Raw genomic sequence first — 56,703 nt, forward strand, 5'->3', positions numbered from 1 at the left:
CGTCCGTCGTCGGCTCCCGAGACGCCGGGTTCCACGACGCCGGGCCGTCCGACGCCGGCTCCCGAGACGCCGGGCCGTCCGTCGTCGGCTCCCGAGACGCCGGGTTCCACGACGCCGGGCCGTCCGTCGCCGGCTCCCGAGACGCCGGGCCGTCCGTCGTCGGCTCCCGAGACGCCGGGTTCCACGACGCCGGGCCGTCCGTCGCCGGCTCCCGAGACGCCGGGCCGTCCGTCGTCGGCTCCCGACACGCTACGGAAGAACACCGCGGGAGCCACCGAGGCCGACGCACGGAACGAGACCGGACCGAACACCCCGCAGGACGCCGCCCCGGACCCGGACCCGAACTCGCAGTCCCCGTTCCCCGAGGCCGGCCCCGTCGGCTCCGCGCGGGGCCCGGCGCCCGAGCGCGTCGGCGCAGGCGACCCGCAGGGTGGGCAGACCTCGGGTGGGGACGGTCCCGTCCGACCGTCCGCCGAGCCGTCCGTGCGCGGCGCGGGCACCGAGGGCCGCCGCCCCGACCCGTCCTCCGGCGGTGACCGCCCCGCCCACGCGCCCGCGGAGCCCGGTCCCGACGGCCGCGAGGTCTACACCGCTGCCGGGCCCGGTCCCGGCAGGCCCCCGCAGCGAAAGCCGGAGCCCGGGGGCGGGCTGCTGATGGGCAGGCCCTTCGGTGTGCCCGTGTACGTCGCGCCGAGCTGGTTCCTGGTCGCCGCCCTGATCACCTGGGTGTTCGGCGGCCAGCTCGACCGCGTGCTGCCCGAGCTGGGCGCCGCCCGCTACCTGGTCTCCCTCTTCTTCGCGGTCGCCTTCTACGCCTCCGTCCTCGTCCACGAGCTGGCCCACACCGTCGCCGCCCTCCGCTTCAAGCTCCCGGTCCGCCGTATCCAGCTCCAGTTCTTCGGCGGCGTCTCCGAGATCGAGAAGGAGGCCGAGACCCCGGGCCGCGAGTTCGTGCTGGCCTTCGTCGGCCCACTGCTCTCCCTCGTCCTCGCCGGCGTCTTCTACGCCGCCCTGCTGCCCGTCGAGCCCGACAGCGTTCCCGGCGTCCTGCTGGCCGGCCTGATGGTCTCCAACCTCCTCGTGGCCGCCTTCAATCTGCTGCCCGGCCTCCCCCTCGACGGCGGCCGGATGCTCCGCGCCGTCGTCTGGAAGATCACCGGCAAGCCCATGCACGGCACCATCGCCGCCGCCTGGGTCGGCCGGGCCCTCGCCATCGCCGTGCTGATCGGCCTGCCGCTGCTCACCCAGTCCCTCGGTTCCGGCGCCGCGGACGACGTCGGCATGGACACCGTCCTGGACGCCCTGCTCGCCGCGATCCTCGCCGCGATCATCTGGACCGGCGCCGGAAACAGCCTGCGCATGGCCCGCCTGCGCGAACACCTCCCGGAGCTGCGCGCCCGCGCCCTCACCAGGCGCGCCGTCCCCGTCCCGGCCGACACCCCGCTCTCCGAGGCCCTGCGCCGCGCCAACGCCTCCGGAGCCCGCGCCCTGGTCGTCGTCGACGGCGACGGCACCCCCGTCTCGCTGGTCCGCGAGGCCGCCATCGTCGGCGTACCCGAGCACCGGCGCCCCTGGGTGGCGGTCAGCACCCTCGCCCAGGACCTCACCGACGGCATGCGCCTGTCGGCCGAGCTGTCGGGCGAGGAACTCCTGGACGCCCTGCGCGCCAACCCGGCCACCGAGTACCTGGTGGTCGAGGAGACCGGCGAGATCTACGGCGTCCTGTCCGCGGCCGACGTCGAGCGGGCCTTCGTCAAGGCCATGGCAAGGCCTAGCTGAACGCGTCCCGAAGGGGCGCGGGGCTGTGACATCAGCGGCTCCGCCGCGGGGCGCGAGCAACCCCGTACGGCCCGCGCCGTTCGCACGCACCGCGGCCACCACCCCCCTACGCTGGTCAAGCCCCCGGCGGGGAACCGGTAGGCTGGTCACATGTCCGAACCGACCGGTGCCGCCCGCAGGCGCGGGCCCTTCAAGGTCGGGGACCAGGTTCAGCTGACCGACCCCAAGGGCCGCCACTACACGTTCACGCTCGAGGCCGGGAAGAACTTCCACACCCACAAGGGTTCCTTCCCCCACGACGAACTGATCGGTGCTCCCGAGGGCAGCGTTGTCCGCACCACCGGGAACGTCGCCTACCTCGCGCTGCGCCCCCTGCTCCCCGACTACGTCCTGTCCATGCCCCGAGGGGCAGCCGTCGTCTACCCGAAGGACGCGGGGCAGATCCTCGCCTTCGCCGACATCTTTCCCGGCGCACGCGTCGTGGAGGCCGGTGTGGGCTCCGGCTCCCTCAGCAGCTTCCTGCTGCGCGCCATCGGCGACCAGGGCATGCTGCACTCCTACGAGCGCCGCGAGGACTTCGCCGAGATCGCCCAGCAGAACGTGGAGCGCTACTTCGGCGGCCCGCACCCCGCCTGGCAGCTCACCGTCGGCGACCTTCAGGACAACCTGTCCGACACCGACGTCGACCGCGTCATCCTCGACATGCTCGCCCCCTGGGAGTGCCTGGACGTCGTCAAGAAGGCACTCGTGCCCGGCGGCATCCTGTGCTGCTACGTCGCGACGACGACCCAGCTCGCCCGGACCGTCGAGTCCATCCGCGAGATCGGCTGCTTCAACGAGCCGACCTCGTGGGAGACCATGATCCGCAACTGGCACGTCGAGGGCCTGGCCGTTCGCCCGGACCACCGGATGATCGGCCACACCGGCTTCCTGCTGACCGCCCGCCGCCTCGCGGACGGCGTCGAGCCGCCCATGCGCCGCCGCCGCCCCGCAAAGGGCGCCTACGGCGAGGACTACGACGGCCCCAACGCCGGCGGAGGCTCCGGCCGCTGAGGCGGCCCGTGCCGCGATCAACGTACAGGCGCCGTGGTGGAGTTCCCGAGACCGTTCGGGAACTCCACCACGGCGCCTTCGTGTTGACGCGGCGGCGCGGCACGCGGCGGCGCAGTCCGGCCGAGTACCCACCCCGCCGTTCCCCCGCACTGTGACGTGTGGCACGATGCTGGCCACCCCCCGCCGGCACAGCCCTCACAGGAGACACTCCTCGTGCAGCACCCCGCCGTTCCGGATCTGTCACACACGCACACCCGCCCGATCCACTGGGTGGCCACCGCCACGGCCCTCGCCGCCGTGGTGGCACTCTCCTCGGTCCTTCAGCCGGACGCCGCGACCGCAGCGCAGACCGCCGCCCCCGAGACGAAGAACGCCCCGGCGCACGGCACCCCGCCCGATCCGGCGGCCGTCGCCTTTCCCCTGGAATGCGGTCCGGTCAAGGCAGTCGTGCAGAAGAAGGCCTCCGGCGACCTCGACGGCGACGGCCGGCCCGAGACGGTGGCCGTCGTGCACTGCGACGCGCCCATGGGAACCCCGCCCGACGGGGTGTACGTCATCACGCGGGACGCCGACGGCGGCAAGCCCCGCGTCGTGGCCACCCTCGTGAACCCCGGGGACCGCCGGACGGTCACCGACTTCGCGGTGCGTGGCGGCGCCGTCCGCGCCACGCTTCTCGGCTACTCGTCGGCCGACGTGCCCAGTTGCTGCCCCGACGTCACGGACGACGTGAAGTGGCAGTGGGAGAACGGCGCGTTCGTCCGCGACACGCCGTCCCAGGCGCGGACCGTATGACCCACGGCCCTGCGGCAGATGGTGTGACACATCAGACAGTGGTCACGGAGCGTGCGGATTAAGTCACGGTTCGGTCACTCTGCGTCCGGGCCGTAGACCTCGGCCCTGTCCGAAACGCGACGCACGTGGATGCACTCGCCCGGACACTCCTTGGCGGAGTCGACGACGTCCGTGAGAAGCGGCAAGGGTACGGGCGTTGTCGCTCCCGCGGTCTGGAGAAGCTCGTCGTCCGCGCCCTTGACGTAGGCCAGACCGTCGATGTCCAGCTCGAACACCTCGGGCGCGTACTGGGCGCAGATGCCGTCGCCGGTACACAGGTCCTGGTCGATCCAGACCTCCAGGGCCTCGCCGTCGACTCCGGCCTCCTGCTGCACGCTCATGTCTCCTGCCGTTTCCTGCGTCGAGCCGTTCGGGAATCCGGCCAGCTCTGACGGGTGTTGAACGCTTCGAGCCTACCTCCGGCTGGGTTCCACTCACGTTCCGTGGGTATTCCCCTGGCGTGAGGGAGAGCGCAAGGGTGAAGATCGGACACACCCCGACAGTCTTTGTGATCTAGGGGTTTCAATCGACACCCACCCAGGTAGGGTCTGGAAGCGTCCAGCTCCCCTTGGAGGAGGTGAGGACCGTGGCAGCCCACGACGACGACATGAACCGCGGCATCCGCCCGGGACGCGGGTCCGAGGACCCGGCCGGGCAGGTGGCCTACCTTGAGCAGGAGATCGCCGTCCTGCGACGCAAGCTCGCCGAATCTCCGCGGCACACGAGAATTCTCGAAGAGCGGATTGTCGAGCTGCAGACCAACCTGGCCGGCGTGTCCGCCCAGAACGAGCGACTCGCCGGAACACTGCGCGAGGCCCGAGACCAGATCGTGGCCCTCAAGGAAGAGGTCGACCGGCTGGCCCAGCCACCGGCGGGCTTCGGTGTCTTCCTGCAGGCGAACGAGGACGGTACCGCCGACATCTTCACCGGCGGCCGCAAACTCCGGGTGAACGTCAGCCCGAGCGTCGAGCTCGACGAGCTCCGACGCGGCCAGGAAGTGATGCTCAACGAAGCACTCAACGTGGTCGAGGCCATGGAGTACGAGAGCGTCGGCGACATCGTCACCCTCAAGGAGATCCTCGAGGACGGCGAGCGAGCCCTGGTGCTCGGGCACACCGACGAGGAGCGGGTGGTACGCCTCGCGGAGCCGTTGCGCGGGATCAACATCCGCCCCGGCGACGCGCTCCTGCTCGAACCCCGCTCCGGTTACGTCTACGAGGTCGTTCCCAAGAGCGAGGTCGAGGAACTCGTCCTCGAAGAGGTCCCCGACATCGGCTACGAGCAGATCGGCGGCCTCGGCGGACAGATCGAGGCCATCCGCGACGCGGTCGAGCTCCCCTATCTCTACCCCGACCTGTTCCGGGAGCACGAGCTGCGTCCGCCCAAGGGCGTCCTGCTCTACGGGCCTCCCGGATGCGGCAAGACGCTCATCGCCAAGGCGGTCGCCAATTCGTTGGCCAAGAAGGTCGCCGAGGTGACCGGCCAGGCCGCCGGCAAGAGCTTCTTCCTCAACATCAAGGGTCCCGAGCTGCTCAACAAGTACGTGGGTGAGACCGAGCGGCAGATCCGCCTGGTCTTCCAGCGGGCCCGGGAGAAGGCCAGCGAGGGCACGCCCGTCATCGTCTTCTTCGACGAGATGGAGTCCCTCTTCCGCACCCGCGGTTCCGGTGTCAGCTCGGACGTGGAGAACACCATCGTCCCGCAGCTGCTCGCCGAGATCGACGGTGTGGAGGGCCTGCAGAACGTGGTCGTGATCGGTGCCTCCAACCGTGAGGACATGATCGACCCCGCCATCCTGCGGCCCGGCCGGCTCGACGTGAAGATCAAGATCGAGCGTCCGGACGCCGAAGCGGCCAAGGACATCTTCGGCAAGTACCTCACCGAGCGCCTCCCGCTCCACGTGGACGACCTCACGGAGCACGAGAAGGACAGGTCCGCCACCGTACAGAGCATGATCCAGACCGCGGTGGAACAGATGTACGCCGAATCCGAGGAGAACCGCTTCCTGGAGGTCACCTACGCCAATGGCGACAAGGAAGTCCTCTACTTCAAGGACTTCAATTCCGGCGCCATGATCGAGAACATCGTGGGCCGCGCCAAGAAAATGGCGATCAAGGACTTCCTGGAAGCGAACCAGAAGGGCCTTCGCGTCTCCCACCTCCTCCAGGCCTGCGTGGACGAGTTCAAGGAGAACGAGGACCTGCCCAACACCACCAACCCGGACGACTGGGCCCGGATCTCCGGAAAGAAGGGCGAGCGGATCGTGTACATCCGTACGCTCGTCACCGGAAAGCAGGGCGCGGACACCGGACGCTCCATCGACACGGTGGCGAACACCGGTCAGTACCTGTAAAAGGCGGGGCGGCTGCGGGTGCCCTCAGCGGGTACCCGCAGCCGACTGTTTTCCGGAGCCCCGACTGGAGCAAGGCAATGCCGCAAATGATCTCCCCACCAGCGCAAAGGCGTTCTAGGCTCTTCCGTACCGCCGAGTCGCGCAGTGCGGGGACGGGCACCGCACACGCATCGGAGCGCCAGCGGTACTTGAGCGGCGCCCACGACGGGCGCCGCCGGGCAAGGAGGGCCGCATGACCGTACGGCGAGTAATGGGCATCGAGACGGAGTACGGGATCTCCGTCCCCGGCCACCCGAACGCCAATGCCATGCTCACCTCGTCCCAGATCGTCAACGCCTACGCGGCGGCGATGCACCGGGCCCGCCGGGCCCGCTGGGACTTCGAGGAGGAGAACCCGCTGCGGGACGCGCGGGGCTTCGACCTCGCCCGCGAGTCCGCCGACTCCAGCCAGCTCACCGACGAGGACATCGGCCTGGCCAACGTGATCCTCACCAACGGGGCACGGCTCTACGTCGACCACGCCCACCCCGAGTACAGCGCTCCGGAGGTCACCAATCCGAGGGACGCCGTGCTGTGGGACAAGGCCGGCGAGCGGATCATGGCCGAGGCCGCGGAGCGGGCCGCCCAGCTGCCCGGTGCCCAGCCGATCCACCTCTACAAGAACAACACCGACAACAAGGGCGCCTCCTACGGCACGCACGAGAACTACCTGATGAAGCGGGAGACCGCCTTCTCGGACATCGTGCGCCACCTGACGCCCTTCTTCGTCTCCCGCCAGGTCTTCACCGGCGCCGGCCGCGTCGGCATCGGCCAGGACGGGCACGAGCACGGCTTCCAGCTCAGTCAGCGCGCGGACTACTTCGAGGTCGAGGTCGGCCTGGAGACCACGCTGAAGCGGCCCATCATCAACACGCGCGACGAACCGCACGCGGACGCCGAGAAGTACCGGCGACTGCACGTGATCATCGGCGACGCGAACCTGTCGGAGATCTCGACGTACCTGAAGCTGGGCACGACGGCCCTGGTGCTGTCGATGATCGAGGACGGGTTCATCGCCGTCGACCTGGCCGTGGACCAGCCGGTACGCACCCTCCACCAGGTCTCGCACGACCCGTCGCTGAAGCGCCTGGTCACGCTGCGCAGCGGCCGGACACTGACCGCGGTGCAGCTCCAGATGGAGTACTACGAGCTGGCCCGCAAGTACGTCGAGGAACGGTACGGCGCGGACGTCGACGACCAGACCAAGGACGTGCTGGGGCGCTGGGAGGACACCCTCAACCGGCTCGAGAACGATCCGATGAGCCTGGCGGGCGAGCTGGACTGGGTGGCCAAGCGGGAGCTCATGGAGGGCTACCGCCGCCGGGACGACCTGGACTGGGACGCGGCCCGGCTGCACCTGGTGGACCTCCAGTACGCCGATGTACGGCCCGACAAGGGCCTGTACAACCGTCTGGTGGACCGCGGCCGCATCAAGCGGCTGCTGGACGAGACGGAGGTCGAGCGGGCCCGTACGAAGCCGCCGGAGGACACGCGCGCGTACTTCCGCGGGCGCTGTCTGGAGCAGTACGCGGACGACGTCGCGGCGGCCTCCTGGGACTCGGTGATCTTCGATCTGCCGGGACGGGACTCGCTCCAGCGGGTGCCAACCCTGGAACCGCTTCGCGGAACGCGTAATCACGTCAAGGAGCTCCTGGACCGCTGCCGCACGGCGGAAGACCTGGTCAAGGTCCTTTCCGGCGGGTGAGCGGGCCGAGCGGGTACACGGGAGGAATCGGCCGGACAGGGTGGAAACGCCCGCGTCCGGGAACCATCGAGGTGGCACCCGTACGTTGGAGAAACTGCGGGGCCGATGTCGGACCCGGCTTGTAGGGTCTGATCTTGACCGAGCAACTGTGTCGGGCGAACCGAGCGGGGTGAGGGTTATGGCGACCAAGGACACCGGCGGCGGGCAGCAGAAGGCCACGCGTTCCACGGAGGAGGTCGAGGAGCAGGCGCAGGACGCGCAGGCTTCCGAGGACCTCAAGGAGCGCCAGGAGAAGCTGAACGACGACGTGGACTCCGTCCTGGACGAGATCGACGACGTCCTCGAGGAGAACGCGGAGGACTTCGTGCGGTCCTTCGTGCAGAAGGGTGGCCAGTAGGCCGGCTCGAGGGCCTGCCTCTCCTTCGCTTCGAAGGCCCGAGGGCCGTGTGAGGGGCGGACGAGCAGAACGTGAGGCGTCGCGCGCGGTGCGGTGAGAACCGGGCCGCGCGCGGCCCGAGACGGGGGCCGGGGTGTTCGTTCCGTGGTTCCCGCCGAGTATGTGGATCACTGCCCACAGACGGGTAGGGTCCGTGGCATAGCTGTCGCATACGTGGAAGGAATCGCGTGGAAGCCAACACTCGTAGCACCGGGCGTCTACCAGCTGCCTTCCTGACGCCTGGGTCCTCTTCGTTCATGGACTTCCTCGGTGAGCACCAGCCGGAGATGCTTCCGGGCTACCGGCAGCTGCCGCCGGTGCAGGGCGTCATCGAGGCACCGCACGGCACCACGATCGTGGCGGTCACGTTCCCCGGTGGTGTCGTTCTCGCCGGTGACCGGCGGGCCACCATGGGCAACATGATCGCCCAGCGGGACATCGAGAAGGTCTTCCCGGCCGACGAGTACTCGGCGGTGGGCATCGCCGGCACGGCGGGTCTGGCCGTGGAGATGGTGAAGCTGTTCCAGCTGGAGCTGGAGCACTTCGAGAAGGTCGAGGGCGCGCAGCTGTCCCTGGAGGGCAAGGCGAACCGCCTGTCCACGATGATCCGGTCCAACCTGGGCATGGCGATGCAGGGGCTGGCCGTGGTGCCGCTGTTCGCCGGGTACGACGTGGATCGGGGCAGGGGCCGCATCTTCTCGTACGACGTGACGGGCGGACGCTCCGAGGAGCAAAACTACGCGACCACCGGGTCGGGGTCGATCTTCGCCCGTGGCGCGATGAAGAAGCTCTTCCGCGAGGACCTGACCGAGGAAGAGGCCACGACGCTCGTGGTCCAGGCGCTGTACGACGCGGCAGACGACGACTCGGCGACCGGTGGTCCCGATGTCGCCCGCCGGATCTACCCGATCATCACTGTGATCACCGAGGACGGCTTCCGCCGGCTGAGCGAGGACGAGGGCTCGGCGCTCGCCCGCGCGGTGCTGGAGCGGCGGCTCGAGCAGCCCGAGGGCCCGCGGGCCGCGCTGCTGTAGCGGGTGCTTCCGTGTTGTCAGGTGGTCCAGTGACTTCTCCAGAAAGGGACGGATAACCGGTGTCGACGCCGTTCTATGTCTCACCCCAGCAGGCGATGGCCGACCGGGCGGAGTACGCCCGCAAGGGCATCGCCCGTGGTCGCAGCCTGGTCGTGCTGCAGTACGCCGACGGCATCGTGTTCGTCGGCGAGAACCCGTCCCGTGCGCTGCACAAGTTCAGCGAGATCTACGACCGGATCGGCTTCGCGGCCGCCGGCAAGTACAACGAGTACGAGAACCTGCGGATCGGTGGGGTGCGCTACGCCGACCTGCGCGGTTACACGTACGACCGTGACGACGTGACGGCGCGCGGCCTTGCCAACGTGTACGCCCAGACGCTGGGCACGATCTTCTCCAGCCAGGCCGAGAAGCCGTACGAGGTGGAGCTGGTCGTCGCCGAGGTCGGTGACAACCCCGAGAGTGACCAGATCTACCGGCTGCCGCACGACGGCTCGATCGTGGACGAGCACGGCTCGGTCGCGGTCGGCGGCAACGCCGAGCAGATCAGCGGGTACCTGGACCAGCGGCACCGGGACGGCATGACGCTGGCCGAGGCGCTGAAGCTGGCGGTGCAGTCGCTGTCCCGCGACACGAACGGCAGCGAGCGGGAGATTCCGGCGGAGCGGCTGGAAGTGGCGGTGCTGGACCGCACGCGTCCCCAGAAGCGGAAGTTCAAGCGGATCGTGGGGGCGCAGCTGTCGCGACTGCTGGATTCGGGAGCGGCGGCGGGAGCCGCCGGCACTGACGACCTGCCCCTGCCGGACGAGGACGAGGGCGGGGACAAGGGCGAGGAGTAGCGGACAGCCGCTGCACGGAAGCCTTCGCGCGGCGCCGGGTGCCATGTGCCCCGGCGCTGCTCAGTCTTGCGGTGGCGGTGCCGTGGAGCCCCGTACGACCAGGTGCACCGGGATGTCGCCCTCCTCGGGCGCCCGTCCCTCCATGACCGCCAGCAGGGCGCGCATCCCGCGCTCACCGAAGAGTTCCGCGTCCAGGCGTACGGTCGTCAGCTCCGGGTCGATGGCCGTGGCGAGGCCGAGGTCGTCCAGACCGGTCACCGAGAGGTCGTCGGGAACGCGGAGCCCGGCTCGCCGGGCCGCCTTGTAGGCGCCGGCCGCCAGTTTGTCGTCGTCGCAGACCAGCGCCGTGGGCCGGGGCCCCGGAGCGCCGAGCGCGGCCTCCGTGGCGGTCAGGGCGCCCTCGATGGAGATGGGGGCGCGGACGGTACGGAGGTCGGTGCCGGGGGTGCCGGCCAGCCGTGCCGCCAGTTCGCGGGCGCGTACCTCGAAGGTCCAGGACGGGACGTCCGCCGCGAGGTGGAGGAAGCGGCGGTGGCCCAGGGACAGAAGGTGCTCCGCGACCTGGCGGATGCCATCGGCGATGTCCAGGTTGACCGTCGCGGCGCCGAGACTGCCCTCCGGGTCGCTGTCCAGCATGACCAGGGGGAGCTGGTCGCCCCGGATCGCGCTGAGCGCGTCGGCCGCCATGGAGGACGCGATGACGCCGTCCAGGGCGGCCTGGGCGGAGGCGAACGGGTCCCGGGCCGGGCCGACGCCCTCGGGGGAGGGGTAGAGGACCACTCCGAAGCCGTGCTCGGCGGCCACCCGCGCGGCGCCCGTGTACACCTCCGCGAAGAACTCCGTGGTCAGTGCGGGGACGACCAGCAGCACGGTGCGCGTGCGGCCGAGGCGGAGGTTGCGGGCGGCGAGGTTCGGGCGGTAGCCCAGCTCGTGCGCCGCCTCCCGGACCCGCTGGGCCGTGGGCTCCGACACGCGGCCGCGCCACTTGTCGCCGAGGACCAGGGACACCGCTGCCTGGGAGACGCCTGCGGCCTGGGCGACGTCCCGGCTCGTGGGGCGGGTGCTGCCTCGTGCCACCGTTCGCCTGCGCTTTCGTCTGGACTCGTGAACAGGCGACATGGTACGTATGGCGACGCACGTTATACGTAAAACCTCAGTGGTTGGTTCGGAGAAGGGGGTGGGTCGTGGTCGCCGGGTACCTGGACATTCTTCGGGCGCGGCATGCCGTCAGGCTGCTCGTCGGCACGCTCGTGGGGCGGCTGCCCAACGCCACCGCGGCGATCGCGATCGTGCTGTTCGTGCGGGCCGAGGGCGGCTCGTACAGCCTCGCGGGAGCCCTGGCCGCCGTGTACGGGGTCGCCAACGCCGTCGGACAGCCCGTGCTCGGGCGGCTCGTGGACCTGCACGGGCAGCCGCGGGTGCAGCTGCCGGCCGCCGTGCTGTCGGGCCTGGCCATGGCCGTGTTCGCCTTCGCGGGCACCGGGACGGTCGCGCTCGCCTACGCGGCCGTGGGAGCCGCGGGGCTGTTCACGCCCCCGCTGGAGGGCGGGCTGCGTGCGCTGTGGCCGAGCGTGCTCCGCAAGGAGGACCAGGTGCACACGGCGTACGCCATGGACGCCGTGGCGCAGGAGGTCATGTTCACCGTCGGGCCGCTGCTCGTGACGGTGTGCGTGTCGCTGTGGTCGCCGCTGGTCGCCCTGCTCGTGCTGAACGCGGTGGGTGTGCTGGGCGCCCTGTCCGTGGTGGTGTCGCCCCCCTCGCGCGCGTGGCGGTCGGCGCCGCGCGGGGCGCACTGGCTGGGCGCGCTGCGCTCGTCCGGGCTGCTCGCACTGCTGGGCGCCTTCCTGTTCATCGGGATGGCGCTCGGGTCCATCACCGTCGCCTCCGTGCCGTACGCGGACGAGCACGGCGGCGACGCCGTCTACGGCTGGCTGATGGCCGCCCTGGGGCTCGGGGCGCTGATCGGCGGAGCCGTCTACGGGGCCCGGCAGTGGACCGGCGATCCCGCCCGCCGACTGCGGGTGCTGGTGGCCCTGCTGGCGGTGTGTTACCTGCCCCTGCTCCTGCTGCCGGGCGCCGTCGCCATGGTGCTGCTCACGGTGGTCGCGGGCGTCTTCCTCGCGCCGTGCATCGCCTGTGCGTTCGTCCTCGTCGACCTGCACGCGCCGCGCGGCACGGTGACGGAGGCGTTCTCGTGGCTCGTGACGACGTTCACCGTGGGTGCCTCGGTGGGCACGGGCCTCGCGGGGCCCGTCGTGGAGCACGGCGGGGTGCTGTGGGGGTTCGCGGTGCCCGGGGCGGCCGGGACCGTGTCCCTGCTCGTGCTGGCGTGCACGGGGCGGGTCCTCGCAGCTCCCGCCACGGGAGCGGTGGTTGCGGCTTCATCGGAAAATGATCCAAACCGTGCCGTCGAACCCCGTTTCAGTTCGGGTCATCAGGCGTAATGTTCAGTCATGGACCGCCGCATTTTCGGGCTGGAGAACGAGTACGGCGTCACGTGCACGTTCAGGGGACAGCGCCGCCTGTCGCCTGACGAGGTGGCGCGGTACCTCTTCCGCCGTGTCGTGTCATGGGGCCGCAGCAGCAATGTCTTTCTGCGCAACGGGGCCCGCCTCTATCTCGACGTGGGATCACATCCGGAATACGCCACACCCGAATGTGACAACGTGACCGAACTCGTCACCCACGACAAAGCGGGCGAGCGCATTCTCGAAGGACTCCTGGTGGACGCCGAACGACGCCTGCACGAGGAGGGAATCGCGGGCGACGTCTACCTCTTCAAGAACAACACCGACTCCGCCGGCAACTCCTACGGCTGCCACGAGAATTACCTCGTGGCCCGGCACGGGGAGTTCTCGCGGCTCGCGGACATCCTCATTCCGTTCCTGGTGACCAGGCAGTTGCTGTGCGGCGCCGGCAAGGTGCTGCAGACGCCGCGCGGTGCCGTGTACTGCGTCAGCCAGCGGGCCGAGCACATCTGGGAGGGCGTCTCCTCGGCGACCACCCGCTCCCGTCCCATCATCAACACCCGCGACGAGCCGCACGCCGACGCCGAGCGCTACCGGCGCCTGCACGTCATCGTGGGCGACTCGAACATGTCCGAGACGACCATGCTGCTCAAGGTCGGCGCCACCGACCTGGTGCTGCGCATGATCGAGGCGGGCACGGTGATGCGTGACCTCACCCTGGAGAACCCGATCCGGGCGATCCGCGAGGTCAGCCACGACATCACCGGGCGGCGGAAGGTGCGCCTGGCCAGTGGCCGGGAGGCGTCCGCGCTGGAGGTGCAGCGGGAGTACTACGAGAAGGCCGTGGACTTCTGCGAGCGCCGCGGCATCCGCACCGGCACCGTCGAGCGCGTGCTGGAGCTGTGGGGCCGCACCCTGGACGCGATCGAGGCCGAGGACCTCGACCGCATCGACACCGAGATCGACTGGGTCATGAAGTACAAGCTCCTGGAGCGGTACCGGGCCAAGCACAACATGACCATGTCGAACCCGCGGGTCGCGCAGATAGACCTCGCCTACCACGACATCCACCGCCGTCGTGGCCTGTACTACCTGCTCGAGAAGAAGGGCCAGGCCGCCCGGGTCGCGAACGACCTGAAGATCTTCGAGGGCAAGTCCGTTCCGCCGCAGACCACTCGGGCCCGGCTGCGCGGCGACTTCATCCGACGGGCTCAGGAGCAGCGCCGGGACTTCACCGTCGACTGGGTCCATCTCAAGCTCAACGACCAGGCGCAGCGCACCGTGTTGTGCAAGGACCCGTTCCGTTCGGTGGACGACCGGGTGGAGAAGCTGATCGCCGGAATGTGAGCCGGACGAGGTGAGACACGCGTTTCCGCACGAAAGGGCGGAACGCCACACGGGCACCGTACGTTAGCCGTACGGTGCCCTTCTCACGCCGTAGAGTTGCGCGCACTTCAACAGGACCGACCGATACCGATACGAGGCCCCCACCGTGCGCCGACGCTCACTCCTCATCGCCGTCCCCGCCGGACTGGTCACGCTCGCCGCATGCGGTGACGAAGACTCCGGATCGAGCAACGCCGGCGACAGCGCGACGCCCGAGGCGTCGGGCACGTCGGCACCGCCGCCGCCGAAGATCGTCGACGGTCCGCTGCCGGCGATCACCGCGGGGACGAAGTTCGACGAGAAGCCGACCGTCGCCAAGGGCAGCGGCGAGCCCTCCAAGGACCTCGCGGTCAAGACGGTCATCGCCGGAGGCGGCAAGGCCATCGCCGAGAACGACTTCGTGTCGGCGAACTACCTGGGCCAGATCTGGGAGAGCGCGAAGGTCTTCGACAACTCCTACGACCGCAAGACCCCGCTGGTCATCCAGCTCGCCCAGGGCAGCATCATCGACGGCTGGCGGTACGCGCTCACCGGCAAGAAGACCGGCAGCCGCGTCCAGTTCTCCGTGCCGCCCACCTGGGGGTACGGCGAGCAGGGCAACGAGCAGGCGGGCATCAAGGGTTCCGACACGCTGGTGTTCGTGGTCGACGTGCAGGACACCTTCAACGCCAAGAGCTCCGCCAAGGGCAAGGAAGTCCCCCAGGACGACGCCGCCCTGCCCAAGGTCGGCACCAACACCGACGGCAAGGCGCCCTCCATCGAGCTGCCGAAGGCCGACGCGCTGAAGAAGCTGGTGGCGGAGTACGTCCTCGAAGGCGACGGCGCGGAGGTCGGCGCCCAGGACAGCGTGCTCGTGCAGTACAAGGGCGTGGTCTGGGACGGCGGCAAGGAGTTCGACTCGACGTACGGCAGGAAGCAGCTGACGTCGTTCTCGCTCCAGCAGGTCGTCAAGGGCTGGTCGCAGGGCCTGACCGGCAAGAAGGTCGGCAGCCGCGTCCTCATCGTCATCCCGCCGGACCTGGGGTACGGCGACAGCCCGCCGGAGGGCAGTGGCATCGAGAAGGACTCCACGCTGGTCTTCTCCGTCGACATCCTGGCGAAGATGTGACGCCTCGGAGATGTAAGACTTGGGACGTTGCCTTTCCGCAGACAAGCAGGAGCTGAACACGTGAGCATCGACAAGCCCGAGGTCGACTTCCCGGGCGGCGAGCCCCCGGCGGACCTCGAGATCAAGGACATCTGGGAGGGCGACGGACCGGTTGCGCAGGCCGGTCAGACCGTGACCGTCCACTACGTGGGCGTGACCTTCAGCACGGGCGAGGAGTTCGACGCCAGCTGGAACCGCGGTGCTCCGTTCCGCTTCCCGCTCGGTGGCGGCCGCGTCATCGCGGGCTGGGACCAGGGCGTGCAGGGCATGAAGGTCGGCGGCCGTCGCCAGCTGACCATCCCGGCCCACCTCGCCTACGGCAACCAGAGCCCGACCCCGGCGATCCCGCCCGGCTCGACGCTGATCTTCGTGGTCGATCTGCTCGGAGTCTGATCGACGTTCGAACGGACGCGATCAGAGCCGGTCATCCGGGGTCCATGCCTGTCCGGGCATGGACCCTCGGCTTTTGCCGGGCCACCGCGGAGCGGTACGGTCATCCGTCGTAAGCACCATAGGGAGAAGGGCGTCGATGGCCATTGCCAAGGCCGAGCGGCTGATGAACCTGGCGCTGTGTCTGCTCGGGACGCGGCGGCCACTCAGCAAGCGCGAGCTGCGCGACTCCATCGAGGCTTATGTCGAGGCCTCCAGGCCCGGGCAGGGCGCGGCGGGCTCCGACGACTCCTTCAACCGCATGTTCGAGCGGGACAAGGACGACCTGCGGGAACTCGGTCTCGTCATCGAGACCGTCGAGAGCCTCGACGGCGAGGTCGGCTACCTGGCCCGCCGCGACAGCAACCGCCTGCCCCCGATCACCCTGGACGCCGAGGAGGCCGCCGCGCTCGGGCTCGCCGCCAAGGTGTGGCAGCAGGCCCGGCTGGCCGGTGCCGCGAGCGGCGCGCTGCAGAAGCTGCGCGCGGCGGGGCTGCCGGAGGACGTCGACCCGTACGAGGCGCACAGTGCGCTGGAGCCGCGCATCCCCGTGCACGAGGCCGCGTTCGAGCCGCTGATGCTGGCCTGCCGCGACCGCCGGCCGGTCGTCTTCGACTACCGCAAGGCCAACGCCGCCCAGCCCGAGCCCCGGCACGTGGAGCCCTGGGCGCTGGAGTGCTGGCGCGGGCACTGGTACCTGGCCGGCTTCGACCGCGACCGCGGTGCCGAGCGGGTCTTCCGGCTGTCCCGGATCACGGGCCGGGTGCGCTCGCGCGGCGCGCGGTTCACCGCACCCGTCCCCGACGTCGTCACCGTCCGTGAGACGGTCGCGAGCTGGGCGGGGGAGACCGCCGACCGCTCCGCCCTGATCCGGCTGCGTACGGGGGCGGGATACCCCCTCAGGGCGAAGGCCACCGGGGTCCGGGAACTCGATGGCGGCTGGGACGAGTTGGAGATTCCGTACGGGCACGGCCTGGACGCCTGGCTGGTTGAGTTCGGGCCGGACGTGGTGGTGCTGGAGCCCGCGGAGTTGCGTGCGGACGTGGTGGACCGGCTGCGTGCCGTCGCCAAGGGCTGAGGGGGAACGGACAACACAGTGGCAGGCAAACCGGTCAGGCCAGTGAACGCCATCGACCAGACCCGACGGATGCTGTCCCTGGTGACGTATCTGCGGGAGCGCCCCGGCGCCCGGGTCGAGGACGTCGCGCGCGCCTTCGGCATCACCGAGGACGAGCTGGTCTCCGACCTCGACGTGCTGCCCATGTGCGGCACCAGCTTCCGCGGCGGCGATCTGCTCGACATCGACACCGACGGCGAGCGCATCTGGTGGCACAACCCGGCCGCCCTCGGCGCGGACGCCGCCGAGCCGCTGCGGCTGGCCGCCGACGAGGCCACCGCGCTGCTCGTCGCGGCCCGGGCCGTGGCGACCCTGCCCGGCCTGCGGGAGAGCGACCGGCAGGCGCTGCTGCGGGCGACCGCCAAGGTGGAGACCTCGGCCGGCGAGGCCGCGGGCGCCAGTTCCCGCCTCTCCGTCACCTTCGAGTCCGAGGGCGGCGTCTTCGCCGACGTCGACCGGGCGATCTCGGAGCGCCGCCGGCTGTGGATCCGCTACTACTCACCGGCCCGCGACGAGGTCACCGAGCGCGAGATCGACCCCATCCGCCTGGTCAGCGTCGGGCACACGTACGTGGAGGCCTGGTGCCGCCGCTCCGAGGCGCGGCGCACCTTCCGGCTCGACCGGGTCGCCGAGATCCGCATCCTGGACGAGCCGTCCGCGCCGCCCGAGGTGGAACTGCGGGACCTGTCGGAGGGGCTGGTGCAGCCCGCCGCCGAGGATCCTGAGGTCGTCGTGGAGGTCGGCCCGGGCGGGCGCTGGGTCGCCGAGTACTACCCGCACGACAGCGCGGACGAGCTCGCCGACGGCGGGCTGCGCATCACGCTGCGCACCCCCGACCCCGCGTCCCTGCGGCGGCTGGCGCTGCGGCTCGGGCGGGACGGCCGCATCGTCTCCCCGCCCGAGCTCGCCGACAGTGCCCGGCGGGCGGCCCGCGAGGCGCTGGCGGCGTACGACGGCATCGAGGCGCGCGGGGTGCACGGGGGGCCGGACGAGGGACGGCACGGGCACGACAGGCAGGAGCGAGGACTGTGAGCGAGTCCGTGGGGCCAGGTGCGCCGGGCATGACGGCGGCGTCCGCGTTCGCCGGCATGAGACGCGTGTCTCCGGTGGTGTTCAAGGCGGGCTGCCCGGACTGCCGGGGCCGCTTCGAGCTCGCCGCGAGCGCCCTGCGGCTCGCCATCGGCGCCACGAGCCGCACCACGTTCTACTCGTTCACCTGCCCCGAGTGCGGGTCCGCCGTGCGCAAGCCGGCGGGGGAGCGGGTCGTGGAGCTGCTCACCGGCGGCGGGGTCAGCACCCTGCGGCTGCACTCCACCGTCTAGGCTCGGCGTCATGTTCTGGCCGATGTTCGCGGTTGCCGTGGGTTTTCTGGGTCTCGCCGTTCTCGCGGTGTTCGCCGTGAAGGTGTTCGTGGAGGCACAGCGCCTGGGCCGGCAGGTGACGGACTCCGCCGACCGGATCAGCCGGGCGGCGGAGGACCTGGAGCGGGCGACCGGGAGCGCCGCACGCGCCGTGGACGCCCTGTGAACAGCTGAACGCCGCCGCGGACCGTCCCGAGTGACCCGACGGACTCGTGTGAGTTGCGTTTTGGGGCACTTCGCCCTGTCACCCCACAGGCCCCTGAAGGTACGCTGCTGGTCGCGGCCCGGAAAACGAGGCCCGGTCGCGGACGGGAGTACGCACGGGGATTGCCTCACGTTTACCCCTGAGCGTTACGATCGCTGCACAAGACGATCGATCGGACACATGTCCGACCGGTCGGACAGCATCCCCACCCAGCCGCCTCGGTGAGAAGGTAAAGACTTATGTTCGGAAGGCTCGGAGCCCCCGAGATCATTCTCATCCTCGTCGTCATCATCCTGCTGTTCGGCGCGAAGAAGCTTCCGGACATGGCGCGCTCGCTCGGCAAGTCGGCGCGCATCCTCAAGAGCGAGGCCAAGGCGATGAAGAGCGAGAGCAAGTCCGACGACTCCGCTCCCGCCGACCCGCCGAACCCCGAGCAGGCCGCGGCGAAGCGCACCATCCAGGCCGCCCCCGGCGACGTGACCAGCTCCCGTCCGGTCACCGAGCCGACGGACACGACCAAGCGCTGACGCAGGGCCGGTGACCTCCGGCCCGCCGCACGAGATGGGAACGTGGGTTGCTGAAGCCTGCCCGCAACATGGAGAAGGATCCCGAGGGGCGGATGCCCCTCGCGGAGCACCTTCGTGAGCTCCGCAACCGGCTCGCGAAGGCGCTGCTGGCCATCGTCGCCGTCACGGTCGTCGCCGCCTTCTTCTACGAGGAGATCATCAACGTCCTCACGGAGCCGATCCTCGAGTCGATCGGCTGTGAGAAGTCGTTCGCGGAGCTGGCCCAGTCGGAGGCCGGCTCGGAGCCGTGCGCGCAGATCACCCTCAACGGTCTGCTCGGCCCCTTCACCCTGGCTCTGAAGGTGTCCCTGACGGCCGGCATCGTGCTGGCCTCCCCGGTCTGGCTCTACCAGCTGTGGGCGTTCGTCGCCCCGGGCCTGCACAAGAGCGAGAAGAAGTACGCCTACGCGTTCGTCGCCACCGGCGCGCCGCTCTTCCTCATCGGTGCCTACTTCGCCTACGCGGTGCTGCCCACCTCGGCGAAGGTGCTGATCGAGTTCACGCCGAGCAACGTCGACAACCTGCTGCCGCTGGACGAGCTGCTCGACCTTGTCACCCGCATGGTGATCGTCTTCGGTCTCTCCTTCGAGCTGCCCCTGCTGCTGGTCATGCTCAATCTCACCGGAGTGCTGACCGGCAAGCGGATGCTCGGCTGGTGGCGCGCCATGATCATGGGCATCACGCTGTTCGCGGCCATCGCCACGCCGAGCACCGACCCCCTGACGATGGTCATGCTGGCCGGGCCGATCTGGGTGCTGTACTTCGCCGCGGTCACCATCTCCCTGCTGAACGACCGCCGAAGGGCCCGTCGCGAGGCACTGGAGCCCGACGACGACGAGGCGTCCGAGCTGGACCTCACGCCCGACGCCATCGGCGAGATCGAACCCGTCACCACGGCCCGCGCGCTGCCCGAGCAGACGACGAAGGACCGGGTCAACGGCTACGACGACGTGACCTGAGGACCGGCGGGGCGGCGGAAGCTCCACACGATCCCGCACGGGACCGATCCCGATAATGATCGTCCTGTTGTCAGTGCGGCCCGGTACGCTCGAAAGCACGATGACAGAGGATCTCTCACCGGCCGAGCGGTACGCGGCAGCCCGCCAGCGCGCTGTCGAGCAGGCCACCGCGCTCGCCTCCTTCCGCGAGATGTACGACTTCGGCCTCGACCCCTTCCAGATCGAGGCCTGCCAGGCACTCGAGGCGGGCAAGGGCGTGCTGGTGGCCGCGCCCACCGGCTCCGGCAAGACGATCGTCGGCGAGTTCGCCGTCCACCTCGCCCTCCAACAGGGCAAGAAGTGCTTCTACACGACGCCCATCAAGGCGCTGTCGAACCAGAAGTACGCAGACCTGTGCCGCCGCTACGGCGCGGACAAGGTGGGCCTGCTCACCGGCGACAACAGCGTGAACTCCGACGCCCCGGTGGTCGTGATGACCACCGAGGTCCTGCGGAACATGCTGTACGCCGGCTCCCAGACCCTCCTCGGCCTCGGCTACGTGGTCATGGACGAGGTGCACTACCTCTCCGACCGCTTCCGCGGCGCCGTGTGGGAGGAGGTGATCATCCACCTCCCCGAATCCGTGACCCTGGTGTCACTGTCGGCCACCGTGTCGAACGCGGAGGAGTTCGGCGACTGGCTCGACACCGTGCGCGGCCACACCGAGGTGATCGTCTCCGAGCACCGGCCGGTGCCGCTGTTCCAGCACGTGCTGGCCGGGCGCCGGATGTACGACCTGTTCGAGGAGGGCGAGGGCCAGAAGAAGGCCGTCAACCCCGACCTCACGCGCATGGCGCGCCTGGAGGCGAGCCGCCCGTCCTACCAGGACCGCAGACGCGGCCGTGCCATGAAGGAGGCCGACCGGGAGCGCGAGCGCCGGCAGCGCTCCCGCGTCTGGACGCCGGGCCGGCCCGAGGTCATCGAGCGCCTGGACTCCGAGGGGCTGCTGCCCGCGATCACCTTCATCTTCAGCCGCGCCGCCTGCGAGGCCGCCGTCCAGCAGTGCCTGTACGCGGGCCTCAGGCTCAACGACGAGGACGCGCGGGAGCGGGTGCGCTCCCTGGTCGAGGAGCGCACGTCCTCCATCCCGACCGAGGACCTGCACGTCCTGGGCTACTACGAGTGGCTGGAGGGCCTGGAGCGCGGCATCGCCGCCCACCACGCGGGCATGCTGCCGACGTTCAAGGAGGTCGTCGAGGAGCTCTTCGTACGCGGACTGGTCAAGGCCGTCTTCGCGACCGAGACCCTCGCCCTCGGCATCAACATGCCCGCCCGCTCGGTGGTGCTGGAGAAGCTCGTCAAGTGGAACGGCGAGCAGCACGCCGACATCACCCCCGGCGAGTACACCCAGCTCACCGGCCGGGCCGGCCGGCGCGGCATCGACGTCGAGGGCCACGCCGTGGTGCTGTGGCAGCGCGGCATGAACCCCGAGCACCTCGCGGGACTGGCCGGTACGCGCACGTACCCGCTGCGCTCCAGCTTCAGGCCGTCGTACAACATGGCGGTCAACCTGGTCGAGCAGTTCGGCCGGCACCGTTCGCGGGAGCTGCTGGAGACCTCCTTCGCGCAGTTCCAGGCGGACAAGTCGGTCGTCGGCATCTCCCGGCAGGTGCAGCGCAACGAGGAGGGGCTGGAGGGCTACCAGGCCTCCATGACCTGCCACCTCGGCGACTTCGAGGAGTACGCGCGGCTGCGCCGCGAGCTGAAGGACCGGGAGACCGAGCTGGCCCGGCAGGGCGCCAACCAGCGCCGCGCCGAGGCCGCCGTGGCCCTGGAGAAGCTGAAGCCGGGCGACGTCATCCACGTGCCGACCGGCAAGTACGCGGGCCTGGCCCTGGTGCTGGACCCGGGCCTGCCCGCCGGCCGGTCCAACGGCCACCGCGGCTTCGAGCACCACGACGGGCCCCGCCCGCTGGTGCTGACCGCCGAACGGCAGGTCAAACGGTTGGCGTCGATGGACTTCCCGGTGCCGGTCGAGGCGCTGGAGCGGATGCGCGTCCCGAAGACCTTCAACCCGCGCTCACCCCAGTCCCGCCGTGACCTCGCCTCCGCGCTGCGCACCAAGGCCGGGCACATCCCGCCGGAGCGGGCCCGCAAGAAGCGCTCGCAGGCCGCCGACGACCGGGAGATCGCCCGGCTGCGCAAGGACATCCGCGCCCACCCCTGCCACGGCTGCGACGACCGCGAGGACCACGCCCGCTGGGCCGAGCGCTACCACCGGCTGCTGCGCGACACCTCGCAGCTGGAGCGCCGGATCGAGGGCCGGACGAACACCATCGCCCGTACCTTCGACCGGATCGTCGCCCTGCTGACGGAGCTGGACTACCTGCGCGGCGACGAGGTCACCGAGCACGGCAAGCGCCTCGCCCGGCTCTACGGCGAACTGGACCTGCTCGCCAGCGAGTGCCTGCGCGAGGGCGTCTGGGAAGGCCTCTCCCCGGCCGAGCTGGCCGCCTGCGTCTCCGCGCTGGTCTTCGAGTCCCGGGCCGCCGACGACGCGATGGCGCCGAAGCTGCCCTCGGGCAAGGCCAAGGCCGCGCTCGGTGAGACGGTCCGCATCTGGGGCCGGCTCGACGCCCTGGAGGAGGACTTCCGGATCAGCCAGACCGAGGGCGTCGGCCAGCGCGAGCCCGACCTCGGCTTCGCCTGGGCCGCGTACATGTGGGCGTCCGGCAAGGGCCTCGACGAGGTGCTGCGCGAGGTGGAGATGCCCGCCGGCGACTTCGTGCGCTGGTGCAAGCAGGTCATCGACGTCCTCGGCCAGATCTCCGCCGCCGCGCCCGCCGCGGGCTCGACGGTCCCGAAGAACGCGCGCAAGGCGGTCGACGAACTGCTGCGCGGGGTGGTCGCCTACTCGTCCGTGGGCTAGCCCCCGCAGCTCGGAGGCCCGGCGGTGTTCCGCCGGGCCTCCGAGCGTTTCGAGGTGCCTTCGGCGCCTCTTTCCCTCGTCTTCCCCTCGTCCTGCCCTCGCCTTTCCCTCATCACGGTGAGTGAGTTTCGTATGTCCGGTTGCGATTACGCAATGTGTTCGAACGACTCCCCGGCGTGCAAATGGGCCCGAGACTACTCCAGTCCCAGTGCCCGTTTCAGGTGCTTGCTGAATATGACACGGCGATGATCCCCTCGGACTAAGCTCGCCCGCAGCGCACCGAGTTGAGGTGTAATCGCGCGCTTGTTCCCAATGCGCCGATGATCCCGACAACTCCCAGAGATACCCCGCTGCAAGCTCCCCCATCCCAGCCGATTCGTTTTCAGAGGGCCTACATGGTGAGTGTTGATTCCCCTCCAGGTCGCCGTGAACTTCCCTACGCGCGAACGCTGTTGCTGCCGGCCATACTGATGGCCGCGGCCACCGGGGCCGCCGTCGCCCTGGTGACGGAACCGGCCCGGCTCGCCGTCGGCCTGTGCGGTGCCGTCGCCACCCTGCTGGTGATCACCGCGGCTGCCGAAGCGGTACGCCGCGGCCGTGCGCTACGGGTCCTGCGTGCCGAGCACGCCCGTCACAGCGCGTATCTGGAACGCCGGGCCGCGAGCCACCACGAGGAGATGGTTCATCTCGGCGGCGTCGTCCTGCCCGACATCCTGGACTTCATGCGCCACGGGAGCACGCCCGAAGAGGTGATGCGCCGCCTCGCAGAGATCAATCCGGCCTACACCGAACTCGGCGAGCCGCAGCGCAAGATGATCCGGATGGTGTGCGACATCGTCGACCACCAGGACTCCATGCGCGAATCCGCCGAACGCTCCTTCGTCGACATCGCCCGCCGCGTCCAGGCGATCGTCCACCAGCAGAACAAGGAACTCCGCGAGATGGAGGAGGACCACGGGCGCAACCCCGAGGTCTTCGACGACCTCCTGCGCATCGACCACGGCACCGCCCTGATCGGCCGCCTCGCCGACTCGATCTCCGTCATCGGCGGCGGCCGGCCCGGACGCCAGTGGCCCAAGCCGGTCGCGCTCTACAGCGTGCTGCGCGGCGCCATGTCCCGGATCCTGCAGTACCGCCGGATCAAACTGGACTCCATCGCCAAGGTCAACATCAAGGGCACCGCGGTCGAGCAGGTCATCCACGCCGCGGCGGAACTCCTCGACAACGCCACCCGCTACTCGCCGCCGGGATCGAAGGTGCACGTCACCGCGACCGAGGTGCAGAGCGGTGTCTGCATCGAGATCGAGGACGCCGGCGTCAGCCTCAGTGAGGAGTCCCGTGCCCGCATCGAGGGGCTGCTGGAGCACGCCAAGCGCGGCACCGACGTGCAGGACCTCGCCCACCACCCGCGCCTGGGCCTGTCCGTCGTAGGCCGCCTGTGCACGCAGTACGGCATGGACGTGTCCCTGCGGGCCTCCGCCTATGGCGGTGTGCGGGCCATCCTCATCGTGCCCAGCAAGATGATGACCACCGAGCCCGGCGTCGGCCTCGCCCACGGCATCGGCGCCGCGTCGATCCCCCAGCCGGGCCCCGATGCCCTTCCCGGCCCCGAGCGTCCGCCCAAGAAGCGCCGCCCCACCAGCCCCCGCATCCCGGACTCGGTCCTCCTGGAAGAGGACCGTCCCGAGGTGACCGAGTGGACGGCGGGCGGCCTCCCGCAGCGCCGCAGCCGGGTCAAGATGCCGCTCAGCCAGCGCCTCGCCGAACAGGCGAAGTGGGAGCGGGAGGACGCCGAGCGCGAGGCCCGCCAGGCCGCCGAGCGCGCCCGCAACGGCTACCCGGTGGCCACAGCCCCGGAACCCGAGCCGGAGAAGGACCAGGGGCTCCCGCCGGGGCACTTCATCGGGGCCTTCTGGGAGGGCCTCAAGCAGCACTCGGGCAGCACCCAGGCCCACCAGCAGTCCAGCAGCAACGAGCCGGCCCACGCCCCGGCAGACGACGAGGGGAACCTCAAGTGATCGAGCAGCAAGGCAAGTTCGACTGGATGCTCCAGGATCTCTACGACGGCGTCCCGGGCATCGAGATGATCGTGGTGCTCTCCGCCGACGGCCTGCGCATCGCCCGCTACTCCGGGGACCCGGACGCCGCCGACCGGGTCGCCGCGGCCTGCGCGGGCCTGCAGAGCCTGGCGAGTGCCGTCAGCCAGGAGATCCCGACCAGCGACGGCGACATGAAGATGGTCCTCATCGAGATGAACGGCGGCTACTTCTACCTGATGGCCGCCGGGCCCAACGCCTACCTGGCCGTGCTCTCCGACGTCTGCTGCGAGCCCGGCCGGATGGGTCTCAGCATGGCCGATCTGGTCGCCCGTATCGGACCCCATCTCACCAGTCCCGCCCGGCGCAGCGGGCAGACCGTATGACTCCTCCCCAGCGCCAGAGGCGATCTCCCGGGCAGGAGCCGTCCGCCACGACTCCCTCTGCCGAACCGGCCCGCAAGGACGACGGGACCCCCAACCCCGAGCGGCTGTTCGTCATCGGCGGGGAAGGCGGCGGTGAGCGCGCCGACATCGACCTGGTCACCCTGATCGTGGCCCGCGCCGACCCGCCGGCGTCCGCCACACCGGAACAGGCCGCCCTGCTGCGGCTGTGCGCCGCACCCCTGTCCGCAGCCGAGCTGTCGGCCTACCTGAGCCTGCCGTTCAGTGTGGTGACCGTGCTGCTCACCGACCTGCTGGCGGCGGAACTGGTGCACGCCCGCGCCCCGGTCGTCCGCCAGCAGGTCGCCGACCGAAACCTCCTCGAAGCGGTGATGCATGGACTTCAAAAGCTCTGACACGATCCCGGGCCCACGGACCGAGGACCGGCTGCCGCACACGGCCGAGGCGGCCGTGAAAATCGTCATCGTGGGCGGCTTCGGGGTCGGCAAGACCACCATGGTCGGCTCGGTCAGCGAGATCAGACCGCTGACCACCGAGGAGACCATGACCCAGGCCGGCATCGGGGTCGACGACAACTTCGGTTCCGCCTCCAAGACGGCCACCACCGTGGCCATGGACTTCGGCCGCATCAGCATCACCGACCAACTGGTGCTGTACCTCTTCGGCACCCCCGGCCAGGAGCGCTTCTGGTTCCTGTGGAACGGCCTGTTCGAGGGCGCGCTCGGCGCGGTGGTACTCGTCGACACCCGCCGCCTGGACGTCAGCTTCGACGTCATGGGGCGCTTGGAGGAGCGCGGTGTGCCGTTCGTGGTCGCCGTCAACACCTTCCCCGACGCGCCCCGTTACCCCGTCGAGGAACTGCGGGCCGCGCTCGACCTGACCGAGGAGATCCCCATCCTCGACTGCGACGTGCGGCGCCGGGCCTCCAGCCGGGACGTCCTGCTGACACTGACGCGCTTCCTGCACTCCATCGCCATGAAGGGCGCGCTCAGCTGACCCGGCGCGGCCGACCGATCTCCTTGAACCCGCGAACCCACACCCCTGACCCACACTTCTGTTGCGGAGCGACACTGTGACGCCTGAACGCCACTCCCTGACCGGAACGGGCGACCCCCTGCTCGAACCGCCGCCCGGCTGCCCCGCGCACGGCCTCGGACCGGGCGGTCTGCACCGGCTGCACCAGGCGGACGACCTGGAAGAGCTGTACGAGAAGCTGCGCGAGCAGCACGGACCGGTGGCGCCGGCGCTGCTCCACGACGACGTACCGATGTGGGTGGTCCTCGGACACGCCGAGAACCTGCACATGGTGAGCACGCCCGCACAGTTCTGCCGCGACAGCCGTATCTGGACGCCGCTCAACGAGGGCATGGTCAAGCCCGACCACCCGCTGATGCCGCACATCGCCTGGCAGCCCATCTGCTCCCACGCCGAGGGAGACGAGCACAAGCGGTTGCGCGGCGCGGTCACCAGCGCCATGTCCGACATCGACTACCGCGAACTGCGCCGCCACATCAAGCGGTACACCCAGCGCCACGTCAACCGGTTCTGCGAGGAGGGCCGCGCCGACCTCGTCGGCCAGTTCGCCGAGCACCTGCCGATGGGCGTGATGTGCCACCTCCTCGGCATGCCGGACGAGTACAACGACCGGATGGTGGAGGCCGCCCGCGACACGCTCAAGGGCACCGAGACGGCGATCGCCAGCCACGCCTACGTCATGGACGCCCTGGACCGCCTCACCACCACCCGCCGGGCCAACCCGGAGGACGACATCGCCGGCCGCCTCGTCACCCACCCGGCCGGGCTCAGCGACGACGAGGTCAGGGAGCACCTGCGGGTGGTCCTGCTGGCCGCCTACGAGGCGACCGTCAACCTCATCGGCAACGTGCTGCGCGTGGTGCTCACCGACCCGGGCTTCCGCGCCCAGCTCAGCGGCGGCCAGATGACGGTGCCCGAGGCGGTCGAGCAGTCTCTGTGGGACGAGCCGCCGTTCAGTACCGTCTTCGCCTACTTCGCCAAGCAGGAGACCGAACTGGGCGGTCAGCGCATCCGCGCGGGCGACGGCCTGCTGCTCGGCATCGCGCCGGGCAACGTCGACCCGCGCATCCGTCCCGACCTGGACGCGAGCATGCAGGGCAACCGTGCCCACCTCGCCTTCGGCGGCGGCCCGCACGAGTGCCCCGGCCAGGACATCGGGCGTGCCATCGCCGACGCCGGGATCGACGCGCTGCTGATGCGGCTGCCGGACGTCCAGCTCGCCGTCGACGAGGACGAACTGCGCTGGCGGTCGTCGATCGCGTCCCGGCACCTGGTGGAGCTGCCGGTGTACTTCGAGCCCAAGGCGCAGCAGGACATCAGGCAGGAGCCGAGCCACGCCCCCGCCCCGGAGCGGCGCACCGCCTGGCACGTCGGCATCCCCCGGCCGGAACAGCGGCCCGAGCCGCAGGTCCGGTCGCACCCGCCGGTGTCGGTGCCGGCCGCGCAGCCCCAGCCGGTGCCGGAGCAGCCACGCCCCCGTGGTGCCTGGCAGCGCTTCCTGCTCTGGTGGCGCGGCTACTGACGGCCGACGGCCCAGTCCTCGTACGCCGTCCAGGCGCCGAGGGACCGTCCGCTGCGGAAGCGGTGCTCCCGCCCCGTGACCGGATCGGTGAACCCCAGCTCCCGCGCCAGCAGTTGCAGCGGGCGCCGGAAGTCGCCGGCCGGCACGGGGGCGGTCACCTCGGGGTAGAGGGGATCGCCGAGGATCGGCACGCCGAGCGCGGTCATGTGGACGCGCAGCTGGTGGGTCTGGCCGGTGCCGGGCACCAGCCGGTACCGGCCCAGCTCGCGCTCCGGGCCCGGGCGGCGCTCGATCAGCTCGACGCGGCTCACGGCGTTCGGCGCGCCCTCGATCTCCTGGGCGGCCAGCACCCCGCGTTCCTTGAGGATCCGGCTGCGCACGGTCCGGGGGAGGACGAGCTCAGGATCGTACGGGGCGACGGCCTCGTACTTCTTGCGCACCAGCCGGTCGCGGAACAAGCCCTGGTACGCGCCGCGCTCCTCGGGGCGCACCGTGAACAGGACCAGCCCGGCGGTGAGCCGGTCCAGGCGGTGAGCGGCGCCGAGCGCCGGGATGTCCAGCTCCCGGCGCAGCCGTGCCAGCGCGGTCTCGGTGACGTGGCCGCCGCGCGGGGTGGTGGCCAGGAAGTGCGGCTTGTCGGCGACGACGATGTGCTCGTCGCGGTACACGATCTCCAGCGGGAAGGGCACCGGTACCTCGGCGGGCAGCTCGCGGTGGAACCACACGAACATGCCGGGCTCGTACGGCGCGTCTTCCGGTACGGCCCGTCCGTCCACCCCGACGAACAGCCCGGCGTCGAACATGCCGTCGACCACGTCGGTGCCCGCGCGGGCCAGCCGCTCCGTCAGGTGTTCCCGCACGGTGGACCACGGCCCGTCGGCGGGCAGCCGCACCCGCACCGCGTCGATCCCGTCGCGCTGCGGGAGCGGCGAGGGTGGGGGAGGGGTCCGGCGTCTCATCGCCTGCCAGCGTACGAGGCGGTGGCCGGTGCCGGAAAACCGCTGGGCCGCCGAACGGCGGAGTTGGCAGGATGCGGCCCATGCCCCACCTGACGCGCCCGGTCCTTCCCGCGGGTTCTCTCTCCCGTACGCCGCAGCCCACATTCCCCACCGGCGACGGGCTGGTGCTGCGCCCCTGGCGCACCGAGGACGCGCCCGCCGTGCACGCGGCCTTCCAGGACCCGGTGATGCACCAGTGGCACATCCGCGCCGCCGACTCCGAGGAGGAGGTGCGCGGTTGGATCACCGAGTGGCAGCAGGGCTGGGCCGATGAGCGCAACGTCCAGTGGGCCGTCGCCGACGAGGGAGACGACCGGCTCCTGGGCAGGGTCGCCCTCCGCGAGGTCATGCTCGGCGACGGGGTGGCCGAGGTCGCCTACTGGACCACGGCGGCGGCTCGCGGCCGGGGCGTCGCCGCCCGCGCCACGAACGCGCTCGCCCGCTGGGCCCTGGACGAGATCGGCTTCCAGCGACTGGGACTCTCCCACTCCGTCGCCAACGAGGCCTCCTGCCGGGTCGCCCTCAAGGCACGCTTCGCCCCGGAGGGCACCAAGCGCAGCGCCCTCCTCCACTCCGACGGCTGGCACGACATGCACCTGCACGCACGCGTACGCGGCGACTGAGCCGCGCCCTCGCCGGCCCGATGCGGGCGGCACGCAGTGGGTGTGGCGGCGCCGAGGCGGCGCTGCGCGCTGTACGCGGGGAGCGCGGCGGCCCGGGCCGGCGGCACATCGCGCCGCCCGGTGCGCGGTCGTGGCCGCGCCGTGCACGGAGTGCCGGGGCGGGGCGCGCCATGGCCGGCCCAGTGCGCGGAGTCCCGCGGCGTGACCGGTGTGGCGAGGTGCCGTGGGCCCGCTGTGCGCGATGCCGCGCGGGTGTGTGCGGCGGGTGGACCGAGGTGCGGGCTCGGTCACGCGGCCGGTGGGTGGTGCGGTGCGTGGGGTGGGTGGCCGTGCGGCGCCATGTCCCGTGTGGCGGTGCGCCGGCCGGGGTGTGCACTGAACGGGGCGGTGGCCGCGGGCCCAGTCACGCGGCCGGGGCGGTGCTCTCCTGTTCTGCTTCGATGCGTGCGTTCCACTCCCGCTTCGAGGCCTGCCAGCCGTCCTCGTTGTGGCCGAGGCGCCAGTACCCGGAGATGGAGAGGTCCTCGCGGGGGATCTCGCGTTCCACCCGGAGGAGCCCCCGCAGTTCCTTCACGCAGGCCGCCTCGCCGTGCACGAAGGCGTGCACCCGGCCCTCGGGGAAGTCCAGGCCGCGCAGGGCCTCGACCAGGGCCCGGCCCACCGGACGGCCGCCGCGGTGCAGCCAGACGACCTCCACGTCGGAGTCGATCTTCTGCTCCTCCTCGGGCCCGTCGACCTCGATGAAGGCGAAGGCGCGGGCGCCGTCGGGCAGGGCCTCCAGGGACCGGGCGATGGCGGGCAGCGCGCTCTCGTCACCGGCGAGCAGGTGCCAGTCGGCGGCGGGGTCGGGGGCGTAGGCGCCGCCGGGGCCCATGAAGCGGACGGTCTCGCCCGGCTGGACACGCTTCGCCCAGGGGCCGGCCAGACCCTCGTCGCCGTGGATCACGAAGTCCAGGGTCAGCTCCCGGAGCTCGGCGTCCCAGTGCCGCACCGTGTACGTGCGGGTCACCGGCCACTGGTCGCGGGGGAACTCCTCGCGGATCCGTTCCATGTCGAAGGGCTCCGGGTAGGTCGCGCCCCCGGCGGGGAACAGCAGCTTCACGTAGTGGTCGGTGCAGGTGTCCGCCGGCAGCCCGGCGAGTTCCTCACCGCCGAGCACCACACGCTGCATGTGCGGTGTCAGCCGCTCGGTGCGGACGACCTGTGCGGTGTGCGGCTTGCGCGGCTTGCGTCCCGGACGGTCTGCCATGTCGGCCTCCCTGCTCCCTGCGTGAGGGTTCCCTGACTTAGGTATACCTAAGTTAGCATCCTCGTGTGCGCCAAGTACGGCTTCCCCTCGGCAGGGCTCCGATGCGCCGCGCGAACAAAGCCCGCCCGGGCCGCACGGCTCAGGCGGTGAGCGTCGCCAGCAGCCGCTGCAGTGATCCGCCCAGACCCCAGCGGGCCGCCAGTCCGTCCAGCGTCGCGGTGTCGCGCGGGGCGTGCGGCAGCGCGGTGCCGACGTCCGGCAGCGGGACGTCGTCGGCCACCCGGACGACCTTCGGGGCGACCGCGAGGTACGGCGCGGCCTCGGTCAGCCGCTTGCGCTGCGAGGGCGTGAGCTTCGCCCGCGGGTCGTCGACGGCGGCCAGGATCCCGGCCAGGTCCCCGAACTCGGCGAGCAGCTTGGCCGCCGTCTTCTCGCCGATGCCCGCCACGCCCGGCAGGCCGTCGCTCGGGTCGCCCCGCAGCAGCGCCAGATCGGCGTACCCGCGGCCGTCGACGCCGTACTTCTCGCGCAGTGCCGCCTCGTCGGTGAGGGCGAGGGTGCCGACGCCCTTGATCGGATAGAGGACGCGCACGCCACGGGCGTCGTCGACGAGCTGGTAGAGGTCCCGGTCGCCGGTGACGATGTCGACCGGGCCCGTCGCCCGCGCCGTGTACGTGCCGATGACGTCGTCCGCCTCGTACCCGGCCACGCCGACGCGGGCGATGCCGAGCGCGTCGAGGACGGCCTCGATGACCGGCACCTGCGGGGAGAGCGTGTCGGGCACCTCCTCGGTGTCCGGGCCCGCCGGGCGCTCCTCGGCGACGCGGTGCGCCTTGTAGGAGGGGATCAGCTCCACGCGCCAGTGCGGGCGCCAGTCGGCGTCCATGCAGGCGACGAGGTGGTCGGGCCGGTGGTCCTTCACCAGGCGGTCGATGAAGTCGAGGAGTCCGCGCACGGCGTTCACCGGCGTGCCGTCGGGGGCCTTCACGGAGTCCGGCACGCCGAAGTAGGCGCGGAAGTAGAGGGAGGCGGTGTCGAGAAGCATCAGTCGTCCGGTCACGCCTCGCATCATGCCGCAGGCCGCGTGGCGAGGGGGTGGAGGATGTGTGAACTGGGTCACTCAAATGTTTGGGTCGGGGTGATCAGGGCAGGCGCGCACCCGGGTCAAAGCTGGTTGATGCATTCAACTGTTAGCGAGTCTTCGTATCCACGACTGCTCGCATCAGCGGGTCTGCGCATCGGCGAGTCTTCACGGCCCCGTCCCTGCCCCCGATGCAAGAGGTAAGCGTGTCAGCCAGGCTAGAGGCCGAAAACCTGTACAAGGTCTTCGGCAAAAAACCGGACCAGGCAGTCGAACGACTGTGCCAGGGAACCGACCGGGAGGAACTGCGCGCCGACGGCACCACGGCCGCCGTCATCGACGCGTCCTTCACCGTGGAACCCGGCGAGATCTTCGTGGTCATGGGCCTGTCCGGGTCCGGCAAGTCCACGCTCCTGCGCATGCTCAACGGTCTGTCGGAGCCGACCGCCGGGCGCGTCCGATTCGGCGGACAGGACCTGACCGAACTCAGCGACCGCGGACTGCGCGAGGTCCGCTCCAAGCAGATCAGCATGGTCTTCCAGCACTTCGCGCTCTTCCCGCACCGCAGCGTCCGTGACAACGCCGCCTACGGTCTTGAAGTGCAGGGCGTGCCCCGCGCCGAGCGCGAACGCCGCGCCGACGAGGCGCTCGCCCTGTGCGGCCTGGCCGGCTGGGAGAAGTCATGGCCCGACGAGCTGTCCGGCGGTATGCAGCAGCGCGTGGGCCTGGCCCGCGCCCTCGCCACGGACGCCGACCTGCTGCTGATGGACGAGTCCTTCAGCGCCCTCGACCCGCTGATCCGCCGCGACATGCAGGACCAGCTGCTCGACCTGCAGAAGACCCTGAAGAAGACCATCGTCTTCATCACCCACGACCTGAACGAGGCCATGCGCCTGGGCGACCGCATCGCCGTGATGCGCGACGGCCGGATCGTGCAGATAGGCACCGCGCAGGACATCCTGATACGCCCCGCCAACGAGTACGTCGCCTCCTTCACCCGGGACGTCGACCGCTCCCGGGTGCTCACCGCGGCCTCCGTCATGGAGACGGAGCTGAGCGGCGACGAGGCCGACTGCGGCTGCGAGACCGCCACGCCCGATACGTCGTTCGCGGAGCTGTGCGCGATCAGCGCCCGCGTGTCCCACTCGGTGGCGGTGCTCGACGCCGACCGCCGGCTCGTCGGCGTCGTCCCGGCCCGGCGGCTCGTCGGCTTCCTCGGCGACGACGAGGACACGGTCCCCGGTGTCTGCGACACCCCGCGGGACAAGGGCGGCGAGAAGGTGATGTCCCGTGCCTAGAATTCATTTTGGCGACTGGGTCAACAGCACTGTCGACTGGCTGCTCAACAACGTCTCCTGGCTCTTCGGCTTCCTCGAGACCGTCTTCACCGGCGCCTACGACGGCATCAACGCCGTCCTCCAGGCCCCCGAGCCGCTGCTGCTCGTCGGCATCTTCGCCGTGCTGGCCTTCTGGCTGCGCGGCACCTTCGCCGGTGTCCTCTCCTTCGCGGGATTCGCCTTCATCGAGTCCCTCGGTCTGTGGGAGAACGCGATGATGACGCTGGCGCTCCTGCTGGTCGCCACCATCATCGCTCTGGTCGTCTCGGTGCCGCTGGGCATCTGGGCGGCCCGGTCCGACCGGGTCAGCGGGGTCGTCCGGCCGGTGCTGGACTTCATGCAGACGCTGCCCGCGATGATCTACCTGATCCCGGCGATCCTGTTCTTCGGAACCGGTGCTCCCCCGGGCATCGTGGCCACCCTGATCTTCGCGCTCGCCCCCGGCGTGCGCATGACCGAGCTGGGCATCCGCCAGGTCGACAAGGAACTGGTCGAGGCCGCCGAGGCCTTCGGCACCACCCCCCGCAACACCCTGCTGCGGGTCCAGCTCCCGCTCGCGCTGCCCACGGTGATGGCGGGCGTCAACCAGGTCATCATGCTCGGCCTGTCCATGGCCGCCATCGCCGGCATGGTCGGCACCGGCGGCCTGGGCGGCGACGTCATGGAGTCCATCGGCCAGCTCAACGTCGGCCTCGGCGCCGAGGCCGGTGTCGCCATCGTGATCCTGGCGATCTACCTGGACCGCATGACCAGCGCGCTGGGCACGCACGTCTCACCGCTGGGCCGCCGCGCCGCGGCCAAGGCCCGCGCCGTCAAGGGCCTGAAGATCTGGTCCTACCGGCCGCAGCCGCAGGTCGCCGTGATCGGCATCGTGATCCTCGGCCTGGTGGCCGGTGGCATGGGCGTCTTCGGCGGCAAGGCCGACGACTCCCAGACGGTCGCCGGCGGCAAGAACATCGGCGAGGGCAAGAAGGTCTCCATCGGCTACATCCCCTGGGACGAGGGCGTCGCCTCCACGTTCCTGTGGAAGGAGATCCTCGAACAGCGCGGCTTCGAGGTCGAGGCCAAGCAGTTCGAGGCCGGCCCGCTCTACACCGCGCTCGCGCAGGGCAACATCGACTTCCAGACCGACTCCTGGCTGCCGACCACGCACGAGCAGTACTGGAAGAAGTACGGCAAGCAGCTCGAGGACCTCGGCTCCTGGTACGACGAGACGTCGCTGGAGCTGACCGTCCCGGCGTACATGAAGGACATCAACTCCCTCGAGGACCTCAAGGGCAAGGCCGACCTCTTCGGCGGGAAGATCACCGGCATCGAGCCCAGCGCCGGCGAGATGAACCTGCTCAAGACCAAGGTCGCCAAGGAGTACGGTCTCGACAAGGAGTACAAGGTCGTCGACAGCTCCACGCCGGCCATGCTGGCCGAGCTGAAGCGGGCCTACAGCAAGAAGGAGCCGATCGTCGTCACGCTCTGGTCTCCGCACTGGGCGTACAACGACTACGACCTGAAGAAGCTCAAGGACCCCAAGGGCGCCTGGGGCAAGGGCGACGGCGTGCACACGCTGTCGCGCAAGGGCTTCTCGGACGACAACCCGGTCGTCACCAAGTGGCTCAAGGACTTCTCGATGACCGAGAAGCAGCTCACCAGCCTCGAAGCCGAGATCAACAAGGCCGGCAAGGGCAACCAGCAGGACGCCGTCCGCACCTGGCTCAAGGCCAACCCGGGCGTCGTGGACAAGCTCGCCCCGGTCGAGGGCGGCGCCGGCGCCACTCCGGCCGAGGCGAAGCGCACGCTGGACGTCGCCTGGTTCCCCTGGGAGGAGGACGTCGCCGTCACCTACCTGTGGAAGAACGTCCTGGAGCGGCGCGGCTACAAGCTGAACCTCAAGCAGATGGACGTCGGCCCGGTCTACACCGGTCTGGCCTCCGGCGACCTGGACCTCAACTTCGACGCCTGGCTGCCGTACGCCCAGAAGAACTACTGGGACAAGCACAAGAACAATCTGACCGACCTGGGCACCTGGTACGAGCCGACCTCGCTGGAGATCGCCGTCCCCTCGTACGTGAAGGACGTCAAGTCACTCGCGGACCTCAAGGGCAAGGCCGACCTCTTCGACGGGAAGATCATCGGCATCGAGCCCGGCACCGGTCAGATGCAGCTGGTCAAGAACGAGGTCCTGCCGGGTTACGGCCTGGAGGACGAGTACGAGGTCGTCGACGGCTCCACGCCGGCGATGCTCGCCGAACTCAAGCGCGCGCTGGCCAAGAAGGAGCCGGTCGCGGTCACGCTCTGGTCACCGCACTGGGCGTACAGCGACTACGAGCTGACCAAGCTGAAGGACCCCAAGAAGGCCTTCGGCGAGGGCAACACGATCCGCACCATCTCCAGCAAGGCGTTCCCCGAGCAGTACCCGCAGCTCACCGAGTGGATCAAGGACTTCCACATGACCGAGGACGAGCTCGGCACGCTGGAGGCCGAGATCAAGGACCGCGGTCAGGGCCACGAGGAGGAAGCCGTGGCGGCCTGGCTGGAGGAGCACCCGGACATGGTCGGGCGGATGACCCCGTAGTAGCAGTAACGGCCACCCCTCGGGTCGTTCGGAGCCCGGACACGGTAGGGATTTGGACAACCACGGAGCGCCAACCCCGTGCCTGAGCATCGCCCCACCGGGGCGGGAGGGGCTGGCGGGAACATGCGGGGCCCGCCATGCCTTGAACCGGTAAGGCGTCCGGCGTGGCGCGCGAACGGCCCTTTCCGTGGCGAGAAATGTGAGGTCGCGGCCACCGCACCGTGACATCGATGTGACGGCCGCATGAAACGGTTTGCCGAACATGCGTAGGGTGCAGAGAACTCATCAGGAGTACGGCGCCCGGACCGGGGCGCCGCGGCGGTACGGCGACGGGTGAAGGAGGGAGCCGGAGCGATGGGCGACCACAAAGATCAGCACCTCCGGGTGGGCGCGGCCGTACGGCGGCGGCGCCGTGCCCTCGAACTCACCCTCGCCGTCGTCTCCGAGCGCAGCGGCCTGTCCGTGCCCTTCCTGAGCCAGATCGAGAACGACCGGGCACGGCCCAGCCAGAGCTCCCTGGAGAAGGTGGCCGACGCCCTGCGCACCACCGCCGTGGAACTGCTCGCCGCCGCCGACCCCGCGTGCAGCGTGGACGTCGTCCGGGCCGAGGACCCCGATCCCGAGCTGGCGCCCAGGGTGCGCTCGCTGGTGCGCGGACATCACCAGATGCACGCCTCCGAGTTCACCGGCGACCACGACGCGGGCCGGGAACTGCAGTACCGCAACGACCAGTTGATGTTCGTCACCGAGGGTGCCGTCGAGATCGAGGCGGAGGGCCGTGCCTACCGGTTGGGCCGCGGCGACACGCTCTACCTCACCGGCGGGGTGCGGCACCGGTGGCGGGCCACGGTGCCCGACACCCGGCTGATCGTGGTCGCCGTCGCCGAGCACATCGAGGCGGTCCGGGAAGGGCCGCGCCGGTGAGGGTGGTCTCCCTGGTGCCGTCGCTGACCGAGGCTGTGGCCCGCACGGTCCCCGGTGCCCTCGTGGGCGCCACCGACTGGTGCACCCACCCGGCCGGCCTCGACGTCGTACGCGTCGGCGGCACGAAGAACCCGAAGACCGAGCGGATCGTCGCCCTCGCCCCCGACCTGGTGGTCGCCAACGAGGAGGAGAACCGCGCCCCCGACCTGGACGCCCTGCGCGCGGCGGGCGTCGAGGTGCTGGTGACCGACGTGCGTACGGTGCCGCAGGCCTTCACGGAGCTCGACCGGGTGCTGACCGCCTGCGGCGCTCCGTCCCGGCCCCGGTGGCTGGACGCCGCGGAGTCGGCCTGGTCGGCCCTGCCGTCCCCGTCCCCCGAGCGGCGCCGTACGGCCGTGGTGCCGATCTGGCGCAGGCCGTGGATGGTGCTGGGGCGCGACACCTTCGCGGGCGACGTACTCGCCCGCCTCGGCGTCGACCACCTGTACGCCGGTCATGCCGAGCGCTACCCGAAGGTTCCGGTCGAGGAACTGCGGGCGGCCCGCCCGGACGTCGTGGTCCTGCCCGACGAGCCGTACCGCTTCACCGCCGACGACGGCCCGGAGGCCTTCCCGGGCCTGCCCTGCGCCCTCGTCGACGGGCGGTACCTCACGTGGTACGGGCCGTCGCTGGCCGAGGCGCCCCGGGCGCTGGGCGCGGCCCTGCGAGCAGCGCGCCGCTGACCACGCCGCGCGCGGTGTGCACGGCGGCGACCGCCCAGGCGGCGACGAGGACGGCGTACAGGACGACGGTGAGCCCGTCGTAGACGGCGAGCCCCGTGTGCCGGGCCAGCGCCTCCGCCCCGGTGACACAGGTGCCCACCGGGAAGGTGAACGACCACCACGTCATCGAGAAGCCCATGCCCTCCCGGCGGGCCCGCACGACGTGCGCGGCGGCGAGACACAGCCACATCAGCGCGAAGCCCATCACCGGCACGCCGTACAGGACGGCGAGCACCCCGAAGCCCTCGGCGTACGGGCCCGGGACGACTCCAGGGGCCACGTCCGCGAACTTCCCCACGGCGGTGGTCGACTGCCCGAGGGGCCCCAGCACCAGGAACAGCGACGGGGTGAGCGCCAGCGGCAGCGGGCCACCGGTCAGCAGCCGGCCGAAGATCACCGGCAGGGTCACCAGGGTCGCGAGCAGACTCACCCCGAACATCGCGACACAGGCGAGCAGCAGCGTCTCCCGGGGCTGCCCCGGCGGGAGGTGCGGGACCAGCAGCGGTCCGACGGCCGCGGACACCATCGGCGCGACGAGCGGCAGCAGCCACACGGGACTGGCCTGCCCCGGCTCTATCCGGTGGCGTACGGCCATCAGGTACGGCACGGCCACCGCCGCCGCGAGCCCGATGACCGTACCGGCGGTGAACAGCACGGCGTCCAGGGCGACCGCGGCCCAGGTGCCGATCCAGTCCCGCCCGACGGTCAGGGCGCCGCCGCCCACGGCCAGCAGAGCCATCGACAGACAGCCGTAGAAGGGAGCCGCCGCCGGGTCGAGCAGATGGGCGCGGGCCTGGTCGCGGTGGTGGATCCAGTGCAGGGACCGGGCCACCAGCAGGACCGCCAGCAGGACGAGGGACAGCGCCCAGACCGTGGTGCAGACGGCGCGCAGTCCGGGCACGTGCCAGGGGAGTGCGGCTCCCGCGGTACCGACGATGGCGGTGCCCATGACGCAGGCGTACCAGTTGGGCCCGAGGTGACGAACGGCCGGGACACGCCGGTTCGGGACGGCGGGAGGGGACAGGGGCTGGGCTGCGGTGACCATGCGTCCACGGTCTCGGTGGGCGAAGCCGCTGACCAGGGACCATGTCTCTATGAGGACATAAGCTGGGGTTATGAGCAGCAGTAGTACGGGTGGTACGGAGGGCGGGCAGGACGCACCTGGGCGGCACACGGCGGGCTCCCTGGCGCACCGGGTGCCGGATCTCGGGGCGATGGAGCTGCTGCTGGCGGTGGCGCGCCTGGGCAGCCTCGGCGGGGCGGCGCGCGAGTTGGGCATCACACAGCCGGCCGCCAGCAGCCGCATCCGCTCGATGGAACGCCAGCTGGGTGTCGCCCTGGTGGACCGTTCGCCGCGAGGTTCCCGGCTCACCGACGCCGGTGCGCTGGTCACGGACTGGGCGCGCCGCATCGTGGAGGCGGCCGAGGCGTTCGACGCGGGCGCGCAGGCGCTGCGGGACCGGCGGGACTCGCGGTTGCGGGTGGCGGCGAGCATGACGATCGCCGAGTACCTGCTGCCGGGCTGGCTGGTCGCGCTGCGCACCCAGTTGCCGGACACGGCGGTGTCGCTGCTCGCCGGGAACTCGACGGCGGTGGCGGAGCGCCTGCTGGCCGGTGAGGCCGATCTGGGTTTCGTGGAGGGGGTCAGCGTCCCGGCGGGCCTCGACTCGGCCGTCATCGCCCGTGACCGGCTGATCGTCGTGACCGCACCGGGCCACCCGTGGGCCCGTCGCCGGCGCCCGCTCGCGGGGGCGGAACTGGCGGCGACCCCGCTGATCCTGCGGGAGAAGGGCTCGGGCACCCGGCAGGTCCTGGACGCGGCCCTGGGCGGTCTGGCGCGCCCCCTGATCGAGCTGTCGTCGACCACCGCGGTGAAGGCGGCGGCGGTGAGCGGTGCCGGCCCGTCCGTCCTCAGCGAACTCGCCGTCGGCGAGGAGCTCACCACCCGGCGTCTGGTGAGCGTGCCCGTGGCGGACGTCGCCCTGGCCCGCGACCTACGAGCGGTATGGCCCACGGGCCACCGCCCGACGGGCCCGGCCCGGCAACTGCTGTCGCTGACCCGGGCGTAGGGCCCGGCGGCGAGGCGCGGGACGGGGCCTGCCCCGGAGCGGCGGGGCGGGGTCTGCCCCGGAGCGGCGGGGCGGGGTCTGCCCCGGAGTGGCGGGGCTCGCCCCCGGAGCGGCAGGTCGGTCCCTGGAGCGGTGGGTCAGACCGGTCCCCGGAGCGGTGGGTCAGGCTGGTCCCGACCGACCCCCCGGAGCGGCGGGTCGGGCCGGCCCCGACGCCTCCACCAGCGCCCGCATCACCCGTACGTCCTCGCCCATCTCCGGATGCCACTGCACGCCGAGGACCCAGCCCGCTCCGGACGGCAGCTCCAGGGCCTCCACCGTGCCGTCCGCCGCGTGGGCCGACGCGGCGAGCCCCGCGCCGATCCGGTCCACCGCCTGGTGGTGGTACGTCGGCACGAACATCTCCTCGGGTACGACGGAGGCGTACAGCGTCCCCGGCACCGGCTTGACCGGGTGCCCGCCGAACACGCCCACCACCTCGGCGTGGCCCTCGATGTGCTGGACGAGGGTTCCGCCCAGGGCGACGTTGAGCAGCTGCATGCCCCGGCAGACGCCCAGCAGCGGGACGCGCGCGGCCAGGGCCGCCTCGATGAGCGCCAGCTCCCACGTGTCCCGGGCCCGAGCGGGCGGGCCGGTGCGCGGGCCGGGTTCGGCGCCGTAGCGGACCGGCTCCACGTCCGGGCCGCCCGCGATCACCAGCCCGTCGAGGCGGGCGACGGTGGCGGCGGCGTGCTCCGGCGCGTCCGGCGGAAGCATCGCGGCCAGTCCACCCGCCCGCTGCACGAGCCGCGGATACCCGGCCGGCAACAGCGCAGCCTCCAGCTCCCACACACCCCAGCGCGCCCCGGACTCCAGGTACGTGCTGACGCCGATCAGCGGCCTGCCCGCCATCCGACCTCCAGACAATGGATCGTCTTCATACCTTTGTACGTCTGCACTTTTGCCGGGGCACGCCCCCAGGGCAAGACGCTCACGCCAGGAAGCCGCGCAGCAGCGCCGCCGTCCCCGCGCAGTGCTCCCGCGTGATCTCCCGCGCCCCGTCCGCGTCCCTGTCGAGCACCGCCTCCACGAGCGCGGCGTGCTGACGCTGGGAGTGCTCCAGGTTGCGCACCAGCAGCGGGATGCAGTCCAGCAGGTCGTTGAGGGTCGCGCGGACGGCCGCGTACTGCGCCGCCAGGGCCGGTGAACCGCACAGCTCCGCGAGCGTGAGGTGCAGCCTCGTGTCCAGCCGGCGGTACTCCGCCAGCGGCGCGTCCCGCGTGCCGGCCAGCGCCTCGCGCAACCGCGCCGCCTGTCCGTCCGTCAGCCCGTGCGCCGCGCACAGCCCGGCCGCGCCCACCTCCAGCACCTCCCGGAAGCGCAGCACGTCCTCGATGTCGGTCCCGGCGACCCGGCGCCGCAGTTCGTCCTCGCCGCCCGCGTCCACCCGCGGCAGCACGAACGTTCCGCCGTACCGGCCGCGCCGGGCCTCCACCAGCCCCTGGTCCTGGAGCACCCGCAGCACCTCGCGCAGCGTCACCCGGCTGATCCCCAGCCGCTCCGCCAGCTCCCGCTCGGCCGGCAGCCGCTCGCCCCCCGACACCAGACCCAGTCTGACGACCTGGAGGATCTGCTCCAGCGCCTCCTCGAAGCCGTTGCCGGCCCGCACCGTCCGCAGCACCGGTGCGAGCCGGTCCGTCACGCTCCCGCCGGTTTCCTCCGGCATGCGGCCGCGCCCCCTTCCCAAGCAATGGTTCCCGGCAATACCTTATGGCTCCCGGTCAGAAGGAGGCTCTCCCCGTGGCAGACCGCACACCCCCGCTCGGGGTCGAGGAACTGCACGCCCTCGTCGCCGCCGGCGACATCGACACCGTCGTCCTGGCCTTTCCCGACATGCAGGGCCGCCTCCAGGGCAAGAGGTTCGCCGCGCGCTTCTTCCTCGACGAGGTCCTCCGGCACGGCACCGAGGGCTGCAACTACCTCCTCGCCGTCGACGCCGACATGAACACCGTCGACGGGTACGCGATGTCCTCCTGGGACCGCGGCTACGGCGACTTCGCCATGCACGCCGACATGGCCACCCTGCGCCGCCTGCCGTGGAACGAGGGCACCGCGATGGTCGTCGCCGACCTCGCCTGGGAGGACGGCTCCCCGGTGCTCGCCGCGCCCCGCCAGATCCTGCGCCGCCAACTTGAGCGCCTCGCCGGGCACGGCTGGACCGCGCAGGCCGGCACCGAGCTGGAGTTCATCGTCTTCCGGGACACCTACGAACAGGCCTGGGACGCGAACTACCGCGGCCTGACCCCGGCCAACCAGTACAACATCGACTACTCCGTGCTCGGCACCGGCCGCATCGAGCCCCTGCTGCGCCGCATCCGCAACGAGATGGCCGGCGCCGGCCTCACCGTCGAGTCCGCCAAGGGCGAGTGCAACCCCGGCCAGCACGAGATCGTCTTCCGCTACGACGAGGCCCTGGTCACCTGCGACCAGCACGCGGTCTACAAGACCGGCGCCAAGGAGATCGCGGCCCAGGAGGGCATGTCCCTCACCTTCATGGCCAAGTACAACGAGCGCGAGGGCAACTCCTGCCACATCCACCTCTCCCTCACCGACGCCGACGGCGACAGCGCCATGGCCGGCGAGGGGGAGGGCGGCATGTCGGAGGTCATGCGGCACTTCCTCGCCGGACAGTTGGTGGCGCTGCGCGAGTTCTCCCTGCTCTACGCCCCTCACATCAACTCCTACAAGCGGTTCCAGCCGGGCTCCTTCGCCCCGACCGCCGTCGCCTGGGGCCGCGACAACCGCACCTGCGCCCTGCGCGTCGTCGGCCACGGCCGCTCGCTCCGCTTCGAGAACCGGCTCCCCGGCGGCGACGTCAACCCGTACCTCGCGGTGGCGGGCATGGTGGCGGCCGGCCTGTACGGCGTCGAGCAGCGGCTCGAACTGCCCCAGCCGTGCCAGGGCAACGCCTACACCGCCGGTTTCGAGCACGTCCCCACCACCCTGCGCGAGGCCGCCGAGCTCTGGGAGAACAGCACCCTCGCCAAGGCCGCCTTCGGGGACGAGGTCGTCGCCCACTACCGCAACATGGCGCGCGTCGAACTGGACGCCTACGACGCCGCCGTCACGGACTGGGAGCTGCGCCGCTCCTTCGAACGCATGTGAGGCCCCCCTTGTCCCACGAGCTTCATGAACTGCGTGTACTGAACCCCGCCACCGAAGAGGTCCTCGCCACCGTCCCCGCCGCCTCCGCGGCCGACGTCGACGCCGCCGTCGTACGGGCCACCCGGGCGCAGACGGCCTGGGCCGCCCTCGCCCCCGGCGACCGCGCCCGGCTGCTGCGCCGCTTCGCCACCGCCGTCGACGAGCACCTGGAGGAGCTGGCCCGGCTGGAGGTCCGCGAGGCCGGGCACACCATCGGCAACGCCCGCTGGGAGGCCGGCAACGTCCGCGACCTGCTCGACTACGCCGCCGGGGGAGTGGAGCGGCTCACCGGACGACAGATCCCGGTCGCCGGCGGCCTGGACGTGACGATCCTCGAACCGCTCGGCGTCGTCGGCGTCATCGCGCCCTGGAACTTCCCGATGCCGATCGCCGCCTGGGGCACCGCGCCGGCGCTGGCAGCGGGCAACGCGGTCCTCCTCAAGCCCGCCGAGACGACCCCGCTGACCGCGCTGCGCCTGGCCGAACTGGCCCTGGCGGCCGGGCTCCCCGAGGGCCTGTTCCAGGTGCTGCCCGGTCGCGGACCGGTCGCGGGCGACGCGCTCGTCCAGCATCCGGGCGTGGCGAAGGTCGTCTTCACCGGGTCGACGGCCGTGGGCCGACAGGTGGCGGCCAAGGGCGCGGCGCTCCTCAAGCCCGTCACCCTCGAACTGGGCGGCAAGAGCCCCAACATCGTCTTCGCCGACGCGGACATCGAGGCCGCCGCGGCCGCCACGCCCATGTCCTTCCTCGACAACTCCGGCCAGGACTGCTGCGCCCGCACCCGCGTCCTCGTGCAGCGCACGGTGTACGACCGCTTCCTCGCCCTCCTCGCCCCCGCGATCGAGTCCGTCCTCGTCGGCGACCCGGCCGACGAGCGCACCGACATGGGCCCGCTGATCTCCCGGGCCCAGCTGGACCGCGTCCGCTCCTACGTCCCCGCCGACGCCGACGGCATCCGCGGCAAGGCCCCGGAGGGCGGCCCCGGCTTCTGGTTCCCGCCCACCGTCCTCACCGGCGTCGACGCGCACGCGCGCGTGGCCGTCGAGGAGGTCTTCGGGCCCGTCGCCGTCGTCCTGCCCTTCGAGGACGAGGCCGACGCGATCCGCCTGGCCAACGCCACCGACTACGGACTGTCCGGGTCGGTGTGGACCCGGGACGTCGGCCGTGCCCTGCGCGTGTCGAACGCGGTCCGCGCCGGGAACCTGTCCGTCAACTCCCACTCCAGCGTCCGCTACTGGACGCCGTTCGGCGGGTTCAAGCAGTCCGGCCTCGGCCGTGAACTCGGCCCGGACGCGCTGACCGCCTTCACCGAGACCAAGAACGTCTTCATCAGCAACGTCTCGTCGAGCACGGAGGCCTAGCCACTCATGACCGAGGACATCATCTGCCGCCGTCTGGTCGGCCGTACCGCCGTCGTCACCGGGGCGGGCAGCGGCATCGGCCTCGCCGCCTCCCGCCGGCTCGCCTCCGAGGGCGCGCACGTCGTCTGCGGCGACGTGGACGAGACCCGGGGCAAGGCGGCGGCCGAGGAGATCGGCGGCACCTTCGTCAAGGTCGACGTCACCGGCCCCGAGCAGGTCGAGGCGTTGTTCAGGACGGCGTACGACACCTACGGCAGCGTGGACGTCGCGTTCAACAACGCCGGTATCTCACCGCCCGACGACGACTCCATCCTGGAGACGGGGCTGGAGGCGTGGAAGCGCGTCCAGGAGGTCAACCTCACCTCCGTCTACCTGTGCTGCAAGGCCGCCATCCCCTACATGCGGCGCCAGGGCAGGGGGTCCGTCATCAACACCGCGTCCTTCGTGGCCCGGATGGGCGCGGCCACCTCGCAGATCTCGTACACCGCGTCCAAGGGCGGCGTCCTCGCGATGTCCCGGGAACTGGGCGTGCAGTTCGCGCGGGAGGGCATCCGGGTCAACGCCCTGTGCCCCGGCCCGGTCAACACCCCGCTCCTCCAGAAGCTGTTCGCCAAGGACCCGGAGCGGGCCGCGCGCCGCCTCGTCCACATCCCGCTCGGGCGGTTCGCCGAGGCCGAGGAGATCGCCGCCGCCGTCGCGTTCCTGGCCAGCGACGACTCCTCCTTCGTGAACGCCACCGACTTCCTGGTGGACGGCGGGATCTCCGGGGCGTACGTCACACCGCTGTAGATCGCCCCGGGCGGCGTCCTACAGTGCCGGAATGAGCATGACGCCGCCACCCGGCTGGTACCGCGATCCGTCGGCCCCGCACCAGGAACGCTGGTGGGACGGCACGGCCTGGACGGAGCACCGTCGCGCACCCGAGACCACCGGGTTCGGCGCGCCCCCGCCCCCGCCCTCGCAGCAGCAGCCGATGCCGCACCAGCAGCAGCCGACGCAACCTGGGCAGCAGGCGGGCGGCGGCGGGCGCGTCAATGCCGTCGCCCTCACCACCGCGGCGGCCGTGCTGGTCGCGGCGATCGTCACCGGCGTGTTCGTCCTCGGCGAGGACGACGGCGGCCCTGTGGCGCAGACTCCGTCGGCCACCGCGACCTCCGCCGTACCGGAACCGACGAGCGCGCCCCCGACCCCCTCGCCGACGTCCTCCGAACCCTCCGCCGACGACCCGGCCGTGGTCGAGGACCAGCTCAACGGCATCACCTTCCCACTGCCGACCGGCTGGGTGCTGCCCAAGTACGTCACTGAGGACGACGTCATGATGACCACGGACGGCACCTACGACTGCCCGGGCGACGGCGGCGTGTGCCGGCACGGTCTCGTCATCTCCCGCACCGTCACCGCGAACGCCGAGTCCTCCCCGAAGGTCCTCGCCCAGCAGGACATCGAGGACGCGGCCGACGACGCCTACGACCGCGACCTGATCGGCAACAAGCCCTTCGGCGGCATCGAGTCCCACGAGGAGGTGGCCTCCGGGCAGGTCGCGGTCGCCGGACGCGCCGGGTACTACGTGCGCTGGCGGGTGAAGACGGCCAAGGGCCCCGGCGGCTACGTGCAGTCGCTGGTCTTCCCCTCCACCGTCGGCACCGAGTCCCCGATCCTCGTCCGCTACGTCTTCGACGCCGGCGAGGACGGGCCGCCGCTCGACGACATGGACCGGATCACCAAGGGCATCCGGCCCGTCGGCGACGCGGACACCGGCGGCGGCGTGGGCAGCGGCATCGGCCCGTCGAGCTGACCGGCAAGCGGCTACGGCTCACGGGCTACAGGAACGTGTGTCCCTCGCCCCGGTACGTCGGCACCGTCGCCGTCACCGCGTCCCCCTCCACCAGGTGCAGCGCGTCGAACCGCTCGCACAGCTCACCTGCCTTGGCGTGCCGGAACCACACCTTGTCGCCGATGAGGAGGTCGTCGGCGGGCGAGCCGAGCAGCGGCGTCTGCACCTCGCCGGCGCCCTCCTGGGAGTCGTAGCGCAGGCCCTCGGGCAGATACGGCACCGGCAGCCGGTCGGCGCCGGGCGCACCGGAGGCCGGATAGCCGCCGCCGAGGACGGCCACGGCCCCGACCCCCGGCCGCCGTACGACGGGCTGGGCGAACAGGGCCGCCGGACGGCCCCGGAACGACGTGTAGTTGTCGAACAGCCGCGGCACGTACAGGCCGGACCCGGCGGCGATCTCCGTGACCGCGTCCTCCGCGGCGGTGTGCTGCACGCTGCCCGTGCCGCCGCCGTTGACGAACTCCAGGCCGGGCACCACGGCCCGAACCGCCCGCACGACCGCGGCACGCCGCTCGGCGAGTTCCCGGCGGGCGGCGGCCTGCATCAGCCGCACCGCCCGCGACCGCAGTGGCCGGCCGGCCACCGCGTCCCCGACACCGGCGACATGCCCCTCGTAGGCCATGAGCCCGACGACCTCGAACCCCGGCCGGCGGGCCACCGCGCGGGCCAGATCGGCGACCTGGGCGGGAGAGTGCAGCGGGGAGCGCCGGGCCCCGACCCGCACCCGTCCGCCGAGCAGCTTCAGCGAGGTGTCCAACTCCAGGCAGACCCGCACGACTTCGCCGCCGCCGTTGCGCGCGGCGTCGATGAGGTCCAGCTGCGCCGGATCGTCGATCATCACGGTCACGGCGGAGGCGAGCTTGGGATCGGCGGTCAGCTCGGCGTACCGGGCGCGGTCCGCCGACGGATAGGCGAGGAGCACGTCCTCGAAACCGGAGCGCGCCAGCCACAGGGACTCGGCCAGTGTGAACGACATGACGCCCGCGAAACCGGCCCTCGCCAGGGCGCGTTCGAGCAGCGCACGGCAGCGTACGGACTTGCTGGCGACCCGGATCGGCTTGCCGCCGGCCCGGCGGACCAGGTCGTCCGCGTTGGCGTCGAAGGCCTCCAGGTCCACGATCGCCACGGGGGCGTCGAGATGGGCGGTGGCCCGGTCGAAACGGGCCCGGTCGGCGGCGCGCGCAGTCATGGACGCAGCCTGCCAGACAGGATTACCGCAGGGTAGGGGGACGTTCCGGGCCAATGCCACGGGCGCGCGGACTGGTTCCCCGCCGGGCGGGGTCACGCCGTAGAGTGACGCGCACGCACGGCCCGACGGCCCGGGCGGCGGGGCCCGAGGTCCGCGCCGGGATGGCGGTCGACCCGTGCGGGTATGCGTGCCCGGGACGGATCGGTCCGCGCCGGGCCGGGGCGGGAAACCACATCACCGGCCCGCGTCGGAGAAACGGCCCGGGCCCGAGCAAGAGGAAACGGGGGGGGCGCATGAGCACGGAAGCACGCCGCGCCTCCGTCCCTCCGCGCCCCGAGACCCCGCCCCACCCGGACACGCCGCCTCACTCGGGTACGACGCCTCACTTGGGCACTGCGCCTCATCCGGGCACTGCGCCCCGCCCGGGCAGTGCGCCTCACCTGGACACTGCGCCTCATCCGGGCACTGCGCCTCATCCGGGCACTGTGCCTCACCCGAGCACCTCGACTCACCCGAGTACTCCGCCCCACCCGGGCACGCCGCCCCACCCGGACACGCCGCCCCACCCGGAGGCACCGCCTCGTCCCGGCACCCCGCCTCGCCCGTCCCAGTCGCCGGCGGCGCGCGGCGGCGACGTGAACCTTCCGCGCTCCGCCTCCCACCGGGGCACCGACGCGGCCACGGCACCGGAGGACGGCGACGCCCCGGGGCATCGTGCGGCGACAGGGGAAGGCCGGGCGGACGGAACCGCCTCCTCGGGCGACGGCCGGGACCTCGGCCCGTCCACGCCGGGCAGGGACGGCGACCCCGAGGGCTCCGGCACCGGTGACGGTGTCCGGCCCCACTACCCGCGCTTCCGGCTCGCCGATTCCCGGGGCACCGACCCCGCGCCCCCGCCACCCCGAGCCTCCGCCCGTTTCCCCGACGTCCCGCCGAACGTCGGCCGCGAGACCCCGGGCGGGAGCGGGGCGCCGGAGGCGCAGCCCCGCCGGTCCGCCGCTCCCGCGGAGTCCCCGACGGAGACGACCACCCGCCTGCGTCCGATCCCGGCAGAACCGGCACCGGCGCCGGAATCAGCACTGGCGCCCGCTCCGGAACCGGGAGTCCGAGCGGAACCGAGAGTCCGAGCGGAACCGGGAGTCCGAGCGGAACCGGGAGTCCGAGCCGAATCGGGAGTCCGAGCCGAATCGGGAGTCCGAGCGGCACCGGGCGTCCGTGCGGAACCGCATCCGCGGCGACGACCGGCGCCCACCCCGCCTTCCGACCCGACGGCCCTGTCTCCGGGCGCCGCCACCCCCGACCCGGCCTTCTCCTGGAGCACGCCGGTGGCGCCCGGCGACGGGCGGCCGCGTGTGTCGTTCGGGGAGCCCGAGGGCTACGACGAGCTTGCCCGGCCGCGTCCGCTCGGTGGGCGGCTGCGGCCCCAGGCCGTCGCCGCGGCCGTCTGTCTCGTGCTCGGGCTGGGACTCGTCACCGGTGCCGTCACCGGCAGTTGGCTCGCCGGGGACTCCGGGGACGGTGGCGCGCGCAGCGCGTTCGCCGAGGCCGGAGAGCTGTGGCACAGCGTGCCGGTCGACCAGCTGTTCCCGGCCACTGTGCGGGGACAGGGCGCGGGCCCCGGCGGCGCCGACCGCACCTGGACACGTGTCGCCGTCGCCCCGGACAGCGACTGCGCGGGTGCCTTCGACCCGCTGCTGGCCAAGGTCCTCGACCCGATCGGCTGCCGGCGCCTGCTGCGTGCCACCTACACCGACGCCACCCAGAGCTACGTCACCACCGTCGGCTTGCTCTTCGCCAAGGCCGACGCCGCCGCCATGACCTCGCTGGCGGGCCGGTTCGAGAAGGAGGGCCTGGGCCGCCGAGAGGACCTCATGCCGCTGCCGTACGCCGCGAAGGACACCGTCGCCGCGGGCTTCGGTGCGGGGCAGCGGGCCTCGTGGACCGTCTCCGTCCTCACCGACGCCCCCGTCGTCGTCTACGCCGTGTCCGGCTGGGCCGACGCCCGCACCGTCGACGAGCCGGAGCCCGCCGAGGAGGCCATGGAGTCCGATGCCACGTCGGCCCCCGCCCAGGCCGGTCTCGGCCACGAGGCGCAGGGCATCGCCGACCGCGTCGAACGCGCCCTGCGCAAGAACGTCGGCCCGGCCACGGAGCAAACGTCGTGAACCCCGTCAGCCCCGTCGTGAACCCCGCCGACACCGTCGTGAACCCCGCCGACACCGTCGTGAACCCCGCCGACACCGTCGTGAACCCCGCCGACACCGCCGTGAACCGCGCCGGGCCCCGGACCCGCAGGACAGGTGCCCTGAGCCTCCTCCTCGCCGCCGCCCTCGTCCTCGTCCCGGCGCCCGCCGCGCACGCCGACGGCATCCGCGCCCAGCAGTGGGCCCTGGACGCCATGCACACACGGGAGGCGTGGGGGACCACCAAGGGCGCCGGCATCACCGTCGCCGTCCTGGACACCGGCGTGGAGGCCGACCACCCCGACCTGACCGGCAACGTCCTCACCGGCAAGGACCTGGTCGGCTTCGGCGCGAGCGAGGGCGACCGCGCCTGGGCCCGGCACGGCACCGCCATGGCCGGGATCATCGCCGGGCACGGGCACGGCGCCGGCAACGCCGAGGGCGTCATGGGCATCGCCCCGGAGGCGAAGATCCTGCCCCTGCGCGTGATCCTGGAGGACGGTGACCCGTCCCGCGCCAAGGCCCGCAAGACCCGCGGCAACGCCCTCGCCGAGGGCATCCGCTGGGCCGCCGACCACGGCGCCGACATCATCAACCTCTCCCTCGGCGACGACTCGGCCTCCGCCCACCCCGAACCCGCCGAGGACGAGGCCATCCAGTACGCCCTGAAGAAGGGCGTGGTCGTCGTCGCCTCCGCCGGCAACGGCGGCGAGAAGGGCGACCACATCTCCTACCCGGCCGCCTATCCTGGCGTGATCGCCGCGACCGCCGTCGACCGCTACGGCACCCGCGCCTCCTTCTCCACCCGCCGCTGGTACGCCACGGTCAGCGCCCCCGGCGTCGACGTGATCATCGCCGACCCCGACCACCGGTACTACGAGGGCTGGGGCACCAGCGCCGCCTCCGCCTTCGTCTCCGGCGCCGCCGCCCTCGTGAGGTCGGCCCACCCGGATCTCACCCCGGCCCAGGTCAAGTCCCTGCTGGAGGACACGGCCCGCAACGCCCCCGCCGAGGGCCGCGACGACTCCCGCGGCTACGGCTTCGTGGACCCCGCGGCCGCCATCGAGGCGGCCGGACGGCTGAAGCCGGAAGGGCTGAAGTCGGCGGCGTACGGCGAGAAGTACTTCGGCTCCGGCCCCGACGCCCCGGCCTCCGCTGACGACACCTCGGCCTGGGCGGCCCCGCTGGCCGGCAGCGCGGGCGGCGTCATGATCGTCGCGGCCGTCGTCCTGTGGCGGGGCCGCCGCGAACGCTACGACGACTTCTGAGTCGGGGTGGCATCGCCGGCCGTGCCGCCTTCCTCGGCGAACACGGACACCGCCGCACGTGCGGCCGCCTCGGTGAGCGAGGTCCCCTCCGCCTGGGTCGCGCTGCCCCGCGACACCACGGCCACCAGGCGGTCGTGGCCACCCGATGTGACCCGCCCGATGCTGTTGACGACCCACAGTCCGGTGGTGCTGCGCCGCAGCCAGCCGTTCTTCAGCGCCCACCCGGACCCATCGACACCGCCGCCACCGTCGGCCGCGGCCGAGACACCCCACCGCTGACCGTCGGCGATCCGACCCATCAGCCCACGCACATACGCCCGTGACGCCTCGCTCAGCTCCGAACCGTCCGCCACGAACACCTGCCGCAGCAGCGCGACCTGGTCGGCGGCCGTGGTCCGGGTCAGCCCCCACAGCGGGCCGTCGCCGCCGTCGGTCCCCGTCAGGCCGAAGCGCTCGTTCGCGGCGTCGAGCCCGTCCGCCGTCCCGATCGCCCGCCACAGCGCCGACGCCGAGTCGTTGTCACTGTCCTCGATCATGGCGACGGCGTACGACTTCTCGGCCGCGGTCAGCGCACGCCCGGCGTCCTGCGCCTGGAGCAGCAGCGCCGCCAGGATGTCCACCTTGACGATGCTCGCCGTCTCGAAGACACCCGTGCCGTACGAGGCGCTCTCGCCGGAGTCCGCGTCGAGCACCGCCACGGACACCTCGGCGCCGTCCGCCACGGTCACCGACGCCATGGCCGAGGCCAGCAGCGCGTCACGGTCCACGACCGGCTCGACCGTCTCCACCGATGCCTCCCCGCCCGAGGGTGCCGAGGCCGACGACGATACGGCGCCGCCCGCACCGGGGCGTCCGTCGCCCACGGCTCGGCCGAAGGGCGCTCAGGAAGCGGGCACCGGACCGCCGGGACGGAACCGCTCCACCCCCACGATGTGCCGCACCTTCACCGGGCGCACGACCACCGCGATCCGCTGCTCGCCCGGCATGATCCACTCGAAGCGCTCGCTGCCCAGGTACTTGCGGGCCAGCCGGTCCATCCGGTCGTGCGCCTCCCGGCCCTCGACGAAGCGGGACACGACACCGCTGATCTGTACCCGGTCGAAGGGGTCGGTGGCGTCGGCGTGCGAGAGGTAGACACGGGGGTCGTGGCGCAGGTTCTCCTCCTTCACCCGGCCGACCGAGGTGTTGAACGTGAGCTCGTTCTCACCCTCCAGGTCCACCCACATGGGGCTGACCTGCGGCGCTCCGTCGGCGAACACGGTGCCGACGTACCAGATGTGGGGAGCTCGGAGTCGAGCGCGGACGGCGTCGTCAAAGGTCGCAGTCATCCGGCGAGGCTACCAACCATGATCGGCACCGCCGCCGGGCAGGGGAGCCCGCGGCAAGCGGTCCGCCCCCCTCGACTAGGGTCGGGAACCGTGGCCGACAAGAACATCCCCGACTCCGCCTTCTCCGACGACGACGGCTCCGCCGACCCCCGGCTGAGCGCGGCGCTCACCGCCTGGGCCGAGGACCGCACCGCCCTGGCGCCCGTGCTGGAGGCGCTCAAGGGCGCCCGCCTGCTCGTGCCCGTGGTGGCCGTCCTCGGTGAGGTGGAGGAGGACGGGAACGGGCTGCGCCGCGAGAAGACCAGTGACATGGCCGTACCCACGCTGAAGGCCGGCGACCGCACCGCCCTGCCCGCCTTCACCTCCACCGACTCGCTCGCCCGCTGGGACGCCGGGGCCCGCCCCGTCGCCGTACCCGTGCACCAGGCGTTGCAGGCCGCCGCGCACGAGAAGGCGGACACGGTCGTACTGGACCTGGCCGGTCCGGTGCCGTTCGAACTGACCGGAGCGGTGCTGCTGGCGCTGGCCGAGGGCCGTACGACGACCGATCCGCTGGAGGACCCGGCCGTCGCCGAGGCCGTACGCGCCGCGGTGGCGGCCGAGCCCGCCGTGCTCCGGGCGCACCTCGGGCCGGGACGGGCCGACGGCACCCTGGCGTTGCGACTGGAGCCCGGTGCCGACCCGGCGCAGGCCGCCCGCGCCGTCGCCGAGCGCCTTGCCGCCGACGAAACACTGAGGGCCCGCCTGGTGCGGGGCCTCGACCTGGCACTGCTGCCGGCCGGGGCGACGCCGCCGGGCGAGCCCTTGTACGTGAGGGATCAGGGTCAGCCGTAGATCGGCCCCGTGTACTTCTCGCCCGGTCCCTGGCCGGGCTCGTCCGGGACGAGCGAGGCCTCGCGGAAGGCCAGCTGGAGCGACTTCAGGCCGTCGCGCAGCGGGGCCGCGTGGAAGGAGCTGATCTCGGTCGCGGTCGCGTCGAGCAGACCGGCCAGCGCGTGCACCAGCTTGCGGGCCTCGTCCAGGTCCTTGTGCGTCTCGCCCTCCTCGGTCAGTCCGAGCTTCACGGCGGCGGCGCTCATCAGGTTGACGGCGACCGTCACGATCACCTCGACCGCGGGAACCTCGGCGATGTCGCGGGTCATGGCATCGAAGTCGGGCGTCTCAGGAGGGGTCTCACTCATGCCGCTCACGATAGGCGCAGGGCGGTGGGCGGCCCCACTCGGTCTCGGTTAGCCCTTCCCCTGCCGAGCTGCTAACCTTGTGTAACGACCGGTCGGACACGCACGCCCCACGGCGGCGGGCCCGGCCCACAAGTGGAGGCTTTCGAACTCCCACCTGGCCGTCCCACGGACGGCGGGTCACCGGTCAGGCGGTCCCGTCCCAGCGGCGGCGACCAGCCCGAAATCGCGCCCCGCGGTCATCGCGACGGTGCTCCGGTAGTAGTTCGAGGAGCCCCGCCTGTGATCGTCCGGGGCATTTTTGTTGCGCCGGCGCGGTTAGGTCTATCGAACACAGACGTTACGCGGCTGTCCGCCAGACCGTCGCGTGGTGCTACCGAGGAGGATCCATCAGCGCCGAGCCCCGCATCAACGACCGGATTCGCGTTCCCGAGGTGCGACTTGTCGGTCCCAGCGGCGAGCAGGTCGGGATTGTTCCGCTTGCCAAGGCCCTGGAGCTTGCGCAGGAGTACGACCTCGACCTCGTCGAGGTCGCGGCGAACGCCCGTCCGCCTGTCTGCAAGCTCATGGACTACGGGAAGTTCAAGTACGAGTCGGCCATGAAGGCCCGTGAGGCGCGCAAGAACCAGGCGCACACGGTCATCAAGGAGATGAAGCTCCGGCCGAAGATCGACCCGCACGACTATGACACCAAGAAGGGTCACGTCGTCCGGTTCCTCAAGCAGGGCGACAAGGTCAAGATCACGATCATGTTCCGTGGTCGCGAGCAGTCCCGGCCGGAGCTCGGCTACCGACTGCTGCAGCGTCTCGCGGAGGACGTGGCCGACCTCGGGTTCGTCGAGTCGAACCCGAAGCAGGACGGCCGAAACATGATCATGGTCCTCGGTCCGCACAAGAAGAAGACCGAGGCGATGGCCGAGGCTCGCCAGGCGCAGGAAGCCCGCAAGGCGGACGCGAAGGCCAACCCCGGCAAGTCGCAGAACGCCGCGGAGTCCGACGACGTGGACGCCGAGGCTCCGGCCGAGGCACCCGCCGAGGCGTGACCCCGGGGGACGCCAGTCCCCAGGACGTAACCGATACAAGCGACGCTCCACCGTGCCCGGTTTCACGACCGGGCATCGGAGCGCCACCGACGAGGAGAGAACGGCGCTATGCCGAAGAACAAGTCGCACAGCGGTGCCAGCAAGCGCTTCAAGATCACCGGCTCCGGCAAGGTGCTCCGTGAGCGCGCCGGCAAGCGCCACCTGCTCGAGCACAAGTCGTCCCGCGTGACGCGTCGCCTCACCGGCAACGCCGAGATGGCCCCGGGCGACGCCGCGAAGATCAAGAAGCTTCTCGGCAAGTGACGTACGGGCGCCACTGAGCGCCGTACGGCAGGACCGGGACCCAATCGATACCGGGCCGCGTGAGGACCACCGCGGCCCCGCTACAAGGAGTAAAAAGTGGCACGCGTCAAGCGGGCAGTCAACGCCCACAAGAAGCGCCGGGCGATCCTCGAGCAGGCCTCCGGCTACCGCGGTCAGCGTTCGCGCCTGTACCGCAAGGCCAAGGAGCAGGTCACCCACTCGCTGGTCTACAACTACAACGACCGCAAGAAGCGCAAGGGTGACTTCCGCCAGCTGTGGATCCAGCGCATCAACGCCGCTGCCCGCGCCAACGGCATCACGTACAACCGCTTCATCCAGGGCCTGAAGGCCGCCAACGTCGAGGTCGACCGCAAGATCCTCGCCGAGCTGGCCGTCAACGACCCGAACGCGTTCGCCGCGCTCGTCGAGGTCGCGCAGAAGGCGCTGCCGAGTGACGTCAACGCGCCGAAGGCCGCGTGACGCTGCGCCGGCTTTAGCCGACGTCGAAGGACCCGCAGGCTTTGAGCCTGCGGGTCCTTCGGTTGCCTGCCACCCCTCCTGTCGTTGTTTGGGTGCGGGTTCGTCGTGGCTGGTCGCGCAGTTCCCCGCGCCCCTGGGGCGTCGCTCCTTGCGGCGAGACAGTCGCACCCCGCGTTGAGACATTTGTGAAGGTGATGGAACACATGGCGCCCGCCACCCCCGAGCTGATCTCCCCCCGTTCCCCCCGGGTCCTCGCCGCGCGGCGGCTGGCGAAGCGGAACTTTCGGGGTAAGGAGCGGCTGTTCCTCGCCGAGGGGCCGCAGGCCGTGCGGGAGGCCGCGGGGTACGGGGACACGCTCGTCGAGGTGTTCGCCACCGTCGAGGCCGCCGAGCGCTACGCCGACATCATCGGCGCCGCCCGTGACGCCGGTGCCCGCGTCCACCTCGCCGCCGAGCAGGTGATCGAGGACATCTCCACCACCGTCACCCCGCAGGGCCTGGTCGGGGTGTGCCGGTTCCTGGACACGCCCTTCGACGAGATCCTCGCCGCCCGCCCGGCGCTCGTCGCCGTCCTCGCCCACGTCCGCGACCCCGGCAACGCCGGTACCGTGCTGCGCTGCGCCGACGCCGCCGGCGCCGAGGCCGTCGTGCTCACCGACGCCTCCGTCGACCTGTACAACCCCAAGGCCGTACGCGCCTCCGTGGGCTCGCTGTTCCACCTGCCGGTCGCCGTCGGCGTACCCGTCGAGCGGGCCGTCGCCGGGCTCAGGGACGCCGGGGTCCGGGTCCTCGCCGCCGACGGGGCAGGGGAGCACGACCTCGATGCCGAGCTGGACGCCGGCACCATGGGCGGGCCCACCGCCTGGGTGTTCGGCAACGAGGCCTGGGGGCTCCCGGAGGAGACCCGCGCCCTCGCCGACGCCGTCCTGCGCGTCCCGATCCACGGGAAGGCCGAGAGTCTGAACCTCGCCACCGCCGCCGCCGTATGTCTCTACGCGTCGGCGCGTGCACAGCGCGCCGCCGGAGGGTGCCGCTCCGTCACCGAGAGCTAGTAGGGTGACCAGCTCAAGGCCCCTGCGCGGTTGAGAGGTGGGGTACGGGGATGAGCGTCGGCACGAGCAGCGCACCGGGTGCACGGGAGGCGCCGCGTCCGCCCGCGCCCCGCACACCCGGCGATATCGCCGACCTCGGCATCGACCCCGACGAGCTGCCCGACGGCCTCGTCGTCGCGGACGAGCGGGGCCGGGTCGTCTGCTTCAACGCGGCCGCCGCCCGCATCAGCGCCGTCCCCGCCGCCGAAGCCCTCGGCGAGCAGCTGGAGAAGGCGCTTCCCCTGGAGGACCTCGAGGGCCGGCGCTGGTGGCAGCTGACCGACCCCTACGGCGGGCTCGCCATCCGCGTCGGCCAGCCCGAACGCAACCTGCTCCTCCCCGGCGGCCGGGAAGTCCTCGTCTCCGCCCGCTACGTCCGCACCCGGCCCACCGGCCCCGTGCACCGCGTCGTCGTGACCCTGCGCGACACCGAGGCCCGCCGCCGCACCGAACGCAGCCACGCCGAACTGATCGCCACCGTCGCCCACGAACTGCGCTCCCCGCTCACCTCCGTCAAGGGCTTCACGGCCACCCTGCTGGCCAAGTGGGAGAGGTTCACCGACGACCAGAAGCGGCTGATGCTGGAGACCGTCGACGCCGACGCCGACCGGGTCACCCGGCTCATCGCCGAGCTGCTGGACATCTCGCGGATCGACTCGGGCCGGCTGGAGGTCCGCCGCCAGCCCGTCGACATCGGCGCCGCCGTCGGCCGCCACATCCAGGCGTACGTCGCCGCCGGCCAGGAGGCCGACCGCTTCCTGCTCCGCCTCGCGCAGCCGCTGCCCGACCTGTGGGCCGACCCGGACAAGGTCGACCAGGTGCTGAGCAACCTGCTGGAAAATGCCGTGCGGCACGGCGAGGGAACCGTCACCATTGACATCACGCCCACGGCGTCGCCCCGCGAAGGGGAGGACGCCGGCACGTCGGTCACGGTGAGCGACGAAGGGGCCGGCATCCCGGAGGAGTCCATGAACCGCGTCTTCACCCGCTTCTGGCGGGGCAGCAAGCGCGGCGGCACCGGCCTCGGGCTGTACATCGTCAA

Annotated in this window: 54 protein-coding genes and 1 pseudogene (1 of these 55 only partly in view); 43 read left to right on the top strand and 12 right to left on the bottom strand. The window is 71.6% G+C overall.

Annotated elements, in window-relative coordinates:
* The 3 genes from ACFCZF_RS12715 to ACFCZF_RS12725 form a co-directional block, all read left to right on the top strand.
* Nucleotides 1-1,779 (top strand): site-2 protease family protein (locus ACFCZF_RS12715; RefSeq protein ID WP_376671674.1); only part of this gene is annotated, 1,779 nt, incomplete at its 5' end.
* 150 nt (nucleotides 1,780-1,929) lie between these two features.
* Nucleotides 1,930-2,832 carry a tRNA (adenine-N1)-methyltransferase gene (locus ACFCZF_RS12720; RefSeq protein WP_053128315.1) on the top strand — a complete coding sequence of 301 codons (903 nt, stop codon included), beginning with the start codon at nucleotides 1,930-1,932 and terminating at the stop codon, nucleotides 2,830-2,832.
* Between the two features lie 213 nt (nucleotides 2,833-3,045).
* Nucleotides 3,046-3,624, top strand: coding sequence for a hypothetical protein (locus ACFCZF_RS12725; protein ID WP_376671675.1), 579 nt, complete (start codon nucleotides 3,046-3,048; stop codon nucleotides 3,622-3,624).
* Between the two features lie 74 nt (nucleotides 3,625-3,698).
* Here the strand turns inward: ACFCZF_RS12725 and ACFCZF_RS12730 are convergent, their stop codons facing one another.
* Entirely contained in the window at nucleotides 3,699-4,004 is a 306-nt protein-coding gene (locus ACFCZF_RS12730) for a ferredoxin (RefSeq protein WP_375915025.1), read from the bottom strand.
* Between the two features lie 245 nt (nucleotides 4,005-4,249).
* On the opposite strand from ACFCZF_RS12730, the gene arc reads away from it, so the two are divergent.
* From arc to prcA, 6 genes and pseudogenes are all read left to right on the top strand, one after another.
* Entirely contained in the window at nucleotides 4,250-6,016 is a 1,767-nt protein-coding gene (arc, locus tag ACFCZF_RS12735; protein ID WP_376671676.1) for a proteasome ATPase, read from the top strand.
* A gap of 232 nt (nucleotides 6,017-6,248) precedes the next feature.
* Entirely contained in the window at nucleotides 6,249-7,760 is a 1,512-nt protein-coding gene (dop, locus tag ACFCZF_RS12740) for a depupylase/deamidase Dop (protein ID WP_345635130.1), read from the top strand.
* Nucleotides 7,761-7,938: 178 nt separating this feature from the next.
* Entirely contained in the window at nucleotides 7,939-8,157 is a 219-nt protein-coding gene (locus ACFCZF_RS12745) for a ubiquitin-like protein Pup (protein ID WP_053128307.1), read from the top strand.
* Between the two features lie 150 nt (nucleotides 8,158-8,307).
* Nucleotides 8,308-8,433: pseudogene (locus tag ACFCZF_RS12750) on the top strand (recombination endonuclease VII); the annotation flags it as partial.
* The gene (gene prcB, locus ACFCZF_RS12755; RefSeq protein ID WP_376671677.1) at nucleotides 8,385-9,230 is read left to right on the top strand and encodes a proteasome subunit beta; all 846 of its coding nucleotides are present in this window, start codon (nucleotides 8,385-8,387) and stop codon (nucleotides 9,228-9,230) included. The pseudogene ACFCZF_RS12750 and the gene prcB, both read left to right, overlap by 49 nt.
* A 59-nt stretch (nucleotides 9,231-9,289) precedes the next feature.
* Entirely contained in the window at nucleotides 9,290-10,066 is a 777-nt protein-coding gene (gene prcA / locus ACFCZF_RS12760; RefSeq protein ID WP_376671678.1) for a proteasome subunit alpha, read from the top strand.
* A gap of 60 nt (nucleotides 10,067-10,126) precedes the next feature.
* On the opposite strand, the gene ACFCZF_RS12765 is transcribed toward prcA, so the two are convergent.
* Complete coding sequence (locus ACFCZF_RS12765; RefSeq protein ID WP_376671679.1) at nucleotides 10,127-11,143, bottom strand: LacI family DNA-binding transcriptional regulator; 1,017 nt, start codon at nucleotides 11,141-11,143, stop codon at nucleotides 10,127-10,129.
* 107 nt (nucleotides 11,144-11,250) lie between these two features.
* Here ACFCZF_RS12765 and ACFCZF_RS12770 point away from each other — a divergent pair, with 107 nt between their 5' ends.
* The 16 genes from ACFCZF_RS12770 to ACFCZF_RS12845 all read left to right on the top strand — a co-directional run bounded on the left by ACFCZF_RS12770 (nucleotide 11,251) and on the right by ACFCZF_RS12845 (nucleotide 27,609).
* Entirely contained in the window at nucleotides 11,251-12,510 is a 1,260-nt protein-coding gene (locus ACFCZF_RS12770) for an MFS transporter (protein ID WP_376671680.1), read from the top strand.
* 9 nt (nucleotides 12,511-12,519) lie between these two features.
* On the top strand, nucleotides 12,520-13,881 hold the full coding sequence (pafA, locus tag ACFCZF_RS12775) for a Pup--protein ligase (protein ID WP_375915049.1): 1,362 nt from the start codon (nucleotides 12,520-12,522) through the stop codon (nucleotides 13,879-13,881).
* 145 nt (nucleotides 13,882-14,026) lie between these two features.
* Entirely contained in the window at nucleotides 14,027-15,028 is a 1,002-nt protein-coding gene (locus ACFCZF_RS12780; protein WP_376671681.1) for an FKBP-type peptidyl-prolyl cis-trans isomerase, read from the top strand.
* A gap of 60 nt (nucleotides 15,029-15,088) precedes the next feature.
* Entirely contained in the window at nucleotides 15,089-15,460 is a 372-nt protein-coding gene (locus ACFCZF_RS12785; protein ID WP_375915054.1) for an FKBP-type peptidyl-prolyl cis-trans isomerase, read from the top strand.
* A 136-nt stretch (nucleotides 15,461-15,596) separates the two neighbouring features.
* Nucleotides 15,597-16,574, top strand: a complete 978-nt coding sequence (locus ACFCZF_RS12790) for a helix-turn-helix transcriptional regulator (protein ID WP_376671682.1) — start codon at nucleotides 15,597-15,599, stop codon at nucleotides 16,572-16,574.
* An 18-nt stretch (nucleotides 16,575-16,592) separates the two neighbouring features.
* A complete protein-coding gene (locus ACFCZF_RS12795) occupies nucleotides 16,593-17,645 on the top strand; it encodes a helix-turn-helix transcriptional regulator (RefSeq protein ID WP_376671683.1) in 1,053 nt (350 codons plus the stop codon).
* A gap of 29 nt (nucleotides 17,646-17,674) precedes the next feature.
* Complete coding sequence (locus ACFCZF_RS12800) at nucleotides 17,675-17,935, top strand: hypothetical protein (RefSeq protein ID WP_375915152.1); 261 nt, start codon at nucleotides 17,675-17,677, stop codon at nucleotides 17,933-17,935.
* Between the two features lie 10 nt (nucleotides 17,936-17,945).
* Nucleotides 17,946-18,140 (top strand): hypothetical protein, encoded by a 195-nt coding sequence (locus tag ACFCZF_RS12805; RefSeq protein ID WP_375915063.1) that lies wholly within the window; start codon nucleotides 17,946-17,948, stop codon nucleotides 18,138-18,140.
* A gap of 278 nt (nucleotides 18,141-18,418) precedes the next feature.
* Entirely contained in the window at nucleotides 18,419-18,706 is a 288-nt protein-coding gene (tatA, locus tag ACFCZF_RS12810) for a Sec-independent protein translocase subunit TatA (RefSeq protein WP_210961737.1), read from the top strand.
* A gap of 47 nt (nucleotides 18,707-18,753) precedes the next feature.
* Nucleotides 18,754-19,704 carry a twin-arginine translocase subunit TatC gene (tatC, locus tag ACFCZF_RS12815; protein ID WP_375915065.1) on the top strand — a complete coding sequence of 317 codons (951 nt, stop codon included), beginning with the start codon at nucleotides 18,754-18,756 and terminating at the stop codon, nucleotides 19,702-19,704.
* A gap of 55 nt (nucleotides 19,705-19,759) precedes the next feature.
* The gene (locus tag ACFCZF_RS12820) at nucleotides 19,760-22,612 is read left to right on the top strand and encodes a DEAD/DEAH box helicase (RefSeq protein ID WP_376671684.1); all 2,853 of its coding nucleotides are present in this window, start codon (nucleotides 19,760-19,762) and stop codon (nucleotides 22,610-22,612) included.
* 395 nt (nucleotides 22,613-23,007) lie between these two features.
* Nucleotides 23,008-24,630 carry a sensor histidine kinase gene (locus ACFCZF_RS12825; RefSeq protein ID WP_375915071.1) on the top strand — a complete coding sequence of 541 codons (1,623 nt, stop codon included), beginning with the start codon at nucleotides 23,008-23,010 and terminating at the stop codon, nucleotides 24,628-24,630.
* A 26-nt stretch (nucleotides 24,631-24,656) separates the two neighbouring features.
* Nucleotides 24,657-25,034, top strand: a complete 378-nt coding sequence (locus ACFCZF_RS12830; protein WP_375915154.1) for a roadblock/LC7 domain-containing protein — start codon at nucleotides 24,657-24,659, stop codon at nucleotides 25,032-25,034.
* Entirely contained in the window at nucleotides 25,031-25,447 is a 417-nt protein-coding gene (locus ACFCZF_RS12835; protein ID WP_375915074.1) for a DUF742 domain-containing protein, read from the top strand. The genes ACFCZF_RS12830 and ACFCZF_RS12835 overlap by 4 nt, the downstream gene beginning before the upstream one ends.
* Nucleotides 25,428-26,048, top strand: a complete 621-nt coding sequence (locus tag ACFCZF_RS12840) for an ATP/GTP-binding protein (protein ID WP_376671685.1) — start codon at nucleotides 25,428-25,430, stop codon at nucleotides 26,046-26,048. The genes ACFCZF_RS12835 and ACFCZF_RS12840 overlap by 20 nt, the downstream gene beginning before the upstream one ends.
* Before the next feature lie 76 nt (nucleotides 26,049-26,124).
* On the top strand, nucleotides 26,125-27,609 hold the full coding sequence (locus tag ACFCZF_RS12845; protein WP_376671686.1) for a cytochrome P450: 1,485 nt from the start codon (nucleotides 26,125-26,127) through the stop codon (nucleotides 27,607-27,609).
* On the opposite strand, the gene ACFCZF_RS12850 is transcribed toward ACFCZF_RS12845, so the two are convergent.
* Nucleotides 27,603-28,568 (bottom strand): RluA family pseudouridine synthase, encoded by a 966-nt coding sequence (locus tag ACFCZF_RS12850; RefSeq protein WP_376671687.1) that lies wholly within the window; start codon nucleotides 28,566-28,568, stop codon nucleotides 27,603-27,605. The two genes, ACFCZF_RS12845 and ACFCZF_RS12850, sit on opposite strands and share 7 nt — an antisense overlap.
* Nucleotides 28,569-28,648: 80 nt before the next feature.
* Between ACFCZF_RS12850 and ACFCZF_RS12855 the strand changes: the two genes are divergently transcribed.
* A complete protein-coding gene (locus ACFCZF_RS12855; RefSeq protein ID WP_376671688.1) occupies nucleotides 28,649-29,230 on the top strand; it encodes a GNAT family N-acetyltransferase in 582 nt (193 codons plus the stop codon).
* A 403-nt stretch (nucleotides 29,231-29,633) separates the two neighbouring features.
* Here the strand turns inward: ACFCZF_RS12855 and ACFCZF_RS12860 are convergent, their stop codons facing one another.
* Both ACFCZF_RS12860 and ACFCZF_RS12865 read right to left on the bottom strand, forming a co-directional pair.
* A complete protein-coding gene (locus tag ACFCZF_RS12860; protein ID WP_376671689.1) occupies nucleotides 29,634-30,479 on the bottom strand; it encodes a siderophore-interacting protein in 846 nt (281 codons plus the stop codon).
* A gap of 139 nt (nucleotides 30,480-30,618) precedes the next feature.
* Entirely contained in the window at nucleotides 30,619-31,524 is a 906-nt protein-coding gene (locus ACFCZF_RS12865) for a 5'-3' exonuclease H3TH domain-containing protein (protein WP_376671775.1), read from the bottom strand.
* 242 nt (nucleotides 31,525-31,766) lie between these two features.
* Here ACFCZF_RS12865 and ACFCZF_RS12870 point away from each other — a divergent pair, with 242 nt between their 5' ends.
* The 4 genes from ACFCZF_RS12870 (at nucleotide 31,767) to ACFCZF_RS12885 (ending at nucleotide 37,112) form a co-directional block, all read left to right on the top strand.
* Nucleotides 31,767-32,858 carry a glycine betaine/L-proline ABC transporter ATP-binding protein gene (locus ACFCZF_RS12870; RefSeq protein WP_376671690.1) on the top strand — a complete coding sequence of 364 codons (1,092 nt, stop codon included), beginning with the start codon at nucleotides 31,767-31,769 and terminating at the stop codon, nucleotides 32,856-32,858.
* A complete protein-coding gene (locus ACFCZF_RS12875; RefSeq protein WP_376671691.1) occupies nucleotides 32,851-35,466 on the top strand; it encodes an ABC transporter permease/substrate binding protein in 2,616 nt (871 codons plus the stop codon). The genes ACFCZF_RS12870 and ACFCZF_RS12875 overlap by 8 nt, the downstream gene beginning before the upstream one ends.
* Nucleotides 35,467-35,820: 354 nt before the next feature.
* Nucleotides 35,821-36,390, top strand: a complete 570-nt coding sequence (locus tag ACFCZF_RS12880) for a helix-turn-helix domain-containing protein (RefSeq protein WP_376671692.1) — start codon at nucleotides 35,821-35,823, stop codon at nucleotides 36,388-36,390.
* Nucleotides 36,387-37,112 carry a helical backbone metal receptor gene (locus tag ACFCZF_RS12885; protein ID WP_376671693.1) on the top strand — a complete coding sequence of 242 codons (726 nt, stop codon included), beginning with the start codon at nucleotides 36,387-36,389 and terminating at the stop codon, nucleotides 37,110-37,112. Before ACFCZF_RS12880 ends, ACFCZF_RS12885 begins: the two co-directional genes overlap by 4 nt.
* Here the strand turns inward: ACFCZF_RS12885 and ACFCZF_RS12890 are convergent.
* A complete protein-coding gene (locus ACFCZF_RS12890) occupies nucleotides 37,039-38,196 on the bottom strand; it encodes a TDT family transporter (RefSeq protein ID WP_376671694.1) in 1,158 nt (385 codons plus the stop codon). The two genes, ACFCZF_RS12885 and ACFCZF_RS12890, sit on opposite strands and share 74 nt — an antisense overlap.
* A 70-nt stretch (nucleotides 38,197-38,266) precedes the next feature.
* On the opposite strand from ACFCZF_RS12890, the gene ACFCZF_RS12895 reads away from it, so the two are divergent.
* Nucleotides 38,267-39,220 (top strand): LysR family transcriptional regulator, encoded by a 954-nt coding sequence (locus ACFCZF_RS12895; RefSeq protein ID WP_376671695.1) that lies wholly within the window; start codon nucleotides 38,267-38,269, stop codon nucleotides 39,218-39,220.
* Nucleotides 39,221-39,382: 162 nt separating this feature from the next.
* On the opposite strand, the gene ACFCZF_RS12900 is transcribed toward ACFCZF_RS12895, so the two are convergent.
* The gene (locus ACFCZF_RS12900; protein WP_376671696.1) at nucleotides 39,383-40,111 is read right to left on the bottom strand and encodes a gamma-glutamyl-gamma-aminobutyrate hydrolase family protein; all 729 of its coding nucleotides are present in this window, start codon (nucleotides 40,109-40,111) and stop codon (nucleotides 39,383-39,385) included.
* Between the two features lie 79 nt (nucleotides 40,112-40,190).
* Nucleotides 40,191-40,925 carry a FadR/GntR family transcriptional regulator gene (locus tag ACFCZF_RS12905; protein WP_376671697.1) on the bottom strand — a complete coding sequence of 245 codons (735 nt, stop codon included), beginning with the start codon at nucleotides 40,923-40,925 and terminating at the stop codon, nucleotides 40,191-40,193.
* A 74-nt stretch (nucleotides 40,926-40,999) separates the two neighbouring features.
* Here ACFCZF_RS12905 and glnA4 point away from each other — a divergent pair, with 74 nt between their 5' ends.
* Genes glnA4 through ACFCZF_RS12925 form a run of 4 tightly spaced genes read left to right on the top strand, consistent with a single transcriptional unit; the run spans nucleotide 41,000 to nucleotide 45,559 of the window.
* Nucleotides 41,000-42,364 (top strand): gamma-glutamylethanolamide synthetase GlnA4, encoded by a 1,365-nt coding sequence (gene glnA4 / locus ACFCZF_RS12910; protein ID WP_376671698.1) that lies wholly within the window; start codon nucleotides 41,000-41,002, stop codon nucleotides 42,362-42,364.
* An 8-nt stretch (nucleotides 42,365-42,372) separates the two neighbouring features.
* A complete protein-coding gene (locus tag ACFCZF_RS12915) occupies nucleotides 42,373-43,764 on the top strand; it encodes an aldehyde dehydrogenase family protein (RefSeq protein WP_376671699.1) in 1,392 nt (463 codons plus the stop codon).
* A gap of 6 nt (nucleotides 43,765-43,770) precedes the next feature.
* The gene (locus tag ACFCZF_RS12920) at nucleotides 43,771-44,553 is read left to right on the top strand and encodes a 3-oxoacyl-ACP reductase (protein ID WP_376671700.1); all 783 of its coding nucleotides are present in this window, start codon (nucleotides 43,771-43,773) and stop codon (nucleotides 44,551-44,553) included.
* 37 nt (nucleotides 44,554-44,590) lie between these two features.
* Entirely contained in the window at nucleotides 44,591-45,559 is a 969-nt protein-coding gene (locus ACFCZF_RS12925) for a DUF2510 domain-containing protein (protein WP_376671776.1), read from the top strand.
* Between the two features lie 25 nt (nucleotides 45,560-45,584).
* Here ACFCZF_RS12925 and ACFCZF_RS12930 read toward each other — a convergent pair whose 3' ends face one another.
* The gene (locus ACFCZF_RS12930) at nucleotides 45,585-46,787 is read right to left on the bottom strand and encodes an amino acid deaminase/aldolase (RefSeq protein ID WP_376671701.1); all 1,203 of its coding nucleotides are present in this window, start codon (nucleotides 46,785-46,787) and stop codon (nucleotides 45,585-45,587) included.
* Nucleotides 46,788-48,139: 1,352 nt separating this feature from the next.
* Here ACFCZF_RS12930 and ACFCZF_RS12935 point away from each other — a divergent pair.
* Nucleotides 48,140-48,952, top strand: coding sequence for a hypothetical protein (locus ACFCZF_RS12935; RefSeq protein ID WP_376671777.1), 813 nt, complete (start codon nucleotides 48,140-48,142; stop codon nucleotides 48,950-48,952).
* Nucleotides 48,953-49,053: 101 nt separating this feature from the next.
* Nucleotides 49,054-50,238, top strand: a complete 1,185-nt coding sequence (gene mycP / locus ACFCZF_RS12940; RefSeq protein WP_376671778.1) for a type VII secretion-associated serine protease mycosin — start codon at nucleotides 49,054-49,056, stop codon at nucleotides 50,236-50,238.
* Here the strand turns inward: mycP and ACFCZF_RS12945 are convergent.
* Both ACFCZF_RS12945 and ACFCZF_RS12950 read right to left on the bottom strand, forming a co-directional pair.
* Complete coding sequence (locus tag ACFCZF_RS12945; RefSeq protein ID WP_376671702.1) at nucleotides 50,223-51,101, bottom strand: hypothetical protein; 879 nt, start codon at nucleotides 51,099-51,101, stop codon at nucleotides 50,223-50,225. The genes mycP and ACFCZF_RS12945 overlap by 16 nt on opposite strands.
* Before the next feature lie 18 nt (nucleotides 51,102-51,119).
* Nucleotides 51,120-51,566 (bottom strand): TIGR03618 family F420-dependent PPOX class oxidoreductase, encoded by a 447-nt coding sequence (locus ACFCZF_RS12950; protein ID WP_376671703.1) that lies wholly within the window; start codon nucleotides 51,564-51,566, stop codon nucleotides 51,120-51,122.
* A 90-nt stretch (nucleotides 51,567-51,656) separates the two neighbouring features.
* Between ACFCZF_RS12950 and ACFCZF_RS12955 the strand changes: the two genes are divergently transcribed.
* Nucleotides 51,657-52,400, top strand: coding sequence for an SseB family protein (locus ACFCZF_RS12955; RefSeq protein ID WP_376671704.1), 744 nt, complete (start codon nucleotides 51,657-51,659; stop codon nucleotides 52,398-52,400).
* Here ACFCZF_RS12955 and ACFCZF_RS12960 read toward each other — a convergent pair.
* The gene (locus ACFCZF_RS12960; RefSeq protein WP_376671705.1) at nucleotides 52,391-52,747 is read right to left on the bottom strand and encodes a DUF1844 domain-containing protein; all 357 of its coding nucleotides are present in this window, start codon (nucleotides 52,745-52,747) and stop codon (nucleotides 52,391-52,393) included. The genes ACFCZF_RS12955 and ACFCZF_RS12960 overlap by 10 nt on opposite strands.
* A gap of 386 nt (nucleotides 52,748-53,133) precedes the next feature.
* Here ACFCZF_RS12960 and infC point away from each other — a divergent pair, with 386 nt between their 5' ends.
* The 5 genes from infC to ACFCZF_RS12985 form a co-directional block, all read left to right on the top strand.
* The gene (infC, locus tag ACFCZF_RS12965; RefSeq protein ID WP_375915165.1) at nucleotides 53,134-53,787 is read left to right on the top strand and encodes a translation initiation factor IF-3; all 654 of its coding nucleotides are present in this window, start codon (nucleotides 53,134-53,136) and stop codon (nucleotides 53,785-53,787) included.
* Nucleotides 53,788-53,895: 108 nt separating this feature from the next.
* A complete protein-coding gene (gene rpmI / locus ACFCZF_RS12970; protein ID WP_003977225.1) occupies nucleotides 53,896-54,090 on the top strand; it encodes a 50S ribosomal protein L35 in 195 nt (64 codons plus the stop codon).
* Nucleotides 54,091-54,186: 96 nt separating this feature from the next.
* Complete coding sequence (gene rplT / locus ACFCZF_RS12975) at nucleotides 54,187-54,570, top strand: 50S ribosomal protein L20 (protein WP_003977226.1); 384 nt, start codon at nucleotides 54,187-54,189, stop codon at nucleotides 54,568-54,570.
* 203 nt (nucleotides 54,571-54,773) lie between these two features.
* Nucleotides 54,774-55,622, top strand: coding sequence for a TrmH family RNA methyltransferase (locus ACFCZF_RS12980; protein WP_376671706.1), 849 nt, complete (start codon nucleotides 54,774-54,776; stop codon nucleotides 55,620-55,622).
* 50 nt (nucleotides 55,623-55,672) lie between these two features.
* Nucleotides 55,673-56,703, top strand: the 5' portion of a protein-coding gene (locus ACFCZF_RS12985) for an ATP-binding protein (RefSeq protein WP_376671707.1). The gene runs 109 nt beyond the window's last position; 1,031 of the gene's 1,140 nt are visible here — the first part of the coding sequence; it begins with the start codon at nucleotides 55,673-55,675; the stop codon falls past the right edge of the window.

It is taken from the genome of Streptomyces sp. NPDC056296, assembly GCF_042268605.1.
Lineage (GTDB): Bacteria > Actinomycetota > Actinomycetes > Streptomycetales > Streptomycetaceae > Streptomyces.

Excerpts from the sequence above, each read along its gene's own strand:
- ACFCZF_RS12720 (WP_053128315.1), top strand. The coding sequence starts at position 1,930 with ATGTCCGAACCGACCGGTGCCGCCCGCAGGCGCGGGCCCTTCAAGGTC.
- ACFCZF_RS12730 (WP_375915025.1), bottom strand. The coding sequence starts at position 4,004 with ATGAGCGTGCAGCAGGAGGCCGGAGTCGACGGCGAGGCCCTGGAGGTC.
- dop (WP_345635130.1), top strand. The coding sequence starts at position 6,249 with ATGACCGTACGGCGAGTAATGGGCATCGAGACGGAGTACGGGATCTCC.
- ACFCZF_RS12745 (WP_053128307.1), top strand. The coding sequence starts at position 7,939 with ATGGCGACCAAGGACACCGGCGGCGGGCAGCAGAAGGCCACGCGTTCC.
- pafA (WP_375915049.1), top strand. The coding sequence starts at position 12,520 with ATGGACCGCCGCATTTTCGGGCTGGAGAACGAGTACGGCGTCACGTGC.
- ACFCZF_RS12790 (WP_376671682.1), top strand. The coding sequence starts at position 15,597 with ATGGCCATTGCCAAGGCCGAGCGGCTGATGAACCTGGCGCTGTGTCTG.
- ACFCZF_RS12800 (WP_375915152.1), top strand. The coding sequence starts at position 17,675 with ATGACGGCGGCGTCCGCGTTCGCCGGCATGAGACGCGTGTCTCCGGTG.
- ACFCZF_RS12805 (WP_375915063.1), top strand. The coding sequence starts at position 17,946 with ATGTTCTGGCCGATGTTCGCGGTTGCCGTGGGTTTTCTGGGTCTCGCC.
- tatA (WP_210961737.1), top strand. The coding sequence starts at position 18,419 with ATGTTCGGAAGGCTCGGAGCCCCCGAGATCATTCTCATCCTCGTCGTC.
- ACFCZF_RS12820 (WP_376671684.1), top strand. The coding sequence starts at position 19,760 with ATGATCGTCCTGTTGTCAGTGCGGCCCGGTACGCTCGAAAGCACGATG.
- ACFCZF_RS12825 (WP_375915071.1), top strand. The coding sequence starts at position 23,008 with ATGGTGAGTGTTGATTCCCCTCCAGGTCGCCGTGAACTTCCCTACGCG.
- ACFCZF_RS12830 (WP_375915154.1), top strand. The coding sequence starts at position 24,657 with ATGCTCCAGGATCTCTACGACGGCGTCCCGGGCATCGAGATGATCGTG.
- ACFCZF_RS12835 (WP_375915074.1), top strand. The coding sequence starts at position 25,031 with ATGACTCCTCCCCAGCGCCAGAGGCGATCTCCCGGGCAGGAGCCGTCC.
- ACFCZF_RS12840 (WP_376671685.1), top strand. The coding sequence starts at position 25,428 with ATGGACTTCAAAAGCTCTGACACGATCCCGGGCCCACGGACCGAGGAC.
- ACFCZF_RS12850 (WP_376671687.1), bottom strand. The coding sequence starts at position 28,568 with ATGAGACGCCGGACCCCTCCCCCACCCTCGCCGCTCCCGCAGCGCGAC.
- ACFCZF_RS12855 (WP_376671688.1), top strand. The coding sequence starts at position 28,649 with ATGCCCCACCTGACGCGCCCGGTCCTTCCCGCGGGTTCTCTCTCCCGT.
- ACFCZF_RS12860 (WP_376671689.1), bottom strand. The coding sequence starts at position 30,479 with ATGGCAGACCGTCCGGGACGCAAGCCGCGCAAGCCGCACACCGCACAG.
- ACFCZF_RS12865 (WP_376671775.1), bottom strand. The coding sequence starts at position 31,524 with ATGCTTCTCGACACCGCCTCCCTCTACTTCCGCGCCTACTTCGGCGTG.
- ACFCZF_RS12880 (WP_376671692.1), top strand. The coding sequence starts at position 35,821 with ATGGGCGACCACAAAGATCAGCACCTCCGGGTGGGCGCGGCCGTACGG.
- ACFCZF_RS12890 (WP_376671694.1), bottom strand. The coding sequence starts at position 38,196 with ATGGTCACCGCAGCCCAGCCCCTGTCCCCTCCCGCCGTCCCGAACCGG.
- ACFCZF_RS12895 (WP_376671695.1), top strand. The coding sequence starts at position 38,267 with ATGAGCAGCAGTAGTACGGGTGGTACGGAGGGCGGGCAGGACGCACCT.
- ACFCZF_RS12900 (WP_376671696.1), bottom strand. The coding sequence starts at position 40,111 with ATGGCGGGCAGGCCGCTGATCGGCGTCAGCACGTACCTGGAGTCCGGG.
- ACFCZF_RS12905 (WP_376671697.1), bottom strand. The coding sequence starts at position 40,925 with ATGCCGGAGGAAACCGGCGGGAGCGTGACGGACCGGCTCGCACCGGTG.
- ACFCZF_RS12920 (WP_376671700.1), top strand. The coding sequence starts at position 43,771 with ATGACCGAGGACATCATCTGCCGCCGTCTGGTCGGCCGTACCGCCGTC.
- ACFCZF_RS12925 (WP_376671776.1), top strand. The coding sequence starts at position 44,591 with ATGACGCCGCCACCCGGCTGGTACCGCGATCCGTCGGCCCCGCACCAG.
- ACFCZF_RS12930 (WP_376671701.1), bottom strand. The coding sequence starts at position 46,787 with ATGACTGCGCGCGCCGCCGACCGGGCCCGTTTCGACCGGGCCACCGCC.
- ACFCZF_RS12950 (WP_376671703.1), bottom strand. The coding sequence starts at position 51,566 with ATGACTGCGACCTTTGACGACGCCGTCCGCGCTCGACTCCGAGCTCCC.
- ACFCZF_RS12960 (WP_376671705.1), bottom strand. The coding sequence starts at position 52,747 with ATGAGTGAGACCCCTCCTGAGACGCCCGACTTCGATGCCATGACCCGC.
- rpmI (WP_003977225.1), top strand. The coding sequence starts at position 53,896 with ATGCCGAAGAACAAGTCGCACAGCGGTGCCAGCAAGCGCTTCAAGATC.
- ACFCZF_RS12980 (WP_376671706.1), top strand. The coding sequence starts at position 54,774 with ATGGCGCCCGCCACCCCCGAGCTGATCTCCCCCCGTTCCCCCCGGGTC.